The organism is Streptomyces sp. NPDC111520, from assembly GCF_055635295.1.
The window spans coordinates 1-57,671 of the sequence record NZ_JBVKBW010000020.1 but is presented as its reverse complement, the minus strand read 5'-3'; the positions used below and the strand labels follow the sequence as shown (position 1 = coordinate 57,671).

Genomic DNA, 57,671 nt, shown 5'->3' with positions numbered 1-57,671 from the left:
GTGGTGGCGTTGGCGTTCCAGGAGTCGGGGTCGTCGTCGTACGCCTTGCGGACCTCGGCGTCGGTGACGTGCAGCGGGTCGCCCGGGCTCTTGCTCAGCCTGTCCTTGAGGCCGGTGGCTAGCTCGGTCAGCCGGTGGCCGTAGTACTCGTCCAGGGAGTAGTCCGTGACGCCGTACACGGTCCGGCCGGCGGCGACGGCCTCGGCCCGGGAGGTGTTCTCGGCGGTGCGCTCGGCTTGAAGGTCGGCGAAGTCGACGGAGCCGACGAGGCCCTGCTGCCGCGCGAGCAGCAACGTGGTCTTGTCCTCGCGGATCTCGGCGAGCGCCCGCGTCTCCAGGCGCTGCAGCGCGGTGCGATTTCCGGCCTTGGCGTTCCAGGAGAACGAGGTCTTCAGGCCTGAGTATGTGTTGCGCAGCTCGTTCTGCACCGTCGGCGCGAGCCGATCCATGTGGAAGAGGAGCTCCTCCCGGGTGACGGGGTGGCCGTCCAGCGAGGCGACCTCGTCGCCGTGGCCCTGCCCTCCGAACGCGGTGACCGTGCCGGCGACCAGCGCGGCGACCGCCAGGCAGGCGGCGCCGGACACGGCGGCCACCCGCCGGGACAGCCGTCCGCGGCCCGCCGTCGTGGGCGGGGGCGCGACCGGCCGCCGGGCGGCGGAGGCCCTGCGCGCGCCGGGCTTGCGCGAACCGCCCGACCGGCGGCCGCCCGCGCTCACGAGGACGCCCCGATCGCCGCCACCCGGGCGAGGACCGGGGTGTCCCTGGCCGCGGTGATCTGGACGGCGATGGTGTCCACCTCGGTGGGCGGGAAGGTGAGGATGCGCTGGTAGCCGACGGCGCCGGTCTCGGCGAGCGTCGTCCAGACGCCGTCCAGGGCTCCCCGGACAACGACGTGTTCGACGCGCTGGCCCTGGGTGATGTCCTCGCCGACGACGACCGCCTCGACGGGGCGGGGGCCGGCGAAGGCGAGCGTCACGCAGGGGCTTGTGTCGTCCTCGCCGGCGCGCCAGGGGGATATGGCCCGGCCGGGCCAGACGGCGGCGATGTCGCCCGGGGTGCCGGAGCTGACGGTGGCGATGGCGTCGATCCGGCGGGCGCGGAAGTCGGCGATCCGCCGGCCCAGTCCCTCCAGGGCGTCCACGTCCGCCTGGTGGAGCCGGCCGTCGGCGGCCGGGGGCACGTTGAGCAGGAAGCAGGAGTTGCCGCCGACCGAGCGGAGGTAGAGCGTGAACAGCTCGTCCACCGACCGGACCTGGGAGTCCTCGGCCTCGTGGTGGAACCAGCCGGGCCGGATCGAGGTGTTGACCTCGGCCGGGAACCAGATGAGGTCGTCCTCGTGCCCGGCGAGCGCCGCCCGGCTGCCGAGGTCCTGGTCGTCGCTGCGCACCAGCCGGGCGAAGGTGCCGTCGTCGGCCTGCTGCGAGCGGGACGCGGTCCGCTCGGCGTCCTGGAGGGCGCGCGGTACGACGCTCCACTCGTCGGGGCGGGTCTCGCCGGCCTCGTTGCCGCACCAGCGGACGTCGGGGCCGCAGACGTTGATCACCGCGTCCGGCTGGAGCTCGCGGACCACCGCGTAGTACCGCTCCCAGTCGTAGGTCTGGCGCTTGCCGCCTGGGCCCTCGCCGTTGGCGCCGTCGAGCCACACCGAGAACACCGGGCCGTAGCGGGTGAGGAGTTCGGTGAGCTGGGCGACGTAGAAGTCGTCGTAGCCGGTGCCGGAGCCGTAGGAGGCCTCGGTGCGGTCCCATGGGGAGAGGTAGACGCCGAACTTCAGGCCGTGCCGGCGGGCGGCGTCGGCCACCTCGGCGACGATGTCGCCCTTGCCGTCCTTCCACGGGGCCGCCGCTACCGAGTACGCGGTGGCGTCGCTCGGCCACATGCAGAAGCCGTCGTGGTGCTTGCAGGTGAGGATGACACCGGTCATCCCGGCTGCCTTCAGCGCCCGCACCCACTGGTCGGCGTCCAGGTCGGACGGGTCGAACAGGGCCGGGTCGTCGCCTCCCTCGCCCCATTCGCGGCCGGTCATGGTGTTCATGCCGAAGTGGATGAAGCCGTAGAACTCCAGCTCTTGCCAGGTGAGTTGCCGCTCGCTGGGCCGGACGGCGGCCAGCGTCCGCGCGGACGCCGCGGCGGTCACCGGAACGTCCGGTTGTACGAGGCGAGCAGGGCGAGCAGTCCGCCCAGCGCGACGAGCATCACCGCGAGGTGGCCCCAGCCGACCGTCCTCCGCTCCACCACCACGAGCGCCACCAGGGCCGCAGCGATCAGGGTGCGCACGCCGACGAGCAGGCCGGCACGCGTCGAGTCCTTCATCTCGGTTCGTTTCCTTCCGTCTTGGGTCCGTGTGGGGAGGTCAGCCCTTGACTCCGCCGGACGCCATCCCCTCGATGAGCCGCCTCTGGATGAGCGCGTAGACGAGCAGCACGGGCACGATGACGATGACCATCCCGGCGTACAGACGGCCGTAGTCGGCCGCCGCCTTCTGTGCGGTGAACAGATTGAGCAGGCCGACCTGGACGGTCTTGCCCTCGCCGGGCAGCAGGGTCAGCGAGATGATGAAGTCGTTCCAGTAGGCGAGGAAGTTGAAGAGGATCACGGTGGTCACCGCCGGGCGCGCCATCGGCAGCATGATCGTGGTCATGATCCGGAAGCGGGACGCCCCGTCCAGACCCGCCGCCTCCTCGTACTCCACCGGGATGGACCGGAAGTACGCGGTCAGCAGGTAGATGGTGAACGGGATCGAGGTGGCCGCGTAGACCAGCGACAGCACGGTGGGGTTGTCGAGGAAGAAGCCGTCGGGGAAGACGTCGACGAGCGCCTTGTCCCAGTCGACCAGCATCAGGAAGATCGGCACGACGATGTAGTTGACGTTCACGAACAACCCGCCGAGCAGGACTGTCTCGACGGCACCCTTGCCGGGGAAGTCGTAGCGGGCGATGACGTAGGCCGCCGGCACCGACACCGCGAGCACGAAGACCAGGCCGAGCACGGTGACGAACACCGAGGTCAGGAAGTACGTGCCGAGGTGGGCGTCGGTGAACGCGTCGGCGTAGTTCTGCCGGCGCAGGCCCTCGGGAAGCGTCCAGGGGCTGCCGAAGAACTCGCTCTTCGCCTTCAGCGAGGCCGTCAGCACCCAGGCGACCGGTACGGCGATCGCCAGCGCGAGGGCAGCAACCAGGGTGTAGGTGAGCGCGCGGCCGCTGCGGGCGCGGCCGGCACCGGGACGGGCGGAGCCGGCGGAGTCCGCGCCGGAGCCGGGAGAGTCGATCATGGTCATGGTGTGGGGTTCCGTCCTCAGAACTGGAGGGGCCCGCGCCGCGTCGCGCGGCTCACCAGCAGCGACACGAGGAACGAGAACGCGAAGATGACGACACCGATGGCCATGCCGTAGCCGTAGGACGAGTTGGTGTACGCCTGCTTGTACATGTAGCTGAGCAGTACCTCGGAGGAGCTGTCCGGGCCGCCGCCGGTCATCGCGCGGACCAGCACGAAGCTGAGGTTGACCGCGCTCATCACGAAGAAGGTCAGCGAGGTCCGCAGGTTCTGCCAGATCAGCGGCAGGGTGAGGGAGAAGAACTGCCGTACGGCGGAGGCCCCGTCGAGGGAGCTCGCCTCGTACAGCTCCTCGGGGATGCTCGCCATGGACGACATGTAGAGGACCATGTAGTAGCCCAGCGACTGCCAGACCATGGCCATCCCGACCGAGTAGAGCACCAGCTTCTGGTCGCCCAGCCAGACCTGCTGCCAGGTGTCCAGGGACACCGCCCGCAGGGTGCCGTTCAGCAGGCCGTTGTTCTGGTCGTAGACGGCGGAGAAGATCGCCGCGATCACGACCACGGAGAGGATGTTGGGGATGTAGAGGACGAACCGGAGGAGGTTGCTGCCCCGCAGCTTCTGCCGGGTCATGATCGCGGCGAGGAACAGGGCCATGCCCATGGTCACCACGGTCACCACGACCAGCAGGGTGACGGTGTTCTGGAAGGCCCGCACGAACTGCTGGTCGTCCAGCAGACGGCTGAAGTTGTCCAGCCCCACGAACTTCATGTCCGGGGAGAAACCGCTCCAGGTGTAGAGCGACATCCGGAACACGTTCACGGTCGGGTAGACCATGAAGACCGCGAACAGCACCAGCGCGGGAAGAAGGCAGGCCAGCACGAAGCGGGTGTCGCCCCGCTCGCGGGTCCGGGCGGGGGCACCCGGCCGGGTGCGGCGGAAGGTCGTCCCGGTCTTCCGGGGGCGTGCCGCCGCTTCTTGGGGTGGGGTGGAGAGGGTCGTCACCGTGCCGGTCCTCCGGTCGTACGAAGTGGTACTGGCGAACCCGGAGGTTCACCGGATGGGGAAGGCTCCGGCGGCGGCCCGGCCGGACCACGCCGCCGCCGGGCCGGTCAGTTGCCCGCCTGGCGCAGCTTCTCGCTGGCCTCGTCCAGCGCCGCCTGCCACTTGGCCTCGGTGGTGTCGCCGCTGATGATGCTGTTGGCGGTGTCGAACAGGGTCGACTTGATGTCGACACCCTCGACCGGGTTCGTCGAGGCGAAGCCGCCGACCAGCGCGGAGACCGACGTGTCGTCGTAGAGCGAGTAGAACGCGGTGCTCTCACCGGTCAGGCTGTCCGAGAGGCCCTTGACGGGCTGGATCGCGTTCGACTTGGCGAAGATCTTCGCGGCCTCGTCCGAGTACAGGAAGGCGATGAACTCCTGCGCCGCGTCCTTGTTCTTGGCGGCGCTGGGCACCCAGACCGACTCGACCGAGGTCGTCAGGTAGCGGGTGCCGCCCTCGTTCACCGAGGGCAGCGGGGTCAGGCCCCACGCGAAGCCGTCCGAACGGGGCGCGTCGGCCATCTCGCCGGTGATCCAGATGCCGTTCGGCATGAACAGCGCCTTGTTGTCGAGGATCGACTGCTGGTTCTTGGTGAAGTCCTGCTCGTTGGCGTAGCCGACGGTGGACTTCTCGGCGTAGCCGAGCAGCTTGGTGGTGATGTCGAGGACCTGCTTGGCCTGCGCCGTCTTCCAGATGCCCTGCTTGTACGTCATGACGTCCTGGTAGAACTGCTCCCCGCCGACGTCGGCGAGCAGGGCGTAGAAGTACGAGTCGAGGTAGCCGGCCGTCGGATAGGTGAAGAGGGCGATGCCCTCCTTCTTCGCCTTGTCGCCGAGCGCGAACATCTCGTCCCAGGTGGTCGGGACGTCCCAGCCCTTCTCCTTGAACAGGCCCTTGTCGTAGAAGAGGCCGGTCGGGGAGTAGTACATCGGCATCAGGTACGTCTTGTCCGTGCCGTACGGGTTGGTGTTGAGGTTGCCGACGATGCCGTCGGTCAGCTTCTCGCCCACCGTCTGCGTCCCGCCGGGGACCTTGGTGTCCAGGACCGGGGTGAGGTCCTCCAGCGCCTTGTCCTTGATCAGGGTCTCGGTGAGACCGGCCTTGCGGCCCTGGCCGAGCACGACGACGTCCGGGTACTTGCCGGCCTTCATGTTCGGCGTGATCTCGTCCTCGATGCTCTTCGAGATCTGGAGCTGGACGTCGACGTCCGGGTGCGAGGACTCGTAGGCCTCGATGACCTGGTGGTACATGTCCTTGCCGTAGCCGCCCTCGAGAGCGGCGACCTTGAGGGTCGTCCTGCCCGAGCCGGAGTCCGAGCCGCCGGCCGACGAACAGCCGACGAGCAGCGAGAGCGCCAGGACCGTGGTGCCGGCGAAGGCGAACGATCTCCTCATTTGGGGTCCTTCCCATGGACGTACGCCCACCTGACTTGAGCGGCGGTGCGGGCCCGTCACAGACCCCGTCCGGGGCCTCTCCGCATCGCGGGCACCACGCCACCGCACCCCGGATCCGGTGGACGTACGACCCGGCGTTGTTACGGTGGCACCGATAACATGCTGGGTACCTTGGCACCGATCACATGACGGGCGCAAGGGGTGGGATGCCGCCGGATCAGCTCACAGCCGATACCTGGCTCGTGAGCGCCGCACGGGCGCCCCTCAGAGGGCGCGCGGCGGCGCCGTGGAGGCCCGCACGGAGAGCGTGGGGGTACCCACGGCCTCCTCAGGACCCGCGTCCGGGTCCAGCAACAGCCGTACGGCCGCGGCGCCGTAGCCGAAGAAGTCCTGCCGTACGGCGGTCAGCGGCGGTGCGCAGAACGCGGCGAGGGCGATGTCGTCGACGCTCACGATGGACACGTCCTCCGGCACCGACCGGCCCCGCTCGCGCAGCGCCTTGATCACCCCGAAGGCCATCTCGTCGCTGGCCACGAAGACCGCCGTGACCTCGGGGATCATGGCGATGATCTGCCCCTGCCGGTAACCGGAGGCGGGCGACCAGTCGCCCTCCAGCGGCGGCGGAGCCTCGATCCCGGCCTGCTCCAGGCACTCCTGCCAGCCCTCCCGGCGCTGCCGGGCCTCGATCCACTCGTCCGGCCCGGAGACATGCCAGACCTGACGGTGCCCCAGGTCGAGGAGGTGCTGGGTGGCGATCCGGCCGGCCTCGCGCTGGTCGATGCCGAGCACCCGGGCACCCGCGGTGCGCGACCCGTCCAGGGTGACGGTCGGGATGTCCCGGGTGATCTCCTCCATCTTGCGGGTCACCGAGATCAGCGGCACCGCGATCACGAAGCCGTCGACGTTCTGGTCGGCGAGCTTGGCCAGGGAACGCTCCATCAGGCCCACGTCCAGGGCGGAGATGGTCGCGATGCTCACCGCGTACCCGGCCTCGCCCGCCGCCGACTCCACACCGGCGGTCACCGCCGAGCGCGAGTAGTACCCGCCGGAGGCCAGCAGGACCAGGCCGATGGTGTGGCTGCGGCCGGACGACAGGGTCCGCGCGGCGGTGTTGAAGCGGTAGCCGATCTGCTCGACGGCGGCCAGGACCCGCCGGGACGTCTCGGGATTGACGTTCGGTGAGCCGCGCAGGACGCGCGAGACGGTCTGCGCCGACACTCCGGCGATCCTGGCCACGTCGGCCATGCTCGGCTGCCGCGGCCGCGAGGCGTCCTCGTTCATGGTGTTCCCTCCCCCGATCGGTTCGGAGGACCTTAGCAGGCTTGTTATCGATGTCATCGATAACATACGCTCCCCCGGTGAACGAGTCGCCCACGACGAACATCGGCCCGCCGCGGCGCCCGGCCGAAGCCGCCGAGACCGCCCTCGCCGCGCCCTCGGGCGCGGCGGCGACGGCCGCCTCCCCCGCACTTCTGTCCTGGCGAGACGGCCGCCTGTACCGCGACGGGATCCCCCACCGCATCCTGTCCGGGGCGCTGCACTACTTCCGGGTCCACCCCGATCTCTGGCGCGACCGCGTCCGCCGGATCGCCGACCTCGGGATGAACGCCGTCGACACCTACGTGGCCTGGAACTTCCACCAGCCCCGGGAGGACCGCGCGCCGCGCTTCGACGGCTGGCGGGACCTGGAGCGGTTCATCCGCACGGTGGGAGAGGAAGGCCTGGACGTCGTGGTCCGGCCCGGTCCCTACATCTGCGCCGAGTGGTCCAACGGCGGCCTGCCCAGCTGGTTGACCGGCAAGGACCTCGCGATCCGCAGCTCCGACCCGGAGTTCACCTCGGCCGTCGCCGGCTGGTTCGGCGACCTGGTCCCGCGCCTGGCCGCGTTGCAGGCGTCCCGGGGCGGACCGGTCGTCGCCGTGCAAGTGGAGAACGAGTTCGGCTCCTACGGCGACGACCACGCCTACCTGCGCTGGAACCGCCAGGCCCTCACCGAACACGGCATCACGGAACTGCTGTTCACCGCCGACGGCCCCACCGAACTGATGCTGGACGGCGGCACGCTCCCCGGCACCCTCACCGCCGCCACCCTGGGCTCCAAGCCCAAGGAAGCCCGCGAGCTGCTGACCAGCCGACGGCCCCAGGAGCCCTTCGTCGTTGCCGAGTTCTGGAACGGCTGGTTCGACCACTGGGGCAAACGGCACCACGTCCGCAGCGTCGACAGCGCCGTCCACACCCTGAGCGGCATCCTCGACGACCACGGCAGCGTCAGCATCTACATGGCGCACGGCGGCACCAACTTCGGTCTGTGGGCCGGCGCCAACGAGACCGAGGGCCGGCTCGAGCCCGTCGTCACCAGTTACGACTCCGACGCGCCGATCGCCGAGGACGGTCGCTTCACGCCGAAGTTCCACGCCATGCGCGAGGTCCTGGGCGCGACCGGGCCGCTGCGTTCCCCCGAGCGGCTTCCCGTCCTCCCACCGACCCGGGTCGTGCTGGTGCGCCGGGCCGGCCTGCTCGACGGCCTCGACGCCGCGCTCCGAGCCGTACCGGTGGCGACCTCGGCCGCGCCCCGCCCCGCCTCCTTCGAGCGACTCGGACTGGATGCGGGCCTGGCGCGCTGCACCGCCCGCCCGCGCATCCCCACCGGCGAACACCGGCTGGTCTTCACCGACGTCCGCGACCGCGCCCTGGTCTTCGCCGACGGCGTCCACCTCGGCGTCGCCGACGCGGACTCCCCCGAGCTGAAGATCACCGGCACCGGGGAGACCGTCCGTCTCGACGTCCTGGTCGAGAGCCTCGGCAGGGTCAACTACGGCCCGAACGTGGGCCGCCCGAAGGGGCTGCTCGGTCCCGTCCTGGTCGACCGGCGCATGGTCCAGGGCTGGGAGAGCACGCCGGTGGCACTGCCCGAGTGGTCAGAGCGGGAGCTGTCGGCGGCACTGGACGCGGGTGGCGGCTCGGCCACCGGTACGGATGCCGGGTTCGCCGTCGCCGAGTTCCACGCCGACACGCCCGCGGACACCTTCCTGGCGCTGCCGGGATCGGTGCACGGACTGGTCTGGGTGAACGGCTTCCTGCTCGGCCGCCACTGGGACATCGGCCCTCAGGTCACCCTGTACTGCCCGGCGCCGCTGCTGCACGCGGGCGTCAACACCGTCACCGTCCTCGAACTCGAGGGCCTCGGGGACACCCTGGAACTCCGGGACGAGCCCGAACTGGGCCCGACCGAGGAGTACGTCGAAGAGTTCGACTGAGCGCGCCGGGGCGCCCTCTCCGCTCCCCCGGCCGCGCCCACCTCCCACACGAACCCGTCCGGGTCGGTGAACGGGCCGGCAAGGGGGAGCGCCGGACCATGGCAGCCGGTGCCTTCGGAGGCGACGCCGGCGACCTTGGTGAGGTGGCCGGTGCACACACGGCTTCGTCCCGTGCACAGCGCACACCATCGAGCGGGCGGGACAGTGGCACCGCGTCCGCACCGCGCACGGGAGTCTGCTGAGCAGCGTGCGACGACGATGTGACGGCCGGATCGCCGGGCCCCCTGGGGCCGGACGGATGAGTCCGGCCCCAGGGCTCCGTACCCCGTTAGCCGGGCAGGATGTTGTGGTTCACCCGGAACGTGTTGGTCGGGTCGTGGGCCTTCTTCGCGGCGGTCAGGCGCCGGAAGTGGTCGGTGCCGTAGACCTCTTCCAGTTGCTCGGGGCCGGTGGCCTCTTCGGCGGAGAGGAAGTTGACCATCCTGCGGTCGTCCGCCCAGGGCTCCATCGCCTTCATGACCTCGTCGAGTGCGCCGCCGAGGAACCCGGCCTGGTCGGGTCCGCCCACGCCGAAGCCGAAGAGGACGAAGGGAAGGCCGCGGGTGGAGACGGCGTTGGGCACCGCGGGCTCACGGTCGAGTGCGCCGCCGAGCATGCGGATCTCGACGCTCGCCAGCGGGGAGTCCGACCCGGGACCGAGGAGTTCGACCAGTACGTCGGCGGCCTCGGCGGGGAACGCGCGCAGCATGGTCGTGCGGTCGTAGTAGGGCATGGGCGTCGGGGGGTCCAGGTGGATGGCGCCCATGGCGGTGTAGGGCATCTCGCCGACGCTGTCGACGAGTGCGGGGGCGGCCGCGCGCAGGGGTGCGATCAGCCGCTCGCCCTCGGCCGCAGGCCCCAGGAAGGCGAAGCGCACGTGGACCACGAACGCGCCCCGGAGGGGTTCCGGCAACTCGGGCAGCGGGGGCAGGCGTTGCACGGCCAGCGAGGAGGACATCTCCTCCGGCATGTCCGACTGCCAGGTGCGCCAGGTGTGCAGGACGTCGGCGAGTCGGTCGCCGGGGAAGTGGATGCCGCCGCCGTAGAAGCGGGTCAGCGGGAACAGGTCGAATTCCAGCGCGGTGACCACGCCGAAGTTGCCCTTGCCCCCGAGCAGGGCCCAGAACAGTTCGGGATCGGTGTCGGCCGTGACGTGTCGCAACGCGCCGTCCGCGGTGACCACGTCCAGCGAGCGGACGTGGTCCGCCGCGTATCCGAGACTCCGGCCGAGGACGGGACTGAGTCCGCCTCCGAGGGTGTAACCGGCCACACCCACCAGCGGCGCCGAGCCACTCACCGGGGCCAGGCCGACGGTGGCCGCCTGGTCGATCACCTCCTGCCAGATCACGCCGGCCTCGACCCGTGCGCGTCGCCGGTCGGCGTCGACGGTGATGCCCTTCATGCGCCGGGTGCTGATCAGCACCCCGCCCCGGGCGGGGCCGACCTGCTGGTGGCCGGTGGTCTTCACCGTCACGGGCCGGCCGTGGCGGGCCGCGAAGGAGACCGCCGCCCGCACGTCGGACGCGTCGGCGGCACCGACCGCGAGCGCCGGCTCCAGGGAGAGGTTGAGGTTGTAGATCTCGCATTCGTCGTCGTAGCCCTCGTCGCCGGGCAGCAGGACCGGGCCGCTCACCAGCGATGCGAGTTCGGCCGCCTCCGCGGCCGACACGGGTCTGAAGCGGTCGTCAAAAATCATGATGTCCTCGTGGATCGTGCCGCGGGGTCCCTGGGCGGTCGCCCATGAGTGATCCCGCGCGTGCGAATCGGTGGTGCATTGGCGACGGCAGGGCCGTGCGCCTGATGGGCAGGCGATGGACTGTTATATTACAGATGTAATCTATGATCCCTCTGGAGTACCCCGCCGCCGACCCAGTGCCGGCCGGCGCCCCGGGCGGCGGGCCGGCGCTCGTCGCGGCGGTCACGTCAACGGCCGAGACCTCGGGCAGAGGCCCTGGCCGCGCTTTCCGGCGCCGTCTCAACCTCCGCTGTCGCCGAAGCGCTCGGTACGTACCTGCTCCGGCGCATGTCCCAGCAGCACCAGGTAGGCAGCCGCCTTCTCGACGAACCCGGTGGGCCCGCAGACGTAGCAGGTCGGCTCGAAGTCGGGGGGCCAGCCGCCGCGGGCCAAGTCCTCAGGGGTGATGCGCCCCGGCGGGCGCCGTGATTCCTCCGGGGCTTCCCTGCTGTAGAGGTACGTCGTATCCAGCCCCGGCGCCCCCTGGTGGAGCTCCGAGCCGTACAGCACGTCCGACGGGGTCCGCGCCGCGTAGAGCAACCTGAAGGGGGTCCGGCTGCCGGCGGCCTCCCGCGCGCGGATCATGCACATGAGAGGCACGAGTCCCGATCCGCCCGCCACCAGCAGAACCGGCTCCGTCTGCTGCTGCCTCCAGACGAACCAGCCGCCGACAGGCCCGCGCAGCTCCAGCCCGTCCCCGGGCACGAGCTCGTCCACGAGGTAGGGCGACACTTCCCCGCCGGGTGTGCGCTGGACCGTCAGGTCGAGGGTCCGGCCGTTGGAGGCCGAGGCGATCGAGTAACTGCGCTGGGTGCTGTAGCCGTCTTCCGCGGTCAGCCTGACGTCCACATGCTGGCCGGCCAGGTGTCCGGGCCAGTCCGGCACGTCCAGTGTCAGGGTGACGGCCGTCTTCGACTCCACGCGCCGACCCGTCACCTCGGCGGTCCGCCACCGGAGCCGGTCGCCTAGTCTCCCTGGTACCGCTGCTCGCGCCATGGGTCTCCGTAGTTGTGGTACCCGGCGCTCTCCCAGAAGCCGGGCACGTCGCTTCGCCGCAGCTGGATCTCTCGGACCCACTTCGCGGACTTCCACAGGTACAGGTGCGGGACCAGCAGCCGCGCGGGACCACCGTGTTCCGGCGCCAGGTCCTCGCCTCCGTAGCCGTAGACGATCCAGGCCTTGCCGTCGACCAGGTCGGCGAGGGGGATGTTCGTGGTGTAACCCCCGTACGAGCCGACGAGAACATGCTCTGCGGCCGTCTCCACGTCCGCGAGCAGAACGTCCAGCGACACGCCTCGCCACTGGGTGCCGAACTTCGACCACTTCGTCACGCAGTGCAGGTCGACGGTCGGGGACTCCGCCGGGAGCGCCATCAGGCCCGCCCAGTCCCACACGTGCTCCTTGTCGGCCTCCGTGGTCACTGACAGCTTCCAATCGTCCCGCCGTACGCGGGGCGTGGGCCCGGCGGACAGCACCGGGAAGCCGGTCGTCTCGTACTGCCCGGGCGGCAGCTTCGTGCCGGCCGGCGGCCTTCGGCCGTGGAAGCCACGCGAGATGAACGCCATGTTCGTCGTCCTTGTTCGTCCGGTGTGAGCCCTGCGGGCCTCTTCGGAGGTGAGCGCCCGCCGGAGGCGACTTCTTACCTGTGGCTGCCCGACGAAAGATGCCCATTCGAGCGTCGCTTCTCGGATGGCCCGCCATACGGGCTCCTTCGTACGCGGGCAGCCGTCATCGACGCCAGGCAGCCGCCCCGCCCGGGGAAGGTGTCAGGTCCCCCCCGGGCGGGGCGTGAGAGATGCCTCTAGTTGCGGCCTGCCATGACTCCGCCATCGACGTTGAGGATGGCGCCCGTGGTCCAGCTCGAGGCGTCCGAAAGGAGGAAGACGATCGCCGAGGCCACATCCTGCGGCGTGCCGACCCGGCCGAGCGGGTGCAGGCCGCTCAGCTGCCCCAGCGCATCGTCCAACTGGTCCGCGGGAAAGACCTTCTCGAACAGGGGCGTCCTGGTGACGGCGGGAGCCACGGCGTTCACACGAATGCCCTCGCTGGCGAGTTCGATGGCCAGGTTGTGCGTGAGGGCGTGCAGGCCGGCCTTGGCCATCGAATAGGCCGATGACGGTGTCACCGCGAGGGCCTGGTGCGCCCACATGCTCCCCACGTTCACGATGGCGCCGCCCTGACCACCGGCGACCATGGCCCGGACGACGGTCTGGGTCAGGAAGAACGTCGCCCTGTTGAGGTCGTGGTACGAGTCGTAGTGCTCGACCTCGTAGTCGAGGAAGAGCTTGGGCAGGAAGAACCCCGCCGAGTTGACGAGGAGGGTGGCATCGGGATGGTCCTCCGCCAACTGCTTCTGCGCCTCGACGACCTGATCCCAGTCTGCCAGGTCGGCCTCGATCGACCATGCGCTGCCGGAGCGCGACAGGCTTGCGACGGCGTCGTTGAGCTTCCGACCCGGGCGGCCGACGATCACCGCGCTGCCGCCCGCCGCGATCACATCCTCGGCGGCCTTGAGGCCCATGCCGCTGGCGCCACCGATCACGACGAGCTTCTTACCTTCGAAGTCCGTGGCCATACGAATCACTCTCCACACTGAGCGGCGAACACTTCTTGCCTGTGTGCTTGCCTGTGTGCACTCGAGCCTGCCACCGCAGGATCTACAGCAGCTCTACGAGTCATCTACGGTGCCAGTCGCAGCGGGCCCGCGGTCCGTCCTGCAAACAGGACTGCGTGGACCCGCCCTGCCTGCCGCGTCCGAGTTGATGATCAAGCCGGACTCCGCGGCCCAGACAATATGACTCTTTGAGTCAGATGAGAAATTGCATGGGATTTCATGAGAGACGGTGTTCTGCGGTGATCGGGCGATTCCGGAGGGTGAGGATCAGTGCATGCCCGGGCGAACGGTCCGGGCAATGCCGGGACCTCGACTCCCGGATCGCATGGAAAGGCCTGAACATGATCAATGGGTTGAAGAAGGCTGTGGCCATCAGCGCGGCGACAGTGGCCCTGGCCTCGGGCATGGTCCTCGGCACAGTCGGGAGCGCGTCAGCCGCTCCGCAGGACCACCGGCCGCCGAAAGCGTCGCACCACTGCATGAAGACGGCGGGCCACTGGGCACGGCAGTGGCACCCGGGCTTCCGGGACCGGCACCACCGCTGGCACCCCGGCCACTGGACCCGTGTCTGGCGCCCCGCCCACAAGCAGTGCCACCGCTGACCCCGTAGCGGGTACCGGCACCGCCCCCGAACCGGCCCCGGCACGCCCTCAATGGGCGTGCCGGGGCCGGTTCGTCGCGTCGCATCAGCTCCCTCACCATCCGGGCCGGCGTGCCCGCGGGGTGGGGGACGGTCAGCGGCAGCGCCGTCGCGGGGCAACCGGGGGCAACCTCAGCGGCTGGGCCGGCCGCCGCTACAGGCAGCGGCTGCTCGACGCGCCATGCTCGTGCCGTTCACGACGGCTATGCCAGGACCCGAAGTTGCCGGGTTGGACGGCCCGCGCAGCGATCTACCGGCTTGTGGGTGTGAGCGTGATCCGGTGCTCCGGGAAGCGGCGGTCCCAGGTCACCGGTACGGCGACGATCTCGTCCGTTTCCGGGTCCAGAAAACCAGTGGAGAGTGACAATTTCGGGCGGAAGACGAGCGTGCCGCCTTCGTGCCAGCCTTCGGGCACGTCGAAGACGACGCTGTGGCTGTACGGGGAAGGCAGTTCGTATTCTGTCCAGTCGACGGTGTCCGCCCCGGTGGGCTGGTAGGTCTTGCCGCCGGAGTGCAGGGTGAAGCTCTTGCCGTAGTGGACTTCGCCGGACAGCGACATCCTGCTCCTGTCGTACTCCTTGCGCAGCTGCTCCGCCGTCGCAAATCCCGTGTACACCTCGGCCCATCGGAGCATGACCCACCAGCGCCCCGGCCGGGCCCAGCCGCCGGGCCCCACCCACGGGCCAACATAGGCTTCGGTCTCGGCGAATCGCACGCGCATCCGCACAAGACGGGTGTGCACGAGTGATACCAGTCCGATGGCCTCGTAGTCCTCAGCAGTGACCTCGAGCTTTGGCAGCGGCCTGTAGTAAGCGGCCACAGCGTCGCCACCGCGCTCCCCGGTGCGTAGATCCATGCTCTGAGTGCGGCCCTCGTCGGTGACACGCAGCGTCACCGGTGCGCCCTTGGGCACGCTGAGGGCGAGCGTGGCCGGTCCTACTGTCTCGTTGTTCAGGCCGGAGGGATAGGTGCTGACGGAACGCGTGCGGCCGCCGGTTGCCACGGTGAGAGAGACCTTTTTCTGCCACCTCTCGTTCTGGTCTCTTCGCCAGGTCGTTTCGTCCTCGACCTCGCCGAAGGTGACGACGACGAACTCCTGACCTTCGGCCGCGTGCCGAGCCTTGTGCAGCCTCAGAGCCGCCGCCCCGAGCTCGGAGAGTTCCTCCGTCACGGCGATACCCCGCACGCGCAGGGAGAAGTGCGGGCCGATCAGAGTCCCGTCCCGCACCGGCGCCGGCAGATTCATCGTCAAGCCCCGCTGCACGCCGCCGTACCAGTTCGCTTCCACTCGGGGCGGATGGAGGATCTTGTAGGCGATGGTCCCCGTACCCGCGGCAACGGCGCCTATCGCGGTCCATGCAAGCGCACCCGTGATCAGGTGGCGCCGTGAAACCATCGGGTGCTGTGGGGCGATCGCCGCTTGCTGGTGGGCGCATACGGTGGCCGCGAGTTGCGCAGGCAGCCAATCCGTCACCGGCGGACCGTCACGGCCGGGGTCGTCCGCCGCGGCCGGAGCCGGGCCGGCGATGGCGGTCAGCGGGCCCAGCAGGTCGGTGAGCGGAGGCCGGTCAGCCGGCTCCACGGCCAAGCAGCGGGCAATCAGTTCCCGAAGCGGCGGTATGAGACCTTCCAGGTCTGGTTCCTCGTCCTCCACCCGGCGGGCGAGCTCATGACGGGATCCCTCGCCGAAGACCGGGTGACCAGTCGCGGCGAACACCAGCACGGCCGCCAGACGGAACACGTCACTCGCCGCCTGGGAACGGTTCCCGAAGAGCTGCTCCGGCGACATGAACTCCGGGGATTCCACCAGCACCCCACGCTCCGCCAAGGCGCCGGCCTCCGCGGCCGGTACCAGCCCGGGATCGACCAGCCGCGGACCGCCGGTGGTCACCATGACGGTGGACGGCTTCACGCCCCCGTGAACAACACCTGCGGCGTGCAGGACCTGCAAGGACCGGACCAGGCCCACTCCCAGAGCTGCCACCGACTCCGCCGGCAGCGCTCCGAACTCGTCCACCGCCTCCGCCAAGGACAGCCCCGCGACAAAGACACTGGCCAGCCACGGCCGCTCGGCCTCCGCGTCCACGTCCACCATCACCGCGGTAAAGGTGGCGTCCGTGACCCCCCGTAAGGCGGCGGCACCCTCGGCGAAGCGTCTCCGGAAGGCCCCGTCCGCCGCGAACTCGCGGTTCACGACCCTGACCGCCACCGCCGCCTCGCCGCTGGGCGATCGGCCCAGGTACGCCGTGCTGATCCGCCCGCCGCCCAGCCGGGCGAGCAGCTCGTACGGCCCCACCCGGCTCGGGTCCCTCCCCACCCGCAGCGCTTCCACCGCAGGTCCTCCCTTCGCGTCGTACCGTTTCCCCGGGGGCTGTTGCCACGGGTCACCTCTCCGGATGGGGTAAGTGCACCTCCGTTTGGCAGGCATGTGGAGGGTCGGAGTTCAAGTGAGGGTCCTCCGTTGTGTCCGGGCATCTTGTCGTTGACGTCGCGCGCCCACCATGCCGGTACCGGGCGCGGCGGCGCACGTCGCCCGGAGGCATTCCGTAGGCGGCGCGGAGGACGGGGCTGCAGTGGGCCTTACGGCCCCGGCGCGCAGCCACGGCCTGGACCGTGCGATGGCCATGGCGGGGATCGGGCAGATCTGCCAGGGACGCGACGTGCCGTAGAGCGTCATCCCGCCCGCAGAGCTTGTGGTGTCGCAACTTCCTTGGACGATCCGGTGACCACCGCGGAGGTTCAGCATCAGCCGGTGATCCTCGGGATCAAACCGCCTGATCGGCTTGCCCGGCCGGTGCGTCTCCAACTGCGGGTACCGCACCCCGGAAACCGGCATGGCACCCAGGCCCGGCAGATGCAACTCCGCCCGGAGGCCTGACGCATGTTCATTGCGCAGCGTAGGGGGGAGCAGTGTCTGGGTCGTCCGGCTGCTCCTGCGGTCGAACCGCTCCCCCACCGGTAACCGGCTCGTCCGGAACCCTGCCACCATCCCCGTGTCATCCCCCGTAGCAGTTTGTCCCCGCGAACAGTGTGGTGACCGTCGCCCGCAAAACCCCAGCGCACCTCGCTCCGATGATTCCCAGCCCGACCGGACGCATAGCCAGGGTTGAGCAACATCTGAGCGATCGCCGCCCCGATGCCGGGCACTGACGCTGCCCGTCGCCGAGGCTGCCGGCACTGCGGCGGCTTATGGTGACCGTTCCGTGCGCCTTGGCCACCTTCACCAGGCCGATCGGGTAGGAGCCGTTGGTATCGGTGTCCTCGTCCCAGACGACGGCGTCGCCGGAGGCGGACGTCGCGACGCCAGGGTTGCTGGTGGCTCGGCTCGGATCATTTCTCGTCCGTCACGGCAAAAGACCGTGCCCTGGAAGTCGAAAATCCGGATAAGCGCATGCACAGCATCAGCCGAGAGCACCCACAGTTGTCCGCCGTTCTGTACGCAGGCCGTCAGGCGCGACGACGGCGACCGCGACAAGGAGCGGTGTGCCCGTGCGCACCAGCAGTTCGTACACGTAGGGTGACTGGTCATTGGTGCGCGCCACCCGGATCGGGTCCCTGGTGACGAACGGGCGGTCCGGCTCCACGGTGGGCACATCGGGCAGCGGCACCGTGAGGCTCATCGGACGCGGCAGCGGCAGCAGCGGGCCGTTGGGCACCCGTCGGGGGGTGGCCGTCACGGTGAGTACGTGCGGACCGGCGCCGCCGTCGACGACGGGGGCATCGCTGCGCAAGCGGAGATATACACCACGGCCCGCGAGCTCGAAGGCTTCGAGGATGTCAAGTGTCGGCGGCGTGCCGAGCGGTCCGGGAGGCACCTCGACGGCTTCGACGGTGACCCGGCCCAAGGGGTCGGCCAACCGCAGGGTCACCCGCACCGGATCGGTCACCGCGGACCGACGGAACCACACGGCCAGCGGCGTACGACCGGATGCGCGCGGACCGCGGACGAGCACGGGTCCGTGGTCCGCGACGGCGGGCCGCGCCGCCGGATCCGCGAGGGGCAGCGCGTCGAGCGGGCTCTCCAGGCGTGGGAACAGCTCGCTGCCCGCGGACTCGACGGACACGCTGAGCACGTGCGGGCCGAGCGGTGTCGGGGACGAGGGCGCCGAGGTGTTGGTGGAGACGACGATGCCCGTTCCGTCCCAGTCGTCGGTGACGATGGCACTGACGGCGGGTGGCGCGGAGGGCGGCAGCTGCACGGGCACCGTCGCCGAGCCTGGTGAGGGCGTGCCCACGACGGCGTCGACCGGCACCCTGGGACGGGGGACGGCGACCGCGCGCACGAGCCAGGGCTCCCACGACTCCGGGAGCGTGCCGCTCCATGTGCTCGTGTACCACGGCCCGCCTGTCGGCGTGGGCGGGTCCGCGGTCACCTTCTTCGCCTCGATCTCGGCGAACGGGGGCCCCATGGTCTGCGCCGATCGGGCAGCGAAAGGCGACCGGGTGCGGAAGAGCAGGAAAGTGTCGACGGGTACGACCGAGGTACTGGCCACCTCCAACCGGACCCCCATCGCCGCGCCGACCGGGCCGTACGAAGGCGTCACCGTAGGTGCCGCAGGCGCGAGGACGCGCGGGGCCGTGAACGCCGTCAGGTGGGTGTGGTCGGACGGCCAGGGCGATTCCACGTTGGCCGGGCTGACCGCGGTGACCCCGAATAGGTGGATGTCGGTGGAGCCGCGCGGCAGCGTCAGGTCGGCCTCGCGTGCCGCGGCACCGGCCTCGCGCACCCTGCGTAACAGTGCCCGTCTTTGGGCGCCCGCTAGACCGTCATACGCCGTCCGTAACGCCGCCAGCCGGGCACCCGGTACGGTGCCGTCGGCAGCGCGTGGGCTGAGTCCGGCCGCAGAACGAAGCGCCGTCTCCGCGACCTCGTACACCACGAACCGCGACACCTCGCCGGCCGGCGTCGCCCAGGCCACCCGCACGTGGCTGTGACCGTCCGCGTCCGGTGAGCTCCCCACGGGGACGCCGGGTAGCGGCGGCGGTGGCGGCAACATCGGTGGCACTGGTGTGGCGGCGTAGGCCCGTGCCGGCCCCGCGTGGGGAGAGAGCGGGCCGGGCCCGCCCAGCACCGCGATGTCCTCGCGGGCCCAGAGGGCGACGCCCCAGTGCTGGTTCGGCCCGAAGTCGAGTTGCTGGACGGTGGCGGTGATCCGGTAGCGGCGGGCGTCGTCGGACTGCGCCGGCCCGGCGGGGACCTCCGACTCGCCTGTGGGATCCAGGCAGGACACCGTCACTCCCGAGGGGGGCACGGGTGTGTCCCCCGAGAACGGAAGGGACACGTCGAGCCGCAGGCACCCCGCGGGCGGCGGGCCGGTGGGTGTGACCCCCGGCGGCGGTTCGGCACTGGTGGAGAGCGCCGGGAACAGCACCGCGAACACGTCGAGCCGGGTGGGGGTACGGGTGCTCCAGTCCAGGGCGAGGTGCACTTCCAACGTGGCGGGACACAGGGGTGAGCCCTTGTACGCCGTGTCCAGGCGCACTGCGAGCACCCGCGGGGAGGGCGCAACCGGCTCGTCTCCGGCGTAGCGCGTGTCCTCCCACCGGGACCACACACCGAAGACGTCCTGGACGGCGACCGCGTAGCCGGCTGAGCGTCCGCCGCTGCCGATCGGGATCGTCGCCGCGATGTCGACCTGGACGTCGTGGTCGGCCGGCGGGGCACCGGGCGCAGACGGCGCCCGGGTGGGCACCGGGGTGTGCCGGCCGCCGGAGTCCCGCCTATCGGTCATCGGCTCGGCCTGCGCGCCGCCGGTCGTGGCGTACCGGGCCAGCGCGACGCCGCTGGGCCGGCCGAGCAGCGCGCTGGACTCCACATGGTCCCAGCGCAGCCGAACGGTCTCGCGCCAGGGCTCGTCCCGGGCGGCCGGGCGCACGAGGCCCTCTCGTGCGGCCGACAGTCCGGTGACCGCAGCGGTGTCGCCGTGTCGGCTGGGCCAGGGCACCACCGCCGCGTAGGTCGCGGGGCCGCCCTCGGGCGTGTCCGGGTAGTCGGCAGTGACCATGAAGTCCTGCCCGGCGAACTGTTCCCGCTCGTCCAGCGGATACGCGGTGCCGAATCCGGTGGCCAGGGCGAGGAACGGGTCGGTGGTGGCGGCGACCAGCAGCGCGCCCAGCAAGGGCGTCGTGGCCTGTGAGGGCTGCCTGGAGGCCCGGCCGTCCTGCTCGGGAGGTGGCACGGTCAGGGTGGGCCGGAGGGCCGCTTGTCGGAAGGGCGGCAGCCCAGGGGCGTAGAGCGGCTCGATCTGTGGGAGCAGCACGGTGCGCACCTCGCCCACCAGCGCGGCCGGGTCGGGCGGCTCCCATTCGGGCGCGATGCGGCCCGCTTCGGTCAGCGGCCACCAGCCGATCGGCGGGCCGCCGCGCCGCACGCGGTCCACGGCGGCGTCGGCCGGGTCGCGGGGAGCGTCGAGGAAACCTTGCGGTCCCGCGTCGTACGTCGTGGCGCCCCATCGGCCCGCGTCCACCGGCAGTCCGACCCGCTCCACTTCGACCCAGCCGTCGTCGTCGATCACATCGCGCAGATGGTCCACCTGTACGACAGGGTCGCGGCCGTTGACGAGCAGCGCCTGGGTCATGCCGCCGGTGCGGAGGCTGAGGGAGACCCCCTCTCCGACCGTGGGGTTGACCGCCACGACACCCACGGTCGCCTGCGGGCCGACCGGGCCACGGAACCCCCATAGCGCCACGGCGCGCGCCGGGTCCACCGGCCTGCACTCGACCTCCACCGTGACCGCGCTGTGCCCGTCCCACTGCAGCAGCACACCGAGCGGGTGACTGGTCGCGGTAACGGCCACGTCGGCGCGGCGCCGCTGCGGCTTGCGCGCCCAGACGCGGAATGGGCCGGGCGGTGCGCCGAGCACGTCGGAGCAGGCCCACCGAAGGTGGACCTCGGCAAAGCGCCCTTTGAGACGCTCCCGGTCGGCCGGCCGGTCGAACTGTCGGCGCTGCCGTCGTGCGATCTCGTGCCAGGGGGCGACGACGCCTTCGGCGCGGAAACGGGACACGCTGGCGATCCGGCCCGCCATGTCAGCTCTCCTCCCAGGGCGCGACACCCAGCAGCACCCGCACCGCGTCGACCACGTCATCAGGCACACCGGCGAGCGGGTCGGTGCGCCGCCGGAATCGCAACCGCACTTCGGTGCCGCGGGCATCGGGGCCGAGCAGCAGCACGGCACGGGTGTCGCCCGGGCCGCGCACGATCCGCCCGACCGGCGCGAGCGGGGGCTCGTCCGGGCCGGGCGCGGTGGTCATCTGCTCGGGCGTGAGCCAGTCGGCCGGCCGCGCGGCCCACCACTGGTGCGCCAGGTCGACGGCGTCGGCCGGGCCGGTGACAACAGTCGGCATCGGCCGGGAGCGCCACATCGGCTCGTTGGACTCGACGACGACGGCCACCGGCTGCGGGGTGGAGGCACCGGTCCACAGCACCTGGATCCGTGGATAGCGCGGCACCTGTGGAACGGCCAGCCCCGCCGCCGAGAAGGTCTCGTCGAGCGTGCTGCCAGCCGGCCGGGCGGGCAGCGTCGTCAGCGGTGCCGGATCCCGCACGAGGAGGTGCTCGACCGTCGCGGCCGTGAACATGCCCGCGAACTCGGCGAGCGAACGGAACCGTGAGGTGGTGAAGCCGACCCGGAAGACCCGTACCCCGGTCGTGCCGACCGGTGAGCCGCTGGGCACGCGCTCGATGTCGAGCAGGTGGTCCGTGGACGGCTCGAACACGTAGGGCAGGTCGACGACCCGGTGGTCCACCCGCTCACCGAATTCCGGCAGGCACGGCCCGGTCACAACCTCGCGGACCGTCTGCTCCCACGGCGTGTGGATCGCCAGGTCCGTGGTGGGACGCGCGGTGGCGAAGTCGAGGAGGCGCGGGCCGGCCGGACCGCCGCCCGGCGGGGCCGGATGCCGCCCGGATGCGGCGCGCACCACGACCCTCAGCTCCTGGCCGTACGCTCTGAACAGCTTGTCCACGGCAGCGGAGGAGAACGCCAGCCGGACCACCTCGTCACAGAAGACGCCCCGGTCGTCCGGTCCGGGTGTCGTGGCCAGCACCCATGGCTCGAGCCGCGACGGCACCTCCGCGGCGCCCTGCGCGACGAAACGGAACTCCTGGGTCTGCTCGGCCCCCCAGGCCGGCTCCGGTGTGACGGGTGGGAGTTCGTCCTGCGTCAGATGGGCCGCCCGCCATCTCACGCGCAGGGTGTACGGCGTGCCGGGCGTCAGAAGTGCGTGCTGGTCCGGGTCTTGGGTGAGCGCGGCCTGCAGGGCCCCGCGCCGGGTGGAGGCCGTGGAGTCGTCCCATGCGTACCGGTCGACCTCGCTCGCCAGGAGCCCTTCGAGGGCGAGCACATGGAATGCGGGTGCATCGCCTTGCGTACGTCGGCGATCCCAGCCGATCTCCACGGTCAGCGTGTCGCGCGGCACGTCGCCGCGAACCAGCACCAGTACGAGCCCGTCTTCGCGGGCCGAAACCCGGGCGGCGATACGGCCCGCACGCTCGACGCGCTCGGCCCACGGGCCGGCCGGATCGGTCCACCGCCCCGGCAGCGGATTGCCGTTGGTGACGAGCGCCGACGCGTCGACCCGCTGCTCGCCCAGCACGGCGCCCGATGCGTCGAGCGAGCGCACCACGAGCAGCCCTTCGATGCACCACCGCGGCAGCAGCATCAGCGCCGTGAACGCGTGCAGTCCGCCCACGGCCGAGAACTGCACCGCGTCGCCGAGGTCACCGGGCCGGAACCGGGTGTCCTCCCACGCCTGGACGACGGCCTTCTCGTCGTCGAGGTCCCCCGATACGATCGGACGCCCGCCGTCGCCCGCCGGTGAGCGCAACAGCTTGCCCGTACAGGTGAGCGGGTGACGGGCGAGCCCCGGGTCCCAGCCCTTGGCGACGTGCGCGGCGCGAAGGTCGTGGAGCGTCGCACCGTCGGCGATCGTCTGGCTCCACTCCAGGAGTACGGCGGCGTCGATCCCGGCCGCACGGCTGAACTCCATCGGCTGCCCGGTAGCCCAGCCCTGGAGGTTCGGCTCGGCGGGCCGCCCGGGGTCCGGGCACGGCACCGCATCACCGATGACACGGGCCGCCTCGATGCCGCGCAGCCGGTCGGCCGGCCCGATGCCGCACCGCCAGCGCTCGGTGACCCGGAGCCGGGCAGGCGGTGTGGTGCTGCGCACGGTGTCCTGCGGATCCGGCCAGGGCTGCCCGTCCAGCGCCCAGCCGACGGGGCTCGGGCCGGTGGGCAGTTCGTGGAACGTCCACAGTACGGGCGCGGGTTGGGCCGCGGGATCGCAGATCCGACCCCACTGCTCCCTGACGGTGGTGGTGAGCCGTTCGCCGTAGGGCACCGCGCGCGGGTGCGGTTCGGGGAGCCAGGACAACAGGGCGAGCGCCGGACCGTGCTGGGCGTCGCCCGGATTGCCCCGCGCCCACCACACACTGGGTGTCTCCCCCGGGGAGAGCGCGCCGTCGAGTTCGACGGCGGTGACCTGGTAGCGCCACCACTGGCGGCCCCGGCGAACCCACGGGTTGGCGCTCAGGCCGTTGCTGCCCAGGACGGTACGGCCGAGCACGGTGAGGTCTGGCGCCATGCCGGCCGGTACGTCGAACAGCACCACGGGGATCGCGTCCAGCGGCACCGGTTGAGGATCCGCCCCGGCCTGGTCGGCCAGGTCGCGGGCGTCGACGAGTTTGCCGTCGACGGCCCGGTCCGTGGCGCTGCCCTCGATCAGCGCGGGCGAGCGGCTGACCAGGGCGACGCCGCTGACCAGCGGTGGCGGCTCCGGTTCCGGGACGTCGGAGTCGCCCAGTTCGAAACCGACACAGCCGGAGACGCTGAAGAAGAAGAAATCGACCGTGCCGCACACCTCGCCCTTGATGTGGGTGCGTTCGACATCGACTCCGTCCACTGTGCCGCGCCCGGCCCGCACGGTGAGCCGGGCCTGGGCGCCGATGCTGACGACGAACAGCCGAAGCTCGCCGGAGATCTCCACGATGCCGCCGAGTGCGAACGGCTTGAACGAAAGGATCGCGTCGAAGCCACCGGCAACCTTGAGGTAGAGGCCCGCGCCGGTACTGCCCCAGACGAACTGCGCGTGGAAGCCGACGGCCACGGTGAGGCCACTGGTCGCCACGGCCGGCAGCCGCGGATGGGTGATGCCGTCGCCGTGCACCATCACATACCCGGTGGCTTCGATGAACTCGAAGACGCGCACCGTGGCCGGCTCGTTGAAGGTCCCGAGGTCGACGAACCAGTCCGGCACGTGCTGGGTGTCGAAGAACGCGGTGACCGGGACCCGGACATGCAGCAACTCGACGACGGTGTACTCCGCGGCGAGGCCGACGGTGATCGTGCCACGGGCGAAGTCGAGGTCGAGCACGGCGACGAAGGTGGCGGTCCCGCTGCCCCTCAGCGCGGGCGGCGCCTTGAGCACGTCGGCCTTCATGACCAGCAGCAGCCGCGGCCCGGGCAGCTCGAGGATCACGATCCCCTTCATGTGGACGACGTAGCCGCCCTCGAGGGTGCCCAGCAGCAGGCCCGCGGCGAACGCGAACCTCCCCGGGTCAGGCTCCCAGCCCTGCGGTGCCAGCACGCCGAGCGGTCGCGGCAGTTGTTCCTCGAGCCACTTCAGCGCGGGCGCCGGCACACCCGCGGACTCGGTCCTCTTGAAGTTGACGCCCACTCCGCCGAGGACGCCGAAGACGCCGAGGCCGGAGTTGCCGAGCACGATCGGCACCGGGAACTCCACCTCCAGGCCGACGAACACACCGGTGGTGCCGCCCTTCTGCGCGATCTTCAGCGTGGCGGCGGCGCGGATGTTCAGCGATACGACGGTCAGGTCGAAGGCGCCTTCGAGCCCGCCGTCGCCGGGCAGGGACAGATAGCCGGAGCCGTGGAGCACACCGGGCACGTTGATGGTGGCGCCGAGGGCCGTGATCTGCGGGGGCTCGACGGCGTCCAGTCGCAGCCGGACACGGACGGCGTCGATGTCGACGATGCCGAGGTCGAGGCCGATGCCCAGCTCGGCCTCGAAGTAGGCGGGGTTGTCGCGGGAGACGCGGAATCCGAGGACGCGCAGGATCTGGTCGAACGGGTCGCGGGTGACCAGGGCGCCGCTCGGCACGTCGAGACGGTAGCCCCTCGTCGGGTCGAAGGCCCACAGCGGTACGTGCTCGACGCCGCCGCCGGCTGTCGGGCGGATGTTCCACGTCGACCGCAGGCCGACCGCCTTGTAGCGTGCCACGACCGGCCGGTCCTGCGGCACCCGTACGAGTCCGGCGTCGAAGAAGAACCCCGTTTCCACGTCGAGCAGCACGCTGACCTCCGTGCCTGACGGGCCGTCGGAGGCGGTCAGTTCGGCGCCGCGCAGGATGACGTACTTCGTGCTGATCCGGCCGGCGCCGGCGAGTGCCATCACCGCGCCGGTAGCGACGCCCAGCGTGACCAGCTCACCGGCGGTAGGTGACGGCGGGGTCGCGACGGCGAGCAGCGGCGCGAGCGCGGCGACCGCGCCGATCACGTCGGTGCCGGTGGCGCTGCCGGACGTGGGGCGTTCGAGCCTGGCAAGCCCGTCGAGGTCGCTGTCGACAGCCCGGAAGTCGCCGGTGGCGGTCCACGCCGTGCGCTGCTCGTCGATGCGCAGTCGGACGAGGAAGGCACAGATACCATCGGCGGGATTGGTCCGCGGCGGGATCTTGCCGGCGGAGTTGGCCGCAAGCCGCGTTTCCGCGGCCGTCCGGACGTCGAACTCTCCGTGGATCTCCGCGCGGACGAAGGCGTTGCGGACCAGCTCGACGCGGATGCCAATCCTGCGGAAGCAGTCGGGGACGGGCGTCCGCGCCGGTTCGGGGTCGACCTGGTCGGCCGGTGCCGGCGGAGGGGCGGCGGCGCGCTGCAGCGTGGCACGGACCGTCTCGGTGACGCCGCTCGGCACTGTGACGATCGCGGTGGCTCGCCAGTACGCGTTGCGCTGGGCCTGGTCGCCGTCCGCGGCGAGGTGCGCGTCGGAACCGTGGGCCGTGCCACGTGTCACGGTGGCGCCGTGGCCCAACGTCGACAGGAGGTGGACGAGTGCGTCGCGGCGCCGGGCGCTCAGGTCGAGGTTGTTGAGCCGCGCGGTCGTGCTGGAGTCGTTGTCGTAGGAAGCGAAGCCGTTGACGAGAAATGAGGTGCCGGGTGGCAGCGCCTTGAGGCGGGCCTCGTTGGGGCCGCCGAGGAACGGCTCGGAGCCCGGCTCAAAAGTGCCGTCGGGGAACGCCTTGCGGGTGCGGGTGTTGTCGGGGTTGCGCGAGTAGTCGAAGTGCACGCCCGGCGGCAGGCCGTCTTCGGCCTTGCCCGGGTGGTCCCAGCGGAAGTAGCAGTGCAACTCCGCCGGTGCGCCCGGTACTCGGGTTCTCTCAGCGACGACACCGACGGTGATGTCCGTCGCGTCACTCGGGACCGGGATGGTCGCGGTGGCCCCGCCGGCGCTGCCTCCGCCGTCCCAGGTCCACGTGATGTCGCCGCCTTCGGGCTCGAGGCGGACGACCGCGGTGGTCGCTGTCTGGGCCATGACGACGATACGCGAGCCGGTGGTGCTGGTGGTGTCGGCGGTCACCGGCTGAATGCCCGCCGGGCCGGGGCCGGTCCCGGCGGCCGGGCGGCGGATCGCTGTCAGCGAAAGCGTCGTGGTGTGGGCCGCCGCGTCCGTGACCGTGATCCGGAGGGGGATGCCGCCGGTCGCGGGTGTGGTCACCGGGGCCCGGTCCCGGGTGGTCTTCGTGCCATTCACCAAGAGGACATAGGTGTACGGGGCGAGACCGCCGACCGCGTCGACGAGGAGGGTCGACCGTTCGGGCAGGGCCACGTCGGGCCCGGCACCGTCGTACCAGCGACCCGCGTCGTCCTGGAACCGGACCCTGACATTCGGGTTGCTGCCCCGTTGGACGACCTCAGCCTCGAAGACGCCGGTGACTCCGGCGTGCCGCCCGAGCCCGATCCACAGATCCCGCACCCCCGCGTTGACAGCGAGCCCCTCCATGCCGCTGGGCGCGACGAACAGGCGCGCTTCGGGCAGCCAGAAGCCCTGCCAGTCCAGCGGCATCGCGCGGGCGGCACCCGGCGGATTGCTGACACCGCTCAAATCGAGGGCGGCGGTGCGAAACCCAAAACCCACCACGTCGCCCGACCCCACGAGAGCGTACGGTGGCTCCATGCGCACGAACTCGTAGACGTCCGCCGGGTCGAGGCCACCCGGCGGTACGGTCGACGCGGACGCGAGTCGCGTCGTAAGCCCCGTGTCTGCACCTGCCCACCGGCACTCGACCGTCAGCCGCGGCAGGAGGAACCACACGTCCGGGTGCGCGGGGTCCTCTTCGAGCATGCCCCGGGCGTCGAGCCTCGCGCCGCGCAGGAACGGAAGCCGCGCGATCGCGTTCGGCATGGTGAGCGTCATCCGGAACGGCCCGGTCGGCGAGCCGCCGGGAGTGTCCAGGTCGACCAGCAACTCGAAGGTCACCCTGGGATCCGGGAACTCGATCGGTGTCTGTTGGAGCGCTGGGGTCCGCTCCGCCGACCCCAGCGTGAAACGGCCGGTGCCGGGATCGAGGCTCAACCCGTGCCCCCCCGATGGGCTCCACTCCCCCCGCATCGACCGCTGAGGGGGCGGTCCGGGTAACTCGTCGACATCCGTGGCAAGCCCCATGTCCTGCAACATCTGCCGCAGCCCCGTGAGAGCACCGGAGTCGCGTGCCGCAGGTGCCAACTGGTCCCACAGACTCATCTCGCAACCCCCCGGTCCGAGCCCCGCCTCGGGTTCGAACGATACTCAGCCGAATACGCTCTTGCCCTGCTATTCCCCGATCCAGCCCGGTCGAGCCGGCGGTCCGAGCCGACTCTGGGGACGTGCCGGAAGCGTTTGTAAAGGTGTTGTCGACCCAACCGGATTCTGAAAACCGATGATCCGCTCGGCGCCTTCCACCGCGCGGTCGGGGAACAGCACATGGCCGGCGTTGCCGTCGCAGACGAGTTGTTGCAGCGCGGTGGCCCCGGAAGACAGCGCCACAAGCAGCTCGGTTCCGGCCCCCTCCAGGAAGACCTGCAGGGGCAGCCCGGGCAGCCCGGCGGTGGCCGACACGGACAGGGCCGGCCGAGGCCCGTCCAAGTCGGAGGTCAGTCCGGGGCGGCATCCCGGGTGGACACGTTCGGCGCGTTCAGCCGCAGCGGGGGGGTGTGCGCAGGGCGCCGGTTCCTCGAGAAACCCGAGAAGGCTGCCGTCCGCCCCGGTGCCCGGCACTGTGTTGCGGCCGGCGCGCTGCCTGCCTGAGCCCCGCTTCACCAGACGGGCCCAGCCGACGGGGCATCAGCCGGAGCGTCGGCACCCTGTTGTCATCGGTGACGAAACGTACGGACGGTCCCCACTCCAAGAGTGAACGAAGCTGGCATCGCGGGTCCATGCCTCCGCGACGGCCCGTGGGTACAGGTCGTGATGGACCCTCTCCGCTCCGGCCATCAAGTCCACTTCGCAGCGGACGTACCTCACGTCACGGAGGGAGAGCGACGTCAGGTGACTGTCGGCTGACGACTCACCACGTACGGCCATGAGCGTAGAGGAACCGTGGCCTGACGACGAGCATCTCGCGCCGCAGCCCTTCGCATGGCACGGTTCACTCAGTGATGCGAGCATGGACGCGGTGTCGGCCGCCGCTCCGTGCCCTCGCGAGGGGGGATGGTCATGCCCGAGCGTCTGGGCCTCTGCTGCGACGGCACCTGGAATGCGGTGGGGATGGTGCGCAACTGCGGCATCCCGCGCCGGGACCACGCGGACCGGATCCCTGCGGCCTGGGCTCTCTACCGCTCCCGGGGCGAGCACCCCAACGGCTGTGATGTCAGCGGCGGCTACCAGGAAGCAGGGCTGTCCGACATCAGCTTGCTGTGGATGGTCGACCAGACTCGCACGGGCTCACGTTCGACACCGACGCGCTCAGCGCGGCCGGGCCGAAGGCGATGCAGCCGGAGCAGAGCATCGACTTCCGTGTACGGCCGGACAGCTCGGGCCAACTGCACACCTCACGCACGGGAATGTACCGCCCGACCAAGCCGTTCCACCGGCCCCTGGGCAGTGCCACGGGCAAAGAAGGCGAGCCCGACGGAAATGAGTACCTGGCGGTTTCCGCCAAGGAACGGTACGACCGCACCCCGGGCTACCGGCCGCAGGAACTTGAGCGCTACCTGGCCGACAGGGAACAGGTACGACTGGAGCCTGCCTTCCTTCCCGGCCTCGCCACAGAGATGCCGCCCCAGCCGTCAGCACCTCAGTGAAGGAGAACAGGGATGCTTGCCTCCGCGCTCTTCGCCGGAGATCCACTGCTGGAGTCCATCGCACAGGGCCAGGACCGTATCTCGCGCACCCGACACCGGAACGACCCGGCCGTGCGAAAGGTGCAGATCGCGCTCCTCGGCTGGGACCCTGGCTGTCTGCCCCGGTTCGGGGCGGACGGCGACTACGGCAACGAGACCGCCGGCGCGGTCGCCCGGTTCAAGGTCGAGGTACTCGGTACCCCCTCGGCCGAGGTGATCGACGACGTCGGCCCGTCGACGGTCCTGAAGCTGGACGAGATGTGCGCGGCGGCCGAACGCCCGCCCGTGCAGACGGTCGCCCCGGAGGACTGGCTGCTGACCGGCGCCGAGATGGGCCCCTTCCGCTCCCCCGCCTTCACCCTGGGCAACAAGGTCCTGTTCTTCGTCGACGCCGAGGGATACTACGACACTCTGGCCTCGCGGCTGGATGCCCTGACGGCCGGGAACCGGGTGCTGTTCGCCGGCTGGCGGTTCTCGCCCGAGCAGGTGCTGCGCCCGGCGGTCGCGGGCTCACCGGGGATCCTCGAGCGGCTCCTCAAGCTCCGCGCGAACGGCATCGTCGTACGCGCGCTCCTGTACGGCTCGCAATTCTCCACGCTTCCCGTGCGCAGGCCCAGGGTGCCGAGCCTCCCGTCCAAGGACAACTTCGACTTCCGGACCGCGCTGGTCGCCGGAGGTGCACAGGCGGTCCTCGACGCCCGGGTGGGCCAGTTCGGCTCACACCACCAGAAGTGCGCGGTGGTGCAAGGCAGCGCCGCTGAGGATGCGGCGGCGTTCGTCGGCGGGATCGACATCTGCCTGGACCGCTGGGACAACGCCGCCCACGGCGATCTGCCGATACGGCAACGGGAACCGGACTTCCTGGGGAAGAAGATCTCGCTGCCCGGTTGGCACGATGTGCAGTGCGCGGTGTTCGGGCCTGCCGTCGGCCAGATCTGGCAGTCCCTGGTCCAGCGCTGGAACGACCCCACTCCGCCGAGCCGTATCGACGGAACGCCCGTGCCGATCCCCGCGTCGGAAGCACCCAGGCCGCCGGCCACCTCAGGCACCCAGGCCGTACAGGTCCTGCGGACCCTGACCTGCAAAGGGGTGTACTCCTTCCTGCCGGGTGGTGAGTTCACCGTCACGGCCGCCTACCGCAAGGCCATCCGCCGGGCGCGGCACTACATCTACATCGAGGACCAGTACCTGTGGCCCTCGCCGCTCGTCGACGACCTGCGGGCCGCCGCAGCCCGGGGTGTCCAGGTCATCCTGGTCACCGCCCGCGATTTCGACGTGCCGGGGCTCGGCGACGTCCACAAGGCGATGCGCGCCGAGGTGCTCCAGCGCATCGCAGCCGCACATCCCGCGAACGTCCACTGCTTCCACCTGGAGCAGGCGGCGACCACGCTGCAGATCTACGTCCACGCGAAGCTGATGATCGTCGACGACCAGTACGTCTCCGCGGGGAGCGCCAACCTCAACTCCCGTTCCCACACGACGGATTCGGAACTGCAGCTCGGCGTCTTCGACACGAACCTCATCGACGGCACCATGGGCGGCGCCCCACACCGGGTCGGCGTGTCCGTCCGTAAGCTGCGCAAGCAGATTTGGGGCGAACACCTCAACGAGGACCCGTCGCTGCATGAGGACGCGCTGACAGGCCTGGGCCGTATGCCCACGGGGGGCCGCAAGATCGGCCACCTGGTCAACTTCCCTGTTCCACCGCGGGTTCCCGCAGTGAACTGGCGCGAGACGCTGCGGGATCTGCTGCGCTCGGTCCAGCAGATGGAGCACTGGCAGTCCCTGGCCCCCGTGGTGCTCGGTCCACTCGCGCCGGCGGTCGCGCTGGTGCCGGGCCTGGACCTCGGCACCGTCGCGGACCTGGTTCCCGACCCCGAGGCCTTCGTGCGCAGATTCCTGAACCCCAACACCACATGCTGAGCAGCCCTTCCGGGGTGGTGTCGGCGCTCGGGCGGTAGTCCACGACCGAGCGCCTCACCGGCACCGTCACCCCTGGCGAGGCTGCGTGGCAGGGCCCTGCCCGCGGCACCCCGGCCGCTGTACTACGGGGATCTGCGGGGTGGACGTGGGCGACCCCGGCCCGTGGGTCTAGCCGGCACGCCCCGGTTTCCCCGCGTGACCTGTGACCCGTGCGGCGGGCACGCCGCCTCCCCGTCAGCCTGTTGCTCGCTGAAGGCTGTCGAGGATGAGGTCCAGTCCGAATTCGAACTCGTCGCTGTAGGCGTACCCGGGGCGCATGACGTGAGCGGTCGCGATCTCGGTCAGGTACGGGTACTCGCCGTCGCCGAATGCGCTCATGATGGAATCCGCCAGTTCTGCGGTCTCCTCCGGGGAACCGAAGGGCAAGGTCTTCTCCTGCAGGGCGAACCCGTAGATGTAGCTGTCGAGAACCGAGACGGCGTGGGCGGTCAGGTCGAGAGAGAACCCGCCCTGACGCAGGCAGCCGAGCACGGCGTCGTGGTGTCGCAGAGTGGCCGGGCCTGGAGTGGACCGCGACTCCATCAGCCCGATGGCCCAGCGGTGGCGGGACAACACCAGGCGCATGGAGATCGCCCGCTGTCGCATCGCCTGTCGCCAGTCGGCACCCGGTACGGGCAACTCGACTTCGCCGAAGACCAGGTCGACCATGCCGTCGAGCAGGTCCTCCTTGTTGGCCACGTGGTTGTACAGGGACATCGCCTCGACCCCGACAGCCTCGCCGAGTTTGCGCATGCTGAGCGTCTCCAAGCCGCTGGAGTCGGCGAGTTCGACGGCGGCATGGAGAACCCGCTGCCGGGTGAGCGTCTCGCGGTTCGGTCGCGAGGTGGTTCGTCGGGTCACGGTGAACGGGCCTCTCTCTCGTCTCTCCCAGCGTTGACGACCTTACGCCGTAAGTGCTCTACTTACGGCGTAAGTACCGTGGGAGGCGGAACCGGGGGCAGTGATGATGCGAAACATGAGCGAGCCGATCACCACCGGCGAGACGAAGACGATGGCCGCTGTCGTGCAGGAGCGCTACAGCGTCGATCCGGAAGCCGTGCTGCGGACGGCGCGGGTCGTCCAGCCCGCCATCGGGCCGGACGAGGTGCTGGTGCGAGTGCGCGCCTCCAGCGTGGACCGGGGCACCTGGCACATGATGGCCGGCCTGCCGTACCCAATCCGGGCCGTGAGCGGGCTGCGAAGGCCAAAGCTCCCCAATCCCGGCCGCAACATCGCCGGCATCGTCGAGGCAGTCGGCTCTGATGTGACCGTGTTCGCGCCCGGCGACGAGGTCTACGGCACGGCAGCCGCCGCGTTCGCCGAATACGCCGCCGCTCGTCCCGACAGGATCGCTCCCAAGCCGACCCGACTCACCTTCGAGGAGGCGGCGACGGTACCCGTCAGTGCGCTCACCGCACTCCAGGCAGTTCGCGACAACGGCAAGGTCCATGAAGGCCAACACGTCCTGATCACGGGAGCCGCCGGCGGCGTGGGCACCTTCGCCGTCCAACTCGCCCATGGACTCGGCGCCCGGGTGACGGCCGTCGCGAGCACCCCCAAGCTCGAGGCCGTACGGGCGCTGGGCGCGGACCACGTGATCGACTACACGCGCGAGGATTTCCTCGCCGGCCTCCAGCGCTATGACGTCATCATCGACATCGCGGGCAACCGCGGTCTGCGGGATCTGCGCCGTGCCCTCACACCCCGCGGCAGGCTGGTCATCACCGGCGGCGAGACGAATGGCCGCTGGCTCGGCGGCACCGATCGGCAGCTCCGCGCCCAGGTGCTCTCTCCCTTCACCGGCCGGCATCTCGGCACCTTCATCGCCTCAGAGAACGCAAGCGGGCTACGCGAGCTGACCGCTCTCATCGACGCAGGCGCGCTCCGCCCTGTCGTGGACCGCGTCTACCCGCTCGCCGAGACTGCCGCAGCCGTCCGGCACCTCCTCGACGGCCGCGTCACGGGCAAGCTCGCGCTCGCCATGCCCGCCGAGTGACGCCGTGAGACGACGCCGACGCCGGCCACGACCGGACCCGGCACGGTGACAGCCGGCAGCCCTCCCCGGAGCAAGACACAGGCGACGTTGCCGTCGATAAATGCCTGCGCGAACCGCCCAAGGACCGTAGACTGGATGTACCGACGCGGGGTGGAGCAGCTCGGTAGCTCGCTGGGCTCATAACCCAGAGGTCGCGTGGTTCAAATCCCGCCCCCGCTACCAACCTTCGGCCCCTGCCCGACGTCCTGTCAGGCAGGGGCCGAAGTCTTGTACGTGGCCCGTCGGCCCCCTTGGCCGGGTCAGCTTCTCGACCCGGTGCGTACGGTCAGGAGCCCTGAGGCATCGGCGATCACGCTGCCGGGGACGATCCAGGCGGTGGCCGGCAGCCACCCGCCCTTCACGTCGTGGAACCACCTGACCACCGCAGTCCCGGGCTGCTGTCGACGGGGAAAGCCGTCACCGAGCCTGCCGCGATGGCATACAGGCCAATACGACCCATCCATGGGGCGTCGCACCATCTGCCGGCCGGACGGCCCCAAGGCGTCGGCGCGTCGACCGAACCATCGGCAGTCACCGGGCCGGTTGAGCGACCGCAGGCCGCTCGTACGGCGGCTCGGTGTTCCCCTTGCGGGATACGCCGGGCGGGTGAACAGTGGATCTTATCGGCTCTTCATTCTTCCGGTTCCGCTTTCACGGAGTCACCGTCGGCAGGAAGAATTCCAAGGAACTGTGCGACGCCAAGCGTGTCTGGAATCATCATGGCCAGAATTTCCCGGCGACACATCCTTCACGCGGCCAACGCATCCATTCTTGCTGCTGCACTCGCGATGCCGGCAAGCCTGACGATTGCCGCCGCGGATTCTCAGAGCTTGGACGGGGGCCGAGTCGCAGTACCGGCTCAGCCCACGGATCCTCCGCCGTCGCCTTCACCCCCGCCCCCGCCCCCGACCCCGACCCCGACCCCGACCCCGACCCCGACCACAACGGCGCCCGAACCCACGCCCACGACGTCCACCCCTACTTCGCCGACTGAAACGTCGCCGGACCCCGACGACACGGACATCCCGCCGGAGCAGGAGGCGGGAATCGGCGAGGCGACGAAGGAACTGAACGAGGAGAAGGAACGGGTCCCCGAGGAACTCGTGCCGACCGTGGGGACACTGATCACCATGATCGATGCGGTCCAGGATCCGGCGACGCCGCCGCAGGACAGGCAGGGAGTCATCGAGAGCACGGAGAACCTGGCAGCGACGCTCGCGGCCATCGGTGACCCGAAAACCTCCCCCGAGCTGCGCAAAGAGTTGACGCACATCGTGAAGCAGGTGACTTCGGCGCTCGAGACGGTCAATGATCCCCAGGTCCCGGCAGAAGAACGGTCCATTCTCATCCTCGTGGTCAAACGGACCACGTCAGCCCTGGACATGATCCGTGATTCCCACACACCGCAGGACGTACGGGACCAGTTGATCGCCATAGTGAACGACACCGCCTACGCTACGGAGAGAAGCCAGGACGGGGCTGCAGGCCGTAGCTATCCCGAGGGCTTCGCTTCGTATGGTCTGTGGACGAGCTCCTCTATCGCCACAGTCACCTACCAGAGCACACAGCCGGATGAACGAGAAAAGCTGGCGAATGACACGCAGCCTGTCGGCGCTCTGCTGAAGAAAATCAATGACCCCCGGACGTCGCAGGAGGAGAGGGCTGAAGCCATCGAAGAACTGAAAGAGAAAGTCGCACGCATGAAGGACCAGCAGGAGCAAGCCGTTTCAGCTCAGGAGCGTCCCGAGCAGTCGCTCGGGAAGGCTGCCGCGTTCTGCACCAGCGCCATATTCGAGTCCACCCCTGAGCACGACCTCATGCAGGGACTGCGGGATCTGGTTCCCGCGCAGTGGGCGGACGAAGGGGTGAAGGACTTCTGGAAGGCGGAGGAAGAGAACAACAAGACGCTCGACGTCCTCGTCCAGTTGCAGAACGACACGCACACCCGCGGCCCGTTCCCCGTCACAAAGCTCATCCCGGAACTCGCGGAGCTGGTACCGCACGACAGGCTGTTCGCCAGTCTGGGTCCCTCTGCCCTCTCTTGCAAGCAGACGGCCACGTACCTCGCCGAGGACGGAACCACGGCGGGCACCTGGCTCAGCGAGTGACCGGTCAGCGGCCTGCGGATCGCAACAGTTCGGCCACGGAGATCTCCGAAACGGCTCGGTCCTTCGCAGCTCCGTACCTCTCCAGTTCCCTCTTTTCCTCCTCATAGTCGCCTGCCCTGCGATAATCGTAGGGCAAGGATGAAATCGAGGAGAAATACCAGGGCAACGGTGACCAGTAAGCGGTCACGTACCGCGGTTTGCGCGTGACATTAATAAGATTGTTGTTGTGTCGTACCCTGCCGCGGTATACGAGCTGCTCTCCGCACAACACCGGGTCGCAGTAGTAGCGTCCATCACGTGCGTTCCACGTAGCGTGAGGGGACTTGAACTCGTCGACGTCGAGCCTCCCTCGATCCTTTCTGATGTACAAGATCTGCAACTCGGCAGTCACGGTGTCGTACGCGACATCCTTGGGAAGCTGAAAAACTTTCTTCAAGGCGTACTCCTGCCCGACGTCGAGCGAGTCGCCGGATTCGTAGAATCTCCCACTGCTTATTGTGGTGTACTTCAGTTGGTCGACGTAGAGTTCGGCCTCCCCATCGGGCGTCCCCGGCTTCCCGAAACTGTCGCTCCATTCCCGCATCCGATTCTCGTCCCCTTGAGAATACGAGGCGACCCTGCCGCGGACCGTGTAGAGGTCATTGATGACGTACACAGGGATCCCGCCGGTGTTTTTCATGTAAAATGTCAGCGGGACGTGCACGAAGGGATGCTTGCTGTCTTCCCATGGCTTTCCGAATTCCGCCCTGAGGGTAAAGTACACGGGGGCGGCCGCGGGCTGATACATGGTGGAATAAGCGAGGCTGACAGCTGTGAGGAGTGCAGTGGCGACCACTCCGGCCGCGAATCTTCTGGGTTGCGGCATACCGTTCCATGATTTTTGGCGCACAAGAAGGCAAAGTGCCCATACGGACCAGCACAAGGCCGGCACGAAGACGAGCAGGTAGGGCGTGTACTCCCTCTCCTCGAACCAGAGAAGAAGAAGGAGAACGTCGGTGGCGAGCACAATAATGGCGCCGAGCAGGACAATCGCCCCGGAGGCCCTGAAGTGCCGCTTCCCCCAGTAGTCGCGTGCCGCGATCGCTGCAATTCCCAGCACCACGCCCGAGAGCACGAAGAGCACTCCGGTAATCCGTTGGGCGAAAGTAAGGGCCCCCACGGCGTCCGGCCATCCGATGACGGCATTGAAAACCATGGAAGCGATCAGCCCGACCAGCATGAGTGACATGATGGAGCGTCTTTTCCAGGCTCGGTCGGGCCAGGTCCTGCCGTCACCCCCGCGCCAGCATACGGAAGCCGGATCATCCAGATCCATGTCCGCGGGGAAACCGCGGCGGCCGAGTATTTTACGCAGCTCGCCCGGCGACCAGGCGCTGCCGACCGTCTCGCCGCCAATGCTGATGCGGCGAAGACCACGACTGTCCGGCGGCTCCACGATGACCCATGGACGGATACTCATGACCACAGACTCAAACGGGAGCCGGCCCAGTGCACCCGGAACTACCCCGTTTGCCTCCAAGCGGTGGTGGCCTGCCTGGTGTGGACGTGGTTCTGACCTCGTATTCCGTGACCGCTTGGGGCATAGGTGGGGCCGGTGGCTAGCTGGACGCGGCGTGATGGGTTTTCGCGGTGGTGTGACGACCTGCAAGTGCGGCCCAGTGACGATTGTGCAGCGCGTGAGCTAGTGGATTTCGATGTGTTCGACGACTGCGCTCGTCATTCCGATTGTTGGACGGTCCACCGCTGTCAGTGGTGCTGTAGGGCCGGGCTGAGCACGGAGTGCGGCGGGAAGGTGCTGGATCTCGTTGCAGGTCAGCGGCATCAGGTCGTCCGAAGCCCGTTGTTGTACGGCGTTCATCAGCGGTGGCGGCCGCGGCATGGGCCGACCGGGCCGTCGAGGGGACCTGTGGCCCATCCCGTCGGTCGGGCCGTCGAGGGACGCCGAGAGCAGAGGCCGTCACCGGCCTTGCCCCGATTCCTCCGAGGATGTCACGGCTGCCCTTGCACAGGACCTCACTGCGGCCGTCCGCACCGCGGCACGCAAGGCGTTCGTGATCCTCGACGGAACGCTGCTGCCGATCGACCGAATTGCCGCCGACCGGCCCTGCTTCTTCGGCAAGCACAAGAAGCACGGCATGAACGTGCAGGTGATCGCCGACCTGTTCGGGCGGCTGCTGTGGGCCCCGCCCGCGCTCCCCGGCGCGGTCCACGACATCAAGGCGGTCCGCACCCACGGCGTCATCGACGCGCTGGCCGAGGTCGGCGTGCGCTGCTGGGCCGACAAGGGCTATCAGGGCGTGGGGGCACGGTGCACGTCCCCTACCGGGGCCGCCGGAACAACCTCTCCCAGGGCCAGCGGGCAGTCAACGTCTCCCACGCCAAGATCCGCGCCGTCGGCGAGCAGGCAATGGCCGCCGTGAAGTCTTGGCGGCTGCTGCACAAGTTCCGCTGCAGCACCACCCGCATCACCGACCTGGTCAAGGCGGTCCTGACCCTCCATCTCACCGCCTTGGCGGGCGGCAGTGGAGGGCCCGTTCTGTAGTTCCAGTATGGCGTCGAGCGAGGCAACGCGTCTTCATCATCCTTGACGATCTTGTTTTCGGCCCGACTCTGTAGCCTCTCGTCACGGATCCGGCCGCGACCGATGGCCGGTCAGACAGTCGAAGGCGGGACCGCGTGGAGGACCTGATCGCTTTGGACGAGTGCGGCCGCATGGTCCCCACGGACCGGGAAGCCCTGGCCCGAGCGGTGGCCGCCCTGCTTGCCAGGCCGCATGAGCAACCCCCGGTACTGCGCCGAGCAGGCGTAGGGCTGCTGGTGCTGGGCCGTCACACCGAGGCCATCAGCACACTGGAGCGGGCGCTGGCGCTCGCCGATGACAAGCTCGCCATCGCCATCCACATCAACCTGGGCGACAGCTACCGTTACTGTGGTGATCTGGAGGCCGCGGAGCCTCATTACCAACAGGCCCTCCATCTTTGCGAGGGTCACGCTCCGGACATGCTCTACTTCTGCTTCCAGCACCTGGGCAAGCAGCGCCTTGACCAAGGGCGGGCCGAGGAGGCACGCGACCTGCTGGAGATGGCGCTGCGTCAGCGGCGCACGAAGGGAGACCCCTCCCTTGTCGTCGCCACCGAGGCCGCGCTGAGGCTGGTTGACCGAGCCGAAGCCGCTGCGAGACAACTGGCTGAGGTGGATTCCAGCAATGGTGATCAGCCGACTGGGACAACGGGTGGTCGACAGCACACTGGACCTGCACGGTGAACTGCGCTGGTAGGAACGCGCTGGAGAAGATTCGCCGTGCCCTCCATTCAAGGGGCGTTGGAAAATCCTCCATGTGTGTGCGACTTCTCCGACGGCGACCGGACCATCGCCGACCTGCTGGGCGGCAAGGCTCGGGGCCGGCCGAGATGACCCGGATCGGGCTGCCTGTACAGCCCGGCTTCACGATCCCCACCAGGCCTGCCGGGAGTTCCTGGCCACCGGCGTCGAACCGCCCGTACTGGCCGCGTCCGCTGCCCCACAGCCTGGCAGCGCCGGCAACGCTCTCCTGGGACCGAACCGATCACCGGACCTGTCCTCACAGCACTTGCGCCCTGCCTGTGCGAAAGCCCAGGAAGGCTGCCACCGGCGCAGGTGCACCACAATGCCGGATGGCTATGACCCGAACTTCGTCCAGTGCCCTTCGGAGACCACCTCGACGGAGCCGCCGACGACCTTGATGGCCGTCTGTTCGTCGATCGCGTAGGCTGCGCCGCCGATGTCGGCAGCCCAGCGCTCAGCATCAGCCAAGGTGTTCCCCGGGAAGGCGTCCAGGTGCGGGAAGATCGAGAAGTCGACGACTCCCAGGGTGCGGTCGTCCGGCGCGAACTGCCACTCCACGAAGTAGGTGCCGATCCGGGGCGTCATGACCATGCTTCCGGCACTCACTCCCACCCAGACCGTGTCGGGCAGCGAAGGCAGCAGATCGGCCAGCCCCGACTCCCTCATCCAGTGGCACAGGTACGTCGCGTCGCCGCCGTCGACCAGGAGCACGTCGGCTTCCCGGACCCAGGGGACATACCGCTCCGCGCCGATGGTGGGCAGTGCGGTCAACTCGAGGACGCCGAGCGAGGCCCAGCCCAGGCCGGTCAGGTGCTGCCACCGGGGCTCGCCGGCTGCGAGGCCCCGTACCGATGCCGGACCGCACATCGGGTGACCCCACTGTGCCGTCGGGACACAGAGGGCGTGGCACTCGTCGATCGGCTTGCCCAGAAGCTGCACGAGCGCCGAGCGGATGCTCGGGTTCGTGACGCCGCCTGAGGTGAGCAAGAGCTTCAAGGTGTCTCCCAATGCGCGCGCGAAAGGTGGCTGTACGTGAAGACCCGGAACCGCGCCGGAATTCATCGTGGTTCGCGCAACCTTTTCGGAGGGCCTCGGGTCGCCGGGCGTGGTTCTCCCCGATCCCTCCGCCAGGTCATGCCTTCGGCCGACCTGCAGCATGTCTCCGTGAACCTCCGCTACGAAATGGTCTTCACCTGTTTCCTGAAGGACGACACCCCTCGGCCGGTCCTGGACACCCTGCGCTGGCACATGGGCCTGCTCACCGACCGGCCCGCGGCTGTCGGCGGCGATGAATACCCGCGTCCCTTGCTGACTCCGAATCCGGACACCAACAGGCCCCTGCCCGGAGGGGAGTTCGCGCGTCTGGAACGCCAGTCCCGCAGCGATCACGATGCCTGGGGACTGTTCGTCCGCGTCCTCTGGCCGGACCTGCTGGACGACGTCGTATCACTCCTCGAACTCCTGGCTCCGCACGTCGACGAACCCGACTACGCCGGCTACTTCCGTGCGGAAGCCGACCCCTGGCCTTCCGTCTTCAGGTTCCGCGAAGGACGTACGACGTGACCGGGCCCATGTCCGACTTCCGGCAAGGCTTCGACACCGGCGCGGTGGCCAACGCCTGGCCGAGTCCTGAAGCGCGTACTCCATCACGACGCTCCCGGCCCGGTCTCCGGCCTCAGACGAGAGGGGTGGCGGGGCACGGCGCCCTTCATGTGTGGGGTGTGACCGTCAGTCGAAGACGATGACCATGCGCCCGACGACGTCGCCGCGGCCCAGGGCCTCCAGGTTGTCGTTGATGTCCTCTAGCCCGACCTTGGTGACGTTGTGCTTGACGAGGCCCGCTTCGGCGAGGGAGAGCACCTCGACCAGGTCCAGGTGGTTGCCCCAGAAGGAACCGAGGTAGGTCAGCTCGGTCCCCACGAACGGGAACTGCTTGTGCTCGACGTGGTGACTCATGAGGCCGACCGCCGCCAGCACACCCTCTGGACCCAGCAGGTCGAACCCCATGGAGATGGACGCGTTGCTGCCGACGCAGTCCAGGATGGCGTCGATCGTCCTGCGGCCGGTGAGCTGCTCCAGTTCGTCCTGGATGGCCTCGGTGGACTTGTCGCGGACGTTGATCCCGTGGTCGGCTCCGTTCTCCTTCGCCACGTCCAGCTTGTTGTCCTTGCGGGCCAGGGCCACCACGGTCGCTCCGCCGCCGAGCAGCTTGGCGTACTGGACCGCGTAGCTGCCCAGGCCTCCGATGCCCGTGACGGCGACGGTGCGGCCCGGACCGAGCTTGCCGGTGTCCCGGAGCTTGCGCATCCCGCGGTACGGGGTCATGCCCGCGTCGGTCATCGGGGCGAGGACCTCGGGCGCCTTCGCCGCGTTCTCCGAGACCGGGATCGCGTGGCGGCCTTCCACGGCCATGTACTCCGCGAAGCCTCCGGGGGGCCCGAAACCCACCCACCTGCCGTTGCCGCTGCACAGCTGTTCGTTGCCCTCCCGGCACTGGCGGCATGTGCCGTCGCCCCAACTGGGGTTGACCACGACCATGTCGCCCTCGGAGTACCCCACCGACTTCGGTACCGCCCTGCCCATACCGGCCACCCGGCCGGTGACCTCGTGGCCGGGGATATAAGGGAGATCAACGGGGAACGGCACCTCGAAGTATCCGTTGAGGAGCTGGTAGTCACTGCGGCACATGCCCGTCGCGGCGACCTTCAGCAGGATCTCGTCCGGCGCCGGGTCTGGCATGGGAACGTCTTCGATTCGAAGGGGCTCTTTGTATCCGTGCATCCGAGCTGCTTGCATCTGCATGGTGCCGCCTCGCTTTCGCTGACAAGTACGGGTTACGTGCCGCGCAGCGTGACGGGCTCGGGTTTCGTCGCAGGCCACCGCAGCCGCCCCCGCCCCTTACCTACCTCCAGGTTCCTGCGTCCGCCGCCACGACGCATCCCGGACGGAGCGTGGCGAGGCACCGCCGACGGCCGGCACGGCGACATCGTCGTGGCACCGACGCCACCAGCCGCAGGGACACAGCAAAGTCAAACCATCAGGACCGATTGCCAACTGACAATTACGGTCATAGCGTTGATCCAGGGCAGGACCGGGCCGGGCGTGGATGCGGAGGCTCTTCATGATCAAGCCCTACGGTCCCTACGACTTCATGCCGCCGATCCCGGACTTCGCGGTGAGTTCGGAGTCCGTCCCCCACGGCGGCCAACTCGCCCTCGAGCAGGCCAGCGGCATACTGGGAGCAGGCGGGTCCGACATCTCACCGCAGCTGAGCTGGACCGGATTCCCCGACGAGACGCAAAGCTTCACAGTAGCGATGTTCGATCCGGACGTACCCACCGCCTCGGGTTTCTGGCACTGGGCTGCGGCCAACCTCCCGGCTTCCGTGACCGACCTTCCGGCCGGGGCCGGAGACGGGAGCGACCTTCCCGGCGGCGCGGTGACACTTCGCAACGACGCCGGTTACCGCAGGTACCTGGGGCCGGCCACGCCACCGGGCAACGGCCCCGACCGATACTTCCTGGTCGTCCATGCCGTCGGCGTGGACAAGCTGGACGTGTCCGAGGCGACGTCTCCCGCCCTGATGGACTTCCTCTTGTTCACCCACGCCATCGCGCGGGCCACGATGTACGGCACCTTCGAGCGATGAGTACGTTCCGGGCCCTCTCACGGAGGTGATCCGACAGCGGTGCCGGGGAACCGCGCACTTGCGCGGTTCCCCGGCACCGACTGCCGGCTCCTTACCCGGGGTGGCCCCGGTGGACGTCCGCGGATCGCAAAGACGTCACCAGTCCGAGTTGGTCGCCCCCAGACTCAGCAGGACCTGGTCGAAGGTGTTGCCGTCGTTGTCGTCGGTGTACGCCATGGAGAGTGTGCCGAACGGGGAGGAAGCCAGCGCGAGCTGCTCCTGCCGGCCCGCCGTGACCTGGCTGACGGACTGGGCCGGCAACCGGCCGGCGGAGGTGCCGTCGGGGTTGAGGCCCCGGGCCCAGACCGCCGGATCGGTGCCGGCGACGCTCCAGCCAACCACGGCGTCGCGCTGGTCGTCGATGCCGAGGGTGGGGTTGCCCGCTCCCGCTCCGCCGGAGACCTCGACCTCGGCCGAGCCGGCGGTGCCGGTCGCGGTGAACGACCGGGCCCAGACGCCGCGGGTCCCGGTGTGGTCGGACTCCCACGCCACGGCGAAGTCGCCGTTGAAGTTCGCGGCCACCGCCGGGCGCTGCTGCTGCCCGTCGGCAATGCTGTTGGCACTGCGGCGGCTGAGGGTGACCGCCCCGTTCGCCTTGGCCAGCTTCACCAGTCCGATCTGGTAGGTGCCGTTGTTGTCGGTGTCCTCGTCCCAGACGACGACGGCGTCGCCCGAGGCGGACGTCGCGATGTCGGGGTTGTGGTGCGCGCCGCCGGTCGCGTTGACGGTCACCTCGTAGGCCTTGGTCGTGGTCCCGGTGAACCCTGCCGCCTTGACCGTCGCCGCCGCGGTGCCCTGGATGTCCTCCCACACCACGGAGAACGCGACCGCCGTGGTGCTGCCCGGCGCACCGTCCGGATCGACCGCTACGCGCGGATGGATCTGCTGGCCGTCGGCGCTCGCGTTGGCCTGGCCGGAGCCGAGGAGTGCGCCGGCCGGGGAGAGGACTCGGTAGGTGATGTTGTAGAACCCGTTGCCGTCCGGGTCCTCGGCCCACACGACGACGGTGTTGCCCCGGTCGTCGATTCCCACGTCGGGCTGGAGATGCCGCCAGGCCACGCCCGAGGTCCCGCCGGCCGAGAGCTTCTTCTCGTAGGCGGAGACGCCGTTGCGGTACATCCGCACCCATACGTCGCTGTGCGCGTTGTCGCCCGGGGTGGCCGAGTCGCGGTCGTCCTCCCAGACCACGGCGGTGTCGCCGAGGCGGTTGGCGGCGATCGAGGAGGTGTCCTGGTCACCGGCGGAGTCGCTGTTCGCGGTCGCCCAGGACGAGGGTCCGGCCGCGGAGGCCGGGGAGATCATGGCGAGGACCGCGGCGAAGCCGGCAACGGTCGCGCCCAGTACGGAGAGCTTACGCATCGGCCAACCCCGGCTGTCCGTCGTGAATGACAAAGGTCCGCGCGGTCGTCGCCGCCGCGCCGTGTTCGGTCACCGTCGCCACCGACCGGAAGTCGGCGGTGAGCTGCGACCGGGTGATGTGCGTGCGGACGTAGCCACGCCGGTTGGAGTAGAAGCGCAGGTGCGGGTTGAGGGATCCGTTGGGGATCGCCGTGGTGGCGGTTCCGTTGCCGGTGCTGGTGATGGAGGTGCAGACGAGCTCGGAGCCGATCGTCGCCGAGGACGGGTTGGTGTAGTCGGCCTTGAGGTCGTTGCCCCACGACGCGTGCACGTCACCGGTGAGGACGACCGGGTTGCGTACGCCGCGGTCGATGATGCCCTGCTGGATCCGGGCCCGGCTGCCCCGGTAGCCGTCCCAGGCGTCCATGTTCATCGCGCCCGCCGAGTTGACGTTGCGGGCGAAGAAGACCTGCTGGCCTATGAGGTCCCAGGTGCTCAGGTGCTGTCCGAGCCCGTCGAGCAGCCACGCCTCCTGGGCCGGGCCGGTGATCGAACGGGACGGCAGATCGGCGTCGGCGCAGACCTTCGTCCCGTCGCCGCAGGCCTGGTCGTCGCGGAACTGGCGGGTGTCGAGCATGTGGAACGTGGCGAGGGTGCCCCAGCGGACCCGGCGGTAGAGCTGGATGCTGTTGCCGGAGGGGGTCGCGGCGGCCCGCAGCGGCATGTTCTCGAAGTAGGCCTGGTACGCGGCGGTGCGGCGCGCGGTCCACTGGGCCGCCGTGAGCGCGGGGCTGCTGTCGGCGCGGACCATGTTGGCGTAGTTGTTCTCCACCTCGTGGTCGTCCGGCACGACCAGCCACGGCGCGATCGCATGCGCGGCCTGCAGGTCGGGGTCGCTGCGGTAGAGCGCGTAGCGGCGGCGGTAGTCGGCCAGCGACACGATCTCGCTGCCGAGGTGCTGGCGCACGGCGCCGGAGGTGGCGCCGCCCTCGTAGATGTAGTCGCCCAGGTGCAGGATCAGGTCGGGGCGGTCGTCGGCCATGCGCCGGTAGGCGGTGTAGTAGCCCTGCTCGTAGTGGGCGCACGAGGCGAAGGCCATCGTGAAGTCGCGCCCGACCGTGTTCGGAGCCGGCGCGGTGCGGGTCCGGCCCACCGGGGAGATGAATCCCTGGGCCCGGAAGCGGTAGTAGTACTCCGAGTCCGGGGCGAGTCCGCCGGCCAGTACGTGGACCGCATGGGCCTGTGCGTAGCGGGCGGTGAACGTGCCGGAGCTGACGAGGCTGGTGAAGTTCTGGTTGGTCGACACCTGCCAGTCGACGGCGACGTCGGCGTTGGGCATGCCGCCCTGGCCGTCCGCGTTGGTCGGTGTGGGAGCCAGACGTGTCCAGAGAACCACGCTGGTGTCGTCCGGTTCGCCGGAGGCGACACCGAGGGTGAAGGGGAAGGGAGTGGAGGCGGCGGCCGACGGCTGGGCCATCGCCCCGAGTTGGAGCGCTGCGACGCTCGCGGTGGTGAGCCCGCCAAGGATGAAGATGCGGCGACTGAGGTTGCTCATGGCCGCAGATGCTCGCGGCCACGGGTGAACTTCCCGCCCTGCGACGGGGGCGGTCAAATGACATGATCGAACCGCGAGTTGGTGGGCATTTATACGGATGTCGCGGGCGTCGGCGCCGGCGCTCAGCCGCTGATCAGCCGTTGCGGTTCAGCCGCGCTGTTCACATTCCCGGCGTCTGTTAACCACCCGTCCAATGACGGCTCTGAGGCGCAACCTGTCCTTCATCTACCGGCATGCCTCGGCCACGGGACTGAGGCTGACCGCCGTGGACGTCGCCGTGATCGAGGTACGCCGAGCAGCCGGCGCCCCGCACGGGACTGTCGCCGACGTCACGCAGGCCGATGTCCCATGACCGCCTGCGCTCCCGCCGGCTTCCGCTGTACCGCCGCAGAGGCCGCTCTCGGCGTCACCCAGATTGCACCCTCCAACCCGTCGCTCACACCGCCGCCCGCCCACTCGCCGGCTCGGGACCGGCACCGACGCGCTGCTGTCCGGCCTCCGCGTTGCCCGCCGGCCAGGGGACGGCGGCTGGACGTGGAGGTGCGCTGCATCATGGCCGGAGGCCATGACGGTCCGCGAGACCGACCAAGTTCTCGGCGCGAAAGACCTCGAAGGCTTTCGACCGGTCTGCCTCGTTGAAGTTGGTGGCGTCCCAGCGATGACGTGATCCGTTGTGCGCTGGGGGGCGGTCCCGCAGGCTCCCGATCGATGCGGAGGCCACCGCGGTGACCACGACGACCCCGCATCAGCGCACGCGGAACAGAGCACGCGGCGCAACGGTCACCGCTCCAGGCAGCTGGACCCGGAGACGGTCGCGGCGCCGCCACGGGCGTGCAGGCCGCGGGTGGTGACCCACCCACTCAAGTCTACGACTGTACACTTAGCTGTGCAGCACGAGCCGGTCACGAGCGAATCAACGGATTGGCGTGTGGCACCGGCGCCGCCACCGCATGCGGCGCCGGCTCGCAGCCGACGGGACTGGTCCGGCCGGGTGAGGAGCGCCCGGTCTTACGGTGCGACGACTGGTGCCGGCTCATAGGCTGCCGCCATGACCAGTACCCCTGTTGCGATGCCTCACGATGCCTTCGCCCTGCTGCTGGAAGGCAACCAGCGCTTCGTCAGCGGGGCCCCCGAGCACCCCAATCAGGACGCCGTCCGTCGCGCCGAGATCGCCCCCGCCCAACAGCCCTTCGCCGTGCTGTTCGGATGCTCCGACTCACGCCTGGCCGCGGAGATCATCTTCGACCGCGGCCTGGGTGACCTGTTCGTGGTCCGCACCGCAGGGCACGTCATGGGCGCGGAGGTGATGGGCAGCATCGAGTACGGCGTCGACGTACTGGGCTGTCCGCTGGTCGTGGTGCTCGGGCACGACTCGTGCGGCGCGGTGGGCGCCGCGTGCGCCGCGCTGGAGGACGGCATGGCACCGGCCGGGTACGTCAGGGACGTCGTAGAGCGGGTCACCCCCAGCGTCCTGGCGGCACGGGCCGCGGGACGGACCGAGCCGGAGGAGATCCTCGCCGAGCACATCAGGCACACCGTAGACCTGCTCCTGGACCGGTCGCGGGCACTCGCCGAGAAGGTCTCCGCCGGACAGGCCGCCGTCGTGGGCCTGTGCTACCGGCTGGCCGACGGCAGCGCACAACTCGTCTCGGCCCGCGGCCTCGACGCCGCGGTCCCTGCAGCGTCCTGAACGAAACCGTCAGGCCGCCCGTGGCAGACACCTGCGCCCGGGGAACGACCGCTGCTCATGCGGACCGGTCGGGATCGTGCACATACCGAGTCTGCGGGAGCACATGAAGGTGCGGGCGGTGATGTTGCTCGCGCCCGCTCAGCCGACCAAAGGGTTCGCCTTGCGCGCGTCGGTCAGGGCTCGCTGTCCGAGGTCGCCGCCGAGCAACTGCATCGTGGCCGCCAGGACGTCATCCCTGCCGATGGTCCGCCCGTCGCCCTCGCGGGTTGACAGGGCCCGGTGGGAATCCCCGAGGAACGGGGGTGGGGCCGGTTCACCCGGCATCAGCAGGGCGGCGGTGCCGAATCGTTTCACTCCGCCCTCCCGGACGACCATGGCCGCGTCCCGGGCGAGATCCGTCAGGAAGGCGCTCGCGATCCCGTCCAGGTCGCGGACCATCGCCGGCACGGCCGTCACCCGCTGGCTCCGCAGCAGCTTCTTGACCCCGGCCTCGAACCTGTGGGCGCCGACCACAGCATTCGGTTTGCGCGACCTGCTGCGCCTACGGGGCGGCACGATCACGCCCTCGGCGTCGTGCAGGACACCGGTGAGGCCTCGGAACGTCGGGCTGTGGTCGTACCAAGCGGTCCCCACCTCGAGCTCGACGTCCCGGTCGATCGCCGCGAGGAGGTCGCCGGGGATCAGCCTCTTCCGGGCCTCCTCCCCCGCCGCTCTCCTCCCGCCCTCGATGATCTCCGCCAGCACTGTCCGCGTGACCGAAGCGGCGGCCCACGCGGCCGACCGAGAGACGTGCATCGGGGTCACGTCCCTGAACACCGCTTTGACGAGAGAAGGCTTGAACGGCGAGACATCCGTCACCGAGGCGGTCTCGGGACCTCTGCGCTCAGGGTGTGCGGGCAGTGTGGTCATCGGAAGGAATGCTCCCTGCCGTCGGGGTCATCAGAGACACACACCTCATCATGCGGACCCGCTCCCTTTCCCACCCCCCGTCGAAGGGGCTGCGGATCAAGGGCCTGACGGGCGCAATTCCGCGCCGTCCGCCTGCCGAGGTGGCGACCCTTTGCGCATTAGATGCTAGGTGTAATCTTAATGGAGGTATGGTCGGATTGCCGGCCGGGATGTGCCGGTGCACGGTCGATGCACGGACGGACACCATCCGTGCACGTGCTGCCGGCGAAGCAGAGGGGAAGGAATCAATGACCTCGATCTTGATCACGACAGCCAACGGCGCGACCGGCCGTCCGATGGTCGACTACCTGCTCAGGGAAGGCTTCGACGTGCGCGCCATGGTCCGCACGGACGACGAACGGGCTCAGCGGCTCCGTGACAAGGGCGCCGACGTCGTCTTCGGCGACCTGCTCAACCTCCGAGACGTTCGCAAGGCCATGGAGGGCGTCCAGCGCGCGTACTTCAACTACCCGATCGGCGACGGACTGGTGGAGGCCGCGGTGATGTTCGCCCAGGCCGCCAGGGAGGAGGACCTCGAGCTCATCGTGAGCATGTCGCACTTCCAGTCCCGGCCGCACGCACACAGCAAGGCCACGCAGAACCACTGGCTCTCCGAGCAGGTCTTCACATGGTCGGGGGTCCCCACCACCCATCTCAGGGTCACGTTCTTCATGCAATGGCTGCTCTACATCTCCGGGCTGATCCGCTACGGCCGCTATGTGATGCCCTTCGGCAAGGAGAGCCGGTTCGCCCCCATCGCCGGCCGCGACATCGCGCTGACCGCCGCCAACATCCTCGCCTCGCCCGAAGAACACGGTGGGCAGGTCTACGCGCTCACCGGCCCTGTGGAGTACAGCCACGAGGAGCTCGCCGCCGAGGTCGGCCGGGTGCTGGGCAGGGACCTTCCGTACGAGCAGGTCACCGCGGCCACCTTCCTCGAGATGCTCGGCATCGGAGGTGACATGGCGAAGCTCAAGCACTTCGAGGCCGTGAACCTCGATCAGCAGGAGGGCCTTCTCGCCGGCATCAGCGACACGGCGCCGCGCATCAACGGGCAGCCGCTCACGACGGTCGAGGAGTTCGTCAACGAACACCGCTCGGCCTTCGAGCTCGACTACGACAAGCCGAACGCCTAGCCGGCCGGCGCGGTGCGCCTCTCACGCACCGGTGACGGCCACGAGGTCATCGGTGTTCCGGGTTCGGGAAGTCGGGGCGGCATCCGGCGTCCCACTCGGCGCGCTGGTTGCCGTATACCGGGAATCCCCCTTCGCGTCGCAGCATGGCCGCCAGATGCAGGAGGTTGTAGGTCATGAACGTCGTGTTGCGGTTGGTGAAGTCGTTCTCCGGGCCGCCCGAGCCCGGGTCGAGGTACGAGGGGCCCGGTCCGGCCTCCCCGATCCACCCGGCGTCGGCCTGCGGCGGAATGGTGTAGCCGAGATGCTGGAGGCTGTAGAGGACGTTCATGGCGCAGTGCTTGATCCCGTCCTCGTTCCCGGTGATCAGGCAACCGCCGACGCGTCCGTAATAGGCGTACTGTCCAGCCGCGTTGAGCAGGCTTGAGCAACCGTAGAGCCGTTCGATGACGCGCTTCATCACCGAACTGTTGTCCCCCAGCCAGATGGGCCCGCACAGCACGAGGACGTCCGCGGCCAGGACCCGCTCGAACAGATCCGGCCAGGCATCACTGGACCAACCGTGTTCCCTCATGTCGGGCCAGACCCCCGTCGCGATGTCGTGGTCGACCGCGCGGACCGTCTCCACCTGCACGCCGTGCCCGCGCATGATGCCCGCGCTCACGTCGATGAGCCCCTCGGTGTTGCTGACCTCCGGCGAGCGCTTCAGCGTCGTGTTGACGAACATGGCGCGCAGTCCTTCGAACTGCGGCACCTGCGCCGCGGGGGCGTTCGTCGGGTGGGCCGTCACCTGTTCCTCCCAGCATGGGTCCTGTCGGAGGACACCCGGTCGGGAGCGATGTCCTCCTTGAGGAGGCTCACCCACAGACGACGCCCGGGCAACCCGACCACCGGGCGTACCCTCACCGCTAGCGTGGTGGGTGCTCGTCGAGGATCCGCGCGACGGATTCGGCGTCCTCGGCGTCGATCCTGGCCGCCTCCTGCAGGACCCGCTCGATACTGGCCCGCGGAATGACCACTGCTCCCGCCGCGTCGGCGAAGACGTAGTCACCGGGAGTCACGCACACACCGGCGATCTGCACCGCGACGTTCGCCGCGAACGGCATGATGGTGTCGCCGCCCCAACGTGTCGCCTCGCCCTGGCACCAGGTCGCGAACCCGTAGTCGCTCAGTTGGGCGAAGTCCCGCAGCCTGCCGTCCGCCAGCACTCCGGCCAGCCCGTGACGAGCGACCCGGGACAGTTTCGTACCGCCCGCATGGGAGAGGTCCGGATAGCCGCCGCTGGAGAGCACCAGGACCTTCCCGGCCGGGTCGTCGCCGATCGCCTGATCGAAGAGCTCGCCGAAGCCGGTCTCGGTCTGCGGCAGGTCGTCCCGGTAGGGCAGAAAGGCAAGGGTGACGGCCGGCCCGAAGAGCGGTTTGGTGGGGTCGGGGCTGGACAGGGCGACGATGTGCGCGCGGTGGTGGTGAAGGCGGCCCATCGCGTCCACCAGAGGCGCGCAACCGAGCCGTGCGGCCGCGGCCGCGTACTCGGTGCCGTGATCACTGCTCATGTGTCTCCTCCTGGCCCGCTCGCGATCGGTCCGCCACGCTGCGGAGCGCCGTGTTCCGGGCGGGCCCCAGGCGGTTCGGGAGCGTCACATGGGCGAGCGCGGCTCCCGGTTGGCGGGCCCGGGCACTTCGCCGGGCGCCCGCAGCGCCGCGGGGGTCGCCGATGACCCGTTCGGGTGATCGCCGAGTGATACGTCCGTACTCACGAGCGCGCGCCTTCGCGGCAGCGCGGTTCAGCCGATCCTAGGACGGAATCGGCTCGCCCGCCCGGGCTGCTGCAGCGTGGGCATGCTCCCGGCAGCGGCGGAGCGCCGGTCAGGTCAGCTGGTTGCGTTCCAGCGAGAAGTAGGTCACCTGGTAGTGGCTGCTCTGGATGTGCGAGGGCAACTGCCGCACGTGATCGGCGCGGATGGTGGTGTAGACGTCGTGCCTGGTCATTCCCGGCGCGGGAGTGTAGGTGCCGGAGAAGGTCATCAGATCCTGGTCGCGGTGACTGAAGGTGATGATGAAGCAGTATTCGACGAGGGGTTCCGCGGGGTGCGACATGGTCGCCTCTCGGTGGTGTGGGCTCGGCTCTGCCAGTACGACGTACGGGTGATCCATCGGGTTGCGGTCGTCGCCGTTGCGTGCTGTCCGACTGGGTGCAAGGCATGCAGGGATCCGACGCCTTCGACGTGTGACGGAGAAGCCGGGGCACGCAACAGTGTTGCGGTTGCTGGACCCCGTCTCTACGTCTGCGCTCCTTGCCACCCGTCGCGCTCCCGGTGCTCCCGTGCGCTGCTGCAGCTCCGTTGGGCTGGTCGCAGGCCGGGCGGCATGGTGGGGGCGGCTGATTCCGGGGACTGCGAGGTGGGGGTGTGGGTGGAAACCGCTGGCCCGTCCAGAACATCGGCGTTGGATCTTCAAGCTGTGCGGTCGGGGGTAGATGCCGTGCTGGACGCCTTCTTCAGCTCCCGCCTTCGCACTGCCGAGACGGCAGCTGAGGGGACGTTCGTCCTCGCCAGGGACGTGAGCGACTTCGTCACCCGCGGCGGGAAGCGGCTTCGTCCCCTGCTGTGCGCGGTGGGCTGGCACGCCGGCGGGAGGACGACGGTCTCCGACGTCGTGCTGCGGACGGCGGCATCGCTGGAGCTGTTCCACGCCTTCGCACTGATCCACGACGACATCATGGACCGCAGCGACCTGCGTCGCGGGGCGCCGACCGTGCACCGGGCCGCGGCGGCGCGCTACCCCGATCACCCGGCTCGCGAGGATGTGGGGACAGGGGCAGCCATCCTGGCGGGGAACCTGGCTCTGGTCTGGTCCGATGAGCTCCTGCACACGGCCGGCTTGTCTCCGGCTGAGCTGGCCGCGGTGCTGCCGGTGATCGACGTGATGCGCACGGAGATCGTCCACGGCCAGTACCTCGATCTGACCACCCGCGTGGACGCGCGCGGCGGGGTCGAGTCGGCGCTGCGGGTAGCGCGCTACAAGACGGCCAAGTACTCCTTCGAACGGCCCTTGCACGTGGGTGCCGCCCTGGCCGGAGCCGGGGAGCGACTGCGCGCGGCGTTGAGCGCCTTCGCGCTCCCGGCCGGGGAGTCCTTTCAGCTGCGTGACGACGTGCTGGGTGTCTTCGGCGCATCCGAGCAGACCGGGAAGCCGGTGCTGGACGATCTTCGTCAGGCCAAGCCGACGGTCCTGATGGCCTTGGGGTACCAGCGGGCGGACACCCGGCAGCGGCTCGTCCTGGACACCCTCGTAGGCCGGCCGGAACTCGACGAGCACGGGGCAGAGCGCGTTCGGCGTGTCCTGCGGGAGACCGGGGCCTTGGACGCCGTCGAAGACATGATCCGGCTGCGTCATCAGCAGGCACTCCAAGCCCTGGCTGACGCGGCCTTCCCGGCACCCGCGGCCGACGCGGCCCGGAGGTTGGTACACGGCGTCGCGGAGCGTACGGCATGACCCGGCGTCAACTCGCCGACAGGGCCCGGGCAGTGGAGGAGTGCACCGTGGCTGAGTACACCGCCCCCTCCGACCCGGATTCCCGCGATGTGGCCGGAGCCGGCCCGGACATCGTGATGCGACTGCCGGCGATGTACTTCCCCATGCCGTGGCGCCGCCATCCCGAGGTCGAGCTGCTCGAGGAGCAGGGCCTGGCCTTCATGGAGCGGCACGGCCTGTGCCACGGGCCCGGACGCCGTGAACGGGTCGCGGGCACCAGGTCCGCGCTGTTCTTCGCGGGCAACTGCCCCGGTGCCGACACCGAGCGGCTCCAGATGGCCGTGGACTGGACGTACACGATGTTCGTGTTCGACGACTTCGCCTGCGACGAGGAATCCCCCGAGGATGCCTTCTCCTTCCTCGACCTGGCCGTGCGCGTCATCCGCACGCTGGAGAGCCCGACCGCGGGCCTGCTGCCACCGGAGAATCCCTTTGCCGGGCCGGTGGTGGAGCTGGCCGAGCGCCTGCACCGCCTGGCCTCTGCGACCCAGCGTCGCCGCCTGGTGGACGCACACCTCTCCTGGTACCTGGGCGTGGCGTGGGAACGCGCGGCCCGCCGGCAGCCTCTGATGCCCAGCCTCAACGACTACCTCTACACCCGCCTCCTGTACGTCGCCGGATTCCCGACCCTCGCCTGGTTCCAGGTCAGCGAGGTGGACGACATCCCCGACCAGGAGATCAACGCCCCGGCCGTGCACGCGCTCACCGAGATGGCCAGCATGGTCGCCGCCCTCGACGACGACCTGTTCTCCTACGGCAAGGAGCTGTGGTTCGCCGCCCGGCGGCCTGCTGAGACGGGGCCCGTCCTGAATCTGGTCGGCCTCTACCTCGCCCAGCCCGGGTGCACCCAGCAGGACGCCCAGAAGCAGGCTGTCGCCTTGCGCGACCGCATCCTGGCCCGCTTCATCGAGGTTCGTGACATCGTCCAGCCGACCGCCTCCGAGCCACTGCGCCGCTATCTGTCCAACCTGACCTGCCTCATCCGCGGCAACTACGAATGGGGCATACGGGCAGGCCGCTACACCGATCCCGACGGCCGCCACCCCGGCGCCGTACGCGTGGCAACGAGCCCCGTCGCGGACGTTCCCAGCGCGACCGGCGCGCCCTCGGACATCCCTTGTATCGGCTGGTGGTGGCAAGCGCTGCCCACCGACGCCTCGGCCCTCCACAAACCTGCCGACTGACCACCCGTACATGCGGCTTCGGAGCAAAAGATGAAGGACCTTCGGTCACTACCCTCCGCCCCCAACGGGCTTCCTCTGGTCGGTCACCTGCCGCAATTGCTGCGGAATCCGCTGGCGTTCCTGACCTCCCTGCCCGCCCACGGTGATCTGGTCAGAATCCGGCTGGGGCCGCTTGCCGTCGTCGTGCTCTGCGACGCGGAACTCACCCGTCACGTCCTCATCAGTGACCGCGTCTTCGACAAGGGCGGCCCCGTCTACGATCGTGCGCGGGAAGTGGCGGGCAACGGGCTCCCCACCTGTCCGCACAGCGAGCATCGTCGGCAGCGACGCATGATCCAGCCGGCCTTCCACCCTGCCCGTCTCCACGCGTACGCGGAAACCATGACGGGCTGCATCGACGAGCGCACAGCCGGCTGGCACGCCGGACAAGTCCTGCATGTACCCACCGAAATGATGGCGATCGCCTCCAAAGCCGCGGCTGCCGCCTTCTTCTCCCGCACGCTGCCCTCAGCCGAGCTCGGCCGGATCCTCGACGACGTCACCACCCTCATCAACGGCATGGGCCGCCGTATGCTGATGATCCCCCCGCTGGACCGGCTCCCCACCCCACGCAACCGTTCCTACCTGCGGGCCCGAGCCCGCCTGCGTGACACCCTCGACCAGGTCATCGCTCAGCGCCTCGCGGAGGGCACCGACCGCGGCGACCTGCTCTCGGCCCTGATCGCGGCCCGTGACCCCGAAGACGGCGGCCGCGGCATGAGCGCCGCAGAGATCAGCGACCAGACGATCGCCTTCTTCCTTGCCGGGACGGAGACCACGGCGGCCACGGTGGGCTGGGCACTGGACCTGCTGGCGGAGCATCCCGAGATCGAGCAGCGCGTCCACTCCGAAGTGGACACGGTCCTGGGTGGTGCCGCGGCCACCCACGCACACCTGCCCCACCTGACACTGGCCGAACGTGTCATCACCGAAACCCTACGGCTGCGCCCACCGGGCTGGTTCATCACCCGTGTGGTCTCCGCCGACACCGAACTGGGCGGGCACCGACTGCCGGCCGGGACCACCGTCGCCTACAGCGCCTACCTCATCCACCACAAGCCCGACCTCTACGACGACCCCGATGCCTTCGATCCTGACCGCTGGGATCCCAGCCGCCCGCAGCCGCTCCGCCACGCCCTCATTCCCTTCGCGGCAGGCGCCCGCAAATGCATCGGCGACACCTTCGCCACCACCGAGGCCACCCTGGCCCTTGCGACCATCACCGCCCGCTGGCGTCTGGAACATGTGCCCGGCCACAGCACCCGCCCCGCCCTCGCCATGACCCTGCGGCCACGAGATCTCCGCATGCGGGCCCAGCCCCGTACCGGGCTCTGCGGGCGGCGAGCCCCACGGGCCTGGCCGCCCACAGACGCATCCGGACGCTAGGACACCTCGATGCCGTGCTCCTGCACCAGGGCCTCCAGCCCACCGGGGTATCCCTTGCCTCCGATCACGAAGTCCCAGTCGCCACTGGCACGGCGCCGGAAGGAGCCGAGCACCAGGGCTGTTTCGCCAGGGCGGCCGTCGGATACCTCCAGGCGGCCGAGTTCCTCACCATCGGGGCCCAGCAGCCGGATGAACGCGTCGGTGAATCCGGACAGGTCCGCTTCAGGGTTGGTGACGGGATCGACAGCCGCAGCGAGGACAAGCCGGTCCGCCCGGTCGGGCAGCGCGTCGAACGCCACACGCAGGGCGGCCTTGTCCGGGATGATGGCGGTCACCGACCGCACGCTTCCCTCGGGGGTCTGCGGATTGTTGTAGAAGACGAAGTGGTCATCGCTCAGCACCCGCGACCCCTGGCACACCAGGGCGCACACGTCCAGGGCCACGCTGCCCGACCAGGACATGCCGAGCACGTTGTCCTCGTGCGCGGGGCCGGCATCGGTCTCGTCGGGGGCGGGCCGCTGCTGTGGGATGCCGGCCTGGGCGCCGCCGAGCCTGCCGCTCAGACCGTGGCGGTGCAGGAGGTCCACCAGTTCGGGCCCGGCGATCAGTTCCAGCGGTTTTCCGTTGGCGAAGGTGTGCGAACCGGGGCCGAACCCGGAGGTGGTGACGAGCACGCCCTTGTTGGCGCCGGCGTCCTGCACGGTGCCGTACAGATCACGCACCGCGCTGGGCGGCACCGTGTTCCGGTAGCGCTTGACCTGGACGACGATCTTCCCGCCGCGGAATTCCGTAACCAGCCAGTCACCCACTCCACAACATCAGATCAAGCGGGTTCGCCTACCGGAGCGGGCCGGTGCACAGGTGCTGGATGGTGGACGCCAGTGCCCGCTTCAGTACGTCGGCATCCGCCTCGGCGATCGCCTCGAACATCAGCAGGTAGCGCCCCACATGCAGGCCCAGCAGATAGCTGGCCACCAGAGAGGCCCGGATCTCTGCCTGCTCCGGGGCGATGGCCGTGACGATGGGAGCGATCACACACGTGGTGAACAGCTCCCGCATGAGCGTGGCCGCCTCCGGGCGTTCGCATGCCGCGTTGAGCAGGGTGATCGCCGTGTTGGGCCGGCCATCCTGCTCCCAGGTCTCCAGGAACACGTCCGCGAGACGCTCGCCGATGCGGCCGGGGCCCCCGGCGAGAACCTGGCGAGTGACCGTGTCGGGATCGAAAGGCCATTCGACCGTGGCGGCCAGCAGTCCTGCTTTCGAACCGTAGAAGTGCACGACCAGTGAGGGTCTGACCCCTGCGTTCCTGGCAATCTCGCGCAGCGACGTATGGGCGTAGCCCTTCTCGGCGAAGGCCGCACGAGCGGCCGCCAGGATCGAGGCGCGTGTCGCCTCACCGTCCCGCGATCGCGCCGTACCGGGCGCCTGCGCACTGGGCACGCCGGCGCCGGGTGGCGGAGTTTTCGTTGCTGCCATACCGGCAGTCTGACACTCGCCAACTGAACATGTACAGTAGCTGCAGGATACAACTGTACATGTTCAGCACGGCGTGATCATTCACTGCGCGGCCGGTCACGAGCGGCACTCCTGGCCCGCGCGACACCGGCCCCCACGGCACCACGGTGGCGTACGCCACTCCGCACCGGACAGATCGGCGACTCCTGAGTTGCCGGTGAGTCTGCGGGACTCAGGTCGCCGTCCGGGCCTTGACCAGGTTCCGGCGCGTGCATCACTGGTCAGCCGGCGAACGTGTCATATCGAAGGAGTCACTATGAAGCCCATGCTCCCTGCGCTGGTGGTGCAGCCCGGTGAGGCGGCCGCAGCATCGCTCACGGACGGCACGTTCGAGCTGCTCGCCGACGGGGGTGCGGTCAGCGCCAGCAGGCTCACCCTCGCAACCGGTGCCGACGGGGCTCCCCCGCACCACCACAAACTCTCCCACGAGCTCTTCTACGTGCTGGACGGGACGATGCTGTTCCGTCTCGGCGACACACTGACGACGGTGGGAAAGGGCGGGCTCGTCGTTGTACCGCCGGGCCTGCCGCATGTCTTCGGGGCAGCAGAGGGTGAGGTGGCCGACGTGGTGGTCGTGCTCAGTCCCGGCATCGAGCGGTTCGGCTACTTCGAGCAGCTGGCCGCCATCAGTCGCGGCGAGGCGGAATTCGCGTCGCTGCTCCCCGAACAGCACCGCTACGACGTGCACTTCGAGGACCTTCCCGAGTGGCGGTCGGCCCCCTCACGGTAATCCGCCCCTCTGCCCTCGCTGGGCGGGCCGGCTCGATGCCTGCCCTATGAAGCGGCGGGCGCGTGCTCACCTACGCGGCTTAGAAGTCGTCTCATTTGGTGAGTCTGCGATAGCAGATGAGGGTGCAGGCAATGCTGGTGAAGGCCAGGAAGTGGTCGGCTGAGCGTTCGTAGC

At 69.6% G+C, this 57,671-nt stretch carries 43 protein-coding genes, 1 tRNA gene and 2 pseudogenes (1 of these 46 running past the window's edge); 18 read left to right on the top strand and 28 right to left on the bottom strand.

Going from position 1 to position 57,671, the window contains the following annotated elements; genetic code table 11:
• The 7 genes from ACZ7MY_RS34860 to ACZ7MY_RS34830 all read right to left on the bottom strand — a co-directional run.
• On the bottom strand, positions 1–716 hold the 5' portion of the coding sequence (locus tag ACZ7MY_RS34860; protein WP_499608108.1) for a peptidyl-prolyl cis-trans isomerase. 445 nt of this gene lie to the left of the window's left edge; the window shows 716 of its 1,161 coding nt (coding positions 1–716); it begins with the start codon at positions 714–716; the stop codon falls past the left edge of the window.
• Complete coding sequence (locus tag ACZ7MY_RS34855) at positions 713–2,137, bottom strand: alpha-L-fucosidase (protein ID WP_499608106.1); 1,425 nt, start codon at positions 2,135–2,137, stop codon at positions 713–715. The genes ACZ7MY_RS34860 and ACZ7MY_RS34855 overlap by 4 nt, the downstream gene beginning before the upstream one ends.
• Positions 2,134–2,313, bottom strand: coding sequence for a DUF6903 family protein (locus ACZ7MY_RS34850; protein WP_499608103.1), 180 nt, complete (start codon positions 2,311–2,313; stop codon positions 2,134–2,136). The genes ACZ7MY_RS34855 and ACZ7MY_RS34850 overlap by 4 nt, the downstream gene beginning before the upstream one ends.
• A 40-nt stretch (positions 2,314–2,353) precedes the next feature.
• A complete protein-coding gene (locus tag ACZ7MY_RS34845; RefSeq protein WP_499608102.1) occupies positions 2,354–3,271 on the bottom strand; it encodes a carbohydrate ABC transporter permease in 918 nt (305 codons plus the stop codon).
• 23 nt (positions 3,272–3,294) lie between these two features.
• The gene (locus ACZ7MY_RS34840) at positions 3,295–4,278 is read right to left on the bottom strand and encodes a carbohydrate ABC transporter permease (protein ID WP_499608100.1); all 984 of its coding nucleotides are present in this window, start codon (positions 4,276–4,278) and stop codon (positions 3,295–3,297) included.
• A gap of 107 nt (positions 4,279–4,385) precedes the next feature.
• Positions 4,386–5,711: a carbohydrate ABC transporter substrate-binding protein gene (locus ACZ7MY_RS34835; protein WP_499608098.1), complete on the bottom strand. Its 1,326-nt coding sequence runs from the start codon at positions 5,709–5,711 to the stop codon at positions 4,386–4,388.
• Between the two features lie 264 nt (positions 5,712–5,975).
• Positions 5,976–6,992: a LacI family DNA-binding transcriptional regulator gene (locus tag ACZ7MY_RS34830; RefSeq protein ID WP_499608096.1), complete on the bottom strand. Its 1,017-nt coding sequence runs from the start codon at positions 6,990–6,992 to the stop codon at positions 5,976–5,978.
• A gap of 50 nt (positions 6,993–7,042) precedes the next feature.
• Here ACZ7MY_RS34830 and ACZ7MY_RS34825 point away from each other — a divergent pair, with 50 nt between their 5' ends.
• On the top strand, positions 7,043–8,968 hold the full coding sequence (locus tag ACZ7MY_RS34825; RefSeq protein WP_499608094.1) for a glycoside hydrolase family 35 protein: 1,926 nt from the start codon (positions 7,043–7,045) through the stop codon (positions 8,966–8,968).
• A gap of 328 nt (positions 8,969–9,296) precedes the next feature.
• Here ACZ7MY_RS34825 and ACZ7MY_RS34820 read toward each other — a convergent pair whose 3' ends face one another.
• The 4 genes from ACZ7MY_RS34820 to ACZ7MY_RS34805 form a co-directional block, all read right to left on the bottom strand.
• Positions 9,297–10,703 (bottom strand): FAD-binding oxidoreductase, encoded by a 1,407-nt coding sequence (locus tag ACZ7MY_RS34820; RefSeq protein ID WP_499608091.1) that lies wholly within the window; start codon positions 10,701–10,703, stop codon positions 9,297–9,299.
• Between the two features lie 279 nt (positions 10,704–10,982).
• Entirely contained in the window at positions 10,983–11,738 is a 756-nt protein-coding gene (locus ACZ7MY_RS34815; protein WP_499608089.1) for a ferredoxin reductase, read from the bottom strand.
• Positions 11,708–12,307, bottom strand: a complete 600-nt coding sequence (locus ACZ7MY_RS34810; protein ID WP_499608086.1) for a molybdopterin-dependent oxidoreductase — start codon at positions 12,305–12,307, stop codon at positions 11,708–11,710. Before ACZ7MY_RS34810 ends, ACZ7MY_RS34815 begins: the two co-directional genes overlap by 31 nt.
• Positions 12,308–12,543: 236 nt before the next feature.
• Complete coding sequence (locus ACZ7MY_RS34805) at positions 12,544–13,317, bottom strand: SDR family NAD(P)-dependent oxidoreductase (protein WP_499608084.1); 774 nt, start codon at positions 13,315–13,317, stop codon at positions 12,544–12,546.
• Between the two features lie 380 nt (positions 13,318–13,697).
• Between ACZ7MY_RS34805 and ACZ7MY_RS34800 the strand changes: the two genes are divergently transcribed.
• Positions 13,698–13,958, top strand: coding sequence for a hypothetical protein (locus ACZ7MY_RS34800; RefSeq protein ID WP_499608081.1), 261 nt, complete (start codon positions 13,698–13,700; stop codon positions 13,956–13,958).
• Between the two features lie 288 nt (positions 13,959–14,246).
• Here the strand turns inward: ACZ7MY_RS34800 and ACZ7MY_RS34795 are convergent, their stop codons facing one another.
• The 5 genes from ACZ7MY_RS34795 to ACZ7MY_RS34775 all read right to left on the bottom strand — a co-directional run bounded on the left by ACZ7MY_RS34795 (position 14,247) and on the right by ACZ7MY_RS34775 (position 28,105).
• Entirely contained in the window at positions 14,247–16,328 is a 2,082-nt protein-coding gene (locus tag ACZ7MY_RS34795) for a serine/threonine protein kinase (protein WP_499608078.1), read from the bottom strand.
• 111 nt (positions 16,329–16,439) lie between these two features.
• Positions 16,440–16,985 carry an AraC-like ligand-binding domain-containing protein gene (locus tag ACZ7MY_RS34790; protein ID WP_499608076.1) on the bottom strand — a complete coding sequence of 182 codons (546 nt, stop codon included), beginning with the start codon at positions 16,983–16,985 and terminating at the stop codon, positions 16,440–16,442.
• A gap of 412 nt (positions 16,986–17,397) precedes the next feature.
• A complete protein-coding gene (locus ACZ7MY_RS34785; protein WP_499608073.1) occupies positions 17,398–21,024 on the bottom strand; it encodes a hypothetical protein in 3,627 nt (1,208 codons plus the stop codon).
• Between the two features lies 1 nt (position 21,025).
• Positions 21,026–27,487 (bottom strand): hypothetical protein, encoded by a 6,462-nt coding sequence (locus ACZ7MY_RS34780; protein ID WP_499608071.1) that lies wholly within the window; start codon positions 27,485–27,487, stop codon positions 21,026–21,028.
• A 333-nt stretch (positions 27,488–27,820) separates the two neighbouring features.
• Positions 27,821–28,105: a hypothetical protein gene (locus ACZ7MY_RS34775; RefSeq protein ID WP_499608069.1), complete on the bottom strand. Its 285-nt coding sequence runs from the start codon at positions 28,103–28,105 to the stop codon at positions 27,821–27,823.
• A gap of 797 nt (positions 28,106–28,902) precedes the next feature.
• On the opposite strand from ACZ7MY_RS34775, the gene ACZ7MY_RS34770 reads away from it, so the two are divergent.
• Positions 28,903–29,289 carry a hypothetical protein gene (locus tag ACZ7MY_RS34770; protein WP_499608068.1) on the top strand — a complete coding sequence of 129 codons (387 nt, stop codon included), beginning with the start codon at positions 28,903–28,905 and terminating at the stop codon, positions 29,287–29,289.
• A gap of 12 nt (positions 29,290–29,301) precedes the next feature.
• Positions 29,302–31,251 carry a phospholipase D family protein gene (locus ACZ7MY_RS34765; protein WP_499608065.1) on the top strand — a complete coding sequence of 650 codons (1,950 nt, stop codon included), beginning with the start codon at positions 29,302–29,304 and terminating at the stop codon, positions 31,249–31,251.
• 234 nt (positions 31,252–31,485) lie between these two features.
• On the opposite strand, the gene ACZ7MY_RS34760 is transcribed toward ACZ7MY_RS34765, so the two are convergent.
• Positions 31,486–32,151: a TetR/AcrR family transcriptional regulator gene (locus tag ACZ7MY_RS34760; protein WP_499608062.1), complete on the bottom strand. Its 666-nt coding sequence runs from the start codon at positions 32,149–32,151 to the stop codon at positions 31,486–31,488.
• 115 nt (positions 32,152–32,266) lie between these two features.
• Here ACZ7MY_RS34760 and ACZ7MY_RS34755 point away from each other — a divergent pair, with 115 nt between their 5' ends.
• From ACZ7MY_RS34755 to ACZ7MY_RS34745, 3 genes are all read left to right on the top strand, one after another.
• Entirely contained in the window at positions 32,267–33,286 is a 1,020-nt protein-coding gene (locus ACZ7MY_RS34755; protein ID WP_499608059.1) for an NAD(P)-dependent alcohol dehydrogenase, read from the top strand.
• A gap of 144 nt (positions 33,287–33,430) precedes the next feature.
• Positions 33,431–33,508, top strand: a tRNA-Met gene (locus tag ACZ7MY_RS34750).
• Between the two features lie 947 nt (positions 33,509–34,455).
• Positions 34,456–35,433: a hypothetical protein gene (locus ACZ7MY_RS34745; protein WP_499608057.1), complete on the top strand. Its 978-nt coding sequence runs from the start codon at positions 34,456–34,458 to the stop codon at positions 35,431–35,433.
• 4 nt (positions 35,434–35,437) lie between these two features.
• On the opposite strand, the gene ACZ7MY_RS34740 is transcribed toward ACZ7MY_RS34745, so the two are convergent.
• Positions 35,438–36,652, bottom strand: coding sequence for a hypothetical protein (locus ACZ7MY_RS34740; protein WP_499608054.1), 1,215 nt, complete (start codon positions 36,650–36,652; stop codon positions 35,438–35,440).
• Positions 36,653–37,418: 766 nt separating this feature from the next.
• Here ACZ7MY_RS34740 and ACZ7MY_RS34735 point away from each other — a divergent pair.
• Both ACZ7MY_RS34735 and ACZ7MY_RS34730 read left to right on the top strand, forming a co-directional pair.
• Positions 37,419–37,975, top strand: a pseudogene (locus tag ACZ7MY_RS34735) (transposase family protein); the annotation flags it as partial.
• Positions 37,976–38,109: 134 nt separating this feature from the next.
• Positions 38,110–38,697 (top strand): tetratricopeptide repeat protein, encoded by a 588-nt coding sequence (locus ACZ7MY_RS34730; protein ID WP_499608051.1) that lies wholly within the window; start codon positions 38,110–38,112, stop codon positions 38,695–38,697.
• Positions 38,698–39,090: 393 nt separating this feature from the next.
• Here ACZ7MY_RS34730 and ACZ7MY_RS34725 read toward each other — a convergent pair whose 3' ends face one another.
• On the bottom strand, positions 39,091–39,753 hold the full coding sequence (locus ACZ7MY_RS34725; protein WP_499608047.1) for a Type 1 glutamine amidotransferase-like domain-containing protein: 663 nt from the start codon (positions 39,751–39,753) through the stop codon (positions 39,091–39,093).
• Positions 39,754–39,921: 168 nt separating this feature from the next.
• On the opposite strand from ACZ7MY_RS34725, the gene ACZ7MY_RS34720 reads away from it, so the two are divergent.
• Positions 39,922–40,320: a hypothetical protein gene (locus tag ACZ7MY_RS34720; RefSeq protein ID WP_499608044.1), complete on the top strand. Its 399-nt coding sequence runs from the start codon at positions 39,922–39,924 to the stop codon at positions 40,318–40,320.
• A 165-nt stretch (positions 40,321–40,485) separates the two neighbouring features.
• Here ACZ7MY_RS34720 and ACZ7MY_RS34715 read toward each other — a convergent pair whose 3' ends face one another.
• Complete coding sequence (locus ACZ7MY_RS34715; protein WP_499608040.1) at positions 40,486–41,496, bottom strand: zinc-binding dehydrogenase; 1,011 nt, start codon at positions 41,494–41,496, stop codon at positions 40,486–40,488.
• Positions 41,497–41,878: 382 nt separating this feature from the next.
• On the opposite strand from ACZ7MY_RS34715, the gene ACZ7MY_RS34710 reads away from it, so the two are divergent.
• Positions 41,879–42,406 (top strand): YbhB/YbcL family Raf kinase inhibitor-like protein, encoded by a 528-nt coding sequence (locus tag ACZ7MY_RS34710; protein WP_499608037.1) that lies wholly within the window; start codon positions 41,879–41,881, stop codon positions 42,404–42,406.
• 135 nt (positions 42,407–42,541) lie between these two features.
• Here ACZ7MY_RS34710 and ACZ7MY_RS34705 read toward each other — a convergent pair whose 3' ends face one another.
• Both ACZ7MY_RS34705 and ACZ7MY_RS34700 read right to left on the bottom strand, forming a co-directional pair.
• Positions 42,542–43,804 (bottom strand): hypothetical protein, encoded by a 1,263-nt coding sequence (locus tag ACZ7MY_RS34705; protein ID WP_499608034.1) that lies wholly within the window; start codon positions 43,802–43,804, stop codon positions 42,542–42,544.
• Positions 43,797–45,338, bottom strand: coding sequence for an alkaline phosphatase D family protein (locus tag ACZ7MY_RS34700; protein WP_499608031.1), 1,542 nt, complete (start codon positions 45,336–45,338; stop codon positions 43,797–43,799). The genes ACZ7MY_RS34705 and ACZ7MY_RS34700 overlap by 8 nt, the downstream gene beginning before the upstream one ends.
• 193 nt (positions 45,339–45,531) lie before the next feature.
• Here ACZ7MY_RS34700 and ACZ7MY_RS34695 point away from each other — a divergent pair, with 193 nt between their 5' ends.
• Both ACZ7MY_RS34695 and ACZ7MY_RS34690 read left to right on the top strand, forming a co-directional pair.
• The gene (locus ACZ7MY_RS34695) at positions 45,532–45,690 is read left to right on the top strand and encodes a hypothetical protein (protein ID WP_499608029.1); all 159 of its coding nucleotides are present in this window, start codon (positions 45,532–45,534) and stop codon (positions 45,688–45,690) included.
• 717 nt (positions 45,691–46,407) lie between these two features.
• On the top strand, positions 46,408–47,028 hold the full coding sequence (locus ACZ7MY_RS34690) for a carbonic anhydrase (protein WP_499608026.1): 621 nt from the start codon (positions 46,408–46,410) through the stop codon (positions 47,026–47,028).
• 138 nt (positions 47,029–47,166) lie between these two features.
• Here the strand turns inward: ACZ7MY_RS34690 and ACZ7MY_RS34685 are convergent, their stop codons facing one another.
• Positions 47,167–47,937, bottom strand: a complete 771-nt coding sequence (locus ACZ7MY_RS34685; RefSeq protein WP_499608023.1) for a hypothetical protein — start codon at positions 47,935–47,937, stop codon at positions 47,167–47,169.
• 287 nt (positions 47,938–48,224) lie between these two features.
• Between ACZ7MY_RS34685 and ACZ7MY_RS34680 the strand changes: the two genes are divergently transcribed.
• The gene (locus ACZ7MY_RS34680) at positions 48,225–49,112 is read left to right on the top strand and encodes an NmrA family NAD(P)-binding protein (protein WP_499608020.1); all 888 of its coding nucleotides are present in this window, start codon (positions 48,225–48,227) and stop codon (positions 49,110–49,112) included.
• 46 nt (positions 49,113–49,158) lie between these two features.
• On the opposite strand, the gene ACZ7MY_RS34675 is transcribed toward ACZ7MY_RS34680, so the two are convergent.
• The 3 genes from ACZ7MY_RS34675 to ACZ7MY_RS34665 form a co-directional block, all read right to left on the bottom strand.
• Positions 49,159–49,836: a flavodoxin family protein gene (locus ACZ7MY_RS34675; RefSeq protein ID WP_499608266.1), complete on the bottom strand. Its 678-nt coding sequence runs from the start codon at positions 49,834–49,836 to the stop codon at positions 49,159–49,161.
• A 181-nt stretch (positions 49,837–50,017) separates the two neighbouring features.
• A complete protein-coding gene (locus tag ACZ7MY_RS34670; protein WP_499608017.1) occupies positions 50,018–50,662 on the bottom strand; it encodes an RraA family protein in 645 nt (214 codons plus the stop codon).
• A 313-nt stretch (positions 50,663–50,975) separates the two neighbouring features.
• On the bottom strand, positions 50,976–51,098 hold the full coding sequence (locus tag ACZ7MY_RS34665) for a hypothetical protein (protein WP_499608015.1): 123 nt from the start codon (positions 51,096–51,098) through the stop codon (positions 50,976–50,978).
• A 417-nt stretch (positions 51,099–51,515) separates the two neighbouring features.
• Here ACZ7MY_RS34665 and ACZ7MY_RS34660 point away from each other — a divergent pair, with 417 nt between their 5' ends.
• The 3 genes from ACZ7MY_RS34660 to ACZ7MY_RS34650 are packed head-to-tail and all read left to right on the top strand — an operon-like array spanning position 51,516 to position 55,252.
• On the top strand, positions 51,516–52,604 hold the full coding sequence (locus tag ACZ7MY_RS34660) for a polyprenyl synthetase family protein (RefSeq protein ID WP_499608013.1): 1,089 nt from the start codon (positions 51,516–51,518) through the stop codon (positions 52,602–52,604).
• Between the two features lie 47 nt (positions 52,605–52,651).
• The gene (locus ACZ7MY_RS34655) at positions 52,652–53,827 is read left to right on the top strand and encodes a terpene synthase family protein (protein ID WP_499608010.1); all 1,176 of its coding nucleotides are present in this window, start codon (positions 52,652–52,654) and stop codon (positions 53,825–53,827) included.
• A gap of 30 nt (positions 53,828–53,857) precedes the next feature.
• A complete protein-coding gene (locus ACZ7MY_RS34650) occupies positions 53,858–55,252 on the top strand; it encodes a cytochrome P450 (RefSeq protein WP_499608007.1) in 1,395 nt (464 codons plus the stop codon).
• Here ACZ7MY_RS34650 and ACZ7MY_RS34645 read toward each other — a convergent pair.
• Positions 55,249–56,043 (bottom strand): annotated as a pseudogene (locus ACZ7MY_RS34645) (TerD family protein); the annotation flags it as partial. The gene ACZ7MY_RS34650 and the pseudogene ACZ7MY_RS34645 sit on opposite strands and share 4 nt — an antisense overlap.
• A gap of 46 nt (positions 56,044–56,089) precedes the next feature.
• Positions 56,090–56,728, bottom strand: a complete 639-nt coding sequence (locus ACZ7MY_RS34640) for a TetR/AcrR family transcriptional regulator (RefSeq protein WP_499608005.1) — start codon at positions 56,726–56,728, stop codon at positions 56,090–56,092.
• 295 nt (positions 56,729–57,023) lie between these two features.
• On the opposite strand from ACZ7MY_RS34640, the gene ACZ7MY_RS34635 reads away from it, so the two are divergent.
• Entirely contained in the window at positions 57,024–57,497 is a 474-nt protein-coding gene (locus ACZ7MY_RS34635; protein ID WP_499608003.1) for a cupin domain-containing protein, read from the top strand.
• Positions 57,498–57,671: the final 174 nt, after the last annotated feature.

Bases quoted from the DNA above. Each gene is read 5' to 3' on its own strand.
- ACZ7MY_RS34850 (WP_499608103.1), bottom strand. From the start codon at position 2,313: ATGAAGGACTCGACGCGTGCCGGCCTGCTCGTCGGCGTGCGCACCCTG.
- ACZ7MY_RS34845 (WP_499608102.1), bottom strand. From the start codon at position 3,271: ATGATCGACTCTCCCGGCTCCGGCGCGGACTCCGCCGGCTCCGCCCGT.
- ACZ7MY_RS34835 (WP_499608098.1), bottom strand. From the start codon at position 5,711: ATGAGGAGATCGTTCGCCTTCGCCGGCACCACGGTCCTGGCGCTCTCG.
- ACZ7MY_RS34830 (WP_499608096.1), bottom strand. From the start codon at position 6,992: ATGAACGAGGACGCCTCGCGGCCGCGGCAGCCGAGCATGGCCGACGTG.
- ACZ7MY_RS34825 (WP_499608094.1), top strand. From the start codon at position 7,043: ATGTCATCGATAACATACGCTCCCCCGGTGAACGAGTCGCCCACGACG.
- ACZ7MY_RS34820 (WP_499608091.1), bottom strand. From the start codon at position 10,703: ATGATTTTTGACGACCGCTTCAGACCCGTGTCGGCCGCGGAGGCGGCC.
- ACZ7MY_RS34815 (WP_499608089.1), bottom strand. From the start codon at position 11,738: ATGGCGCGAGCAGCGGTACCAGGGAGACTAGGCGACCGGCTCCGGTGG.
- ACZ7MY_RS34810 (WP_499608086.1), bottom strand. From the start codon at position 12,307: ATGGCGTTCATCTCGCGTGGCTTCCACGGCCGAAGGCCGCCGGCCGGC.
- ACZ7MY_RS34805 (WP_499608084.1), bottom strand. From the start codon at position 13,317: ATGGCCACGGACTTCGAAGGTAAGAAGCTCGTCGTGATCGGTGGCGCC.
- ACZ7MY_RS34800 (WP_499608081.1), top strand. From the start codon at position 13,698: ATGATCAATGGGTTGAAGAAGGCTGTGGCCATCAGCGCGGCGACAGTG.
- ACZ7MY_RS34790 (WP_499608076.1), bottom strand. From the start codon at position 16,985: ATGGTGGCAGGGTTCCGGACGAGCCGGTTACCGGTGGGGGAGCGGTTC.
- ACZ7MY_RS34785 (WP_499608073.1), bottom strand. From the start codon at position 21,024: ATGGCGGGCCGGATCGCCAGCGTGTCCCGTTTCCGCGCCGAAGGCGTC.
- ACZ7MY_RS34765 (WP_499608065.1), top strand. From the start codon at position 29,302: ATGCTTGCCTCCGCGCTCTTCGCCGGAGATCCACTGCTGGAGTCCATC.
- ACZ7MY_RS34755 (WP_499608059.1), top strand. From the start codon at position 32,267: ATGAGCGAGCCGATCACCACCGGCGAGACGAAGACGATGGCCGCTGTC.
- ACZ7MY_RS34745 (WP_499608057.1), top strand. From the start codon at position 34,456: ATGATCGATGCGGTCCAGGATCCGGCGACGCCGCCGCAGGACAGGCAG.
- ACZ7MY_RS34740 (WP_499608054.1), bottom strand. From the start codon at position 36,652: ATGCTGGTCGGGCTGATCGCTTCCATGGTTTTCAATGCCGTCATCGGA.
- ACZ7MY_RS34715 (WP_499608040.1), bottom strand. From the start codon at position 41,496: ATGCCAGACCCGGCGCCGGACGAGATCCTGCTGAAGGTCGCCGCGACG.
- ACZ7MY_RS34710 (WP_499608037.1), top strand. From the start codon at position 41,879: ATGATCAAGCCCTACGGTCCCTACGACTTCATGCCGCCGATCCCGGAC.
- ACZ7MY_RS34705 (WP_499608034.1), bottom strand. From the start codon at position 43,804: ATGCGTAAGCTCTCCGTACTGGGCGCGACCGTTGCCGGCTTCGCCGCG.
- ACZ7MY_RS34700 (WP_499608031.1), bottom strand. From the start codon at position 45,338: ATGAGCAACCTCAGTCGCCGCATCTTCATCCTTGGCGGGCTCACCACC.
- ACZ7MY_RS34695 (WP_499608029.1), top strand. From the start codon at position 45,532: ATGACGGCTCTGAGGCGCAACCTGTCCTTCATCTACCGGCATGCCTCG.
- ACZ7MY_RS34690 (WP_499608026.1), top strand. From the start codon at position 46,408: ATGCCTCACGATGCCTTCGCCCTGCTGCTGGAAGGCAACCAGCGCTTC.
- ACZ7MY_RS34685 (WP_499608023.1), bottom strand. From the start codon at position 47,937: ATGACCACACTGCCCGCACACCCTGAGCGCAGAGGTCCCGAGACCGCC.
- ACZ7MY_RS34680 (WP_499608020.1), top strand. From the start codon at position 48,225: ATGACCTCGATCTTGATCACGACAGCCAACGGCGCGACCGGCCGTCCG.
- ACZ7MY_RS34675 (WP_499608266.1), bottom strand. From the start codon at position 49,836: ATGTTCGTCAACACGACGCTGAAGCGCTCGCCGGAGGTCAGCAACACC.
- ACZ7MY_RS34670 (WP_499608017.1), bottom strand. From the start codon at position 50,662: ATGAGCAGTGATCACGGCACCGAGTACGCGGCCGCGGCCGCACGGCTC.
- ACZ7MY_RS34665 (WP_499608015.1), bottom strand. From the start codon at position 51,098: ATGACCAGGCACGACGTCTACACCACCATCCGCGCCGATCACGTGCGG.
- ACZ7MY_RS34650 (WP_499608007.1), top strand. From the start codon at position 53,858: ATGAAGGACCTTCGGTCACTACCCTCCGCCCCCAACGGGCTTCCTCTG.
- ACZ7MY_RS34640 (WP_499608005.1), bottom strand. From the start codon at position 56,728: ATGGCAGCAACGAAAACTCCGCCACCCGGCGCCGGCGTGCCCAGTGCG.
- ACZ7MY_RS34635 (WP_499608003.1), top strand. From the start codon at position 57,024: ATGAAGCCCATGCTCCCTGCGCTGGTGGTGCAGCCCGGTGAGGCGGCC.